The organism is Pseudomonas sp. BCRC 81390, from assembly GCF_030341915.1.
GTDB lineage: Bacteria > Pseudomonadota > Gammaproteobacteria > Pseudomonadales > Pseudomonadaceae > Aquipseudomonas.
The window spans coordinates 230,608-282,686 of record NZ_JATAAG010000019.1 but is presented as its reverse complement, the minus strand read 5'-3'; the positions used below and the strand labels follow the sequence as shown (position 1 = coordinate 282,686).

Sequence of the window (52,079 nt, the reverse complement as noted above, 5' to 3'; positions counted from 1 at the left end):
CGCCTGGGCGATGTGGTACAGCTCGTGTTCGACCAGGGCGCAGAACTCAGCATCGGTGCACTGGGAGCAGTAGTCGGCGGCCAGGGTGATGAGGTAGTCCGGCTCCTCGCCGAACCATTCCCGCATCTGCTGTTCTTGCCGGGCCTTTTGCCACCCACCAGCGCGGAACATTAGCTGCTCGGCCTGACCCAGCACTACCCGCCCCTGCTTGCCGAATCCACTCGATGCCCACAGCACACCGATGTTGGCGTCGATCAGATGTGCGTGCTCGGGGTTATGGATGCTGCCGGTGTCAGCCAGGATCTCGCTCTGCACCCATTCCCACACGCCGGTGGCAGGGCGCAGGGTCAGCCATAGCGATTCGAGCAGGTCGGCCGGCGGCATCGGTCTACTCATGAACCCTCACCTGAACCATCCGGTCGCTTCCGCACCACAGCCACGGCAGTGCACTGCGCCGCTGGCCAGGCCAGACTTGCGCATGATGAAAAATGTTTCGCTACCGCAGTCGCAGTGGAATGCCTCCTCACCTGGTTGCGGGCCGAATGGATATTTGAACGCGCCGCGATGGGTACCGCACTCCGGACACTCCAGCTGCGTGACGCCTACCGGAGCAGCCGCTACCCATTCATGCCGACAGTTCGCGCAGATGCACTCACCGGAGGCGTGCGGACCTTCGCGATCTCGCCGCCTCAGCTCAACCACGTTCATTCGGCCACCATCTTGTGGGTTTCGGCGTGGGCGTGTCCGTGCAACAGGCCAACCAGCAGCCCCTGGGGAAGGCCGACAGCCTTGGCGGCATCAATCGCTTTCACCAGGGCTGCATCGAACTCGGCCACCGCATGCACGATCTCCATGCTGACCGGAAGCTCATGGCGAATTCGTGTGACGTTGCTCATGCCTGCTCCCGCGCCTCGAAACGGCGCACTTCGATTTTGTGGCGCGGGATCACTCAACCCGCTTGCATATGTCGCAATCCAGGCGCTGGCAGATCCAGCGCTTTACCCTTGGCCAGTAGGTGACCACGAACATATGGCGCAGGCCTGCCAGGGCGAGTGCAACGTGCATCGTTACCCCGGCAGTGTTCGGGGTGAAGAACATGCGGTCCGACCGGGCCAGGATGGCGTAGCCGCTCAGGGCGATGATCGAGTAGAGGATCTTGCCGATCACACCGTCTCGAACCTTGCCACTCAGCACGGCCCAGGATGCCCACAGGGCAATCACCCCGGCCGCCAACGCATTGATGTATTCGAGAATCATCCGTTAGGCCCTCCGAACTTGGACCTGATGACAGACCAGAGATCGGCGGCTTTGATCGCCCTGGTGACGGCGGCAATGAGGGAGCCACCGAAGGTGCCGAGCAGAAACCCTACCCCGGCCACGCTGCGCGGTTCCACAATGCCGAAGTAGGCGCTGACCATTCCGGTCAGGTAGTGGGCGCAGGCCATGCCGGTCAGCAGGAAGAGGATCCACGCCTTACGGTCGAGTAGATCGTCCTTGTGCCATCGGGTGGCAATCAAGGCTCCCAATAGGCCCGCAATAGCCCAGTCGAGCTTTTCGAGCAGGCGGTGAAAAAGCTCCATGCGCTCGACTCCATAGCAGGGGCACAGAAATACCACAAATATGTTGTATTACCACAAAGCTGTTGTATACTGGACTCATCCAGACAACAGAGACGAGGTGATGAAGTTCAGCGAGTTCAGACGATGGTTGAAGGCCCAAGGGGTGACCTTCGAAGCAGCTAAAGGCAGCCACTTCAAGATCACAGCCCCAAACGGCAAACAGACTGTCTTCGCGGACCACGGTGCTAAGGAAATGCCAGAACCGACCCGCAAGGCGATCATCAAGCAACTGGGGCTCTAAGAGCCCCCTTCGCCTATGAGCGCTGAACGCATCACCCTGAGGAGTGACCATGTACGACTATGCAATCCGCTTCGAAGAGGACGGCACCGCGCCAGGCGTTGCCGTTTTCTGCCGTGACCTGCCGGAGCTGAACAGCTATGGCGACAACCGCGAGCATGCGATCAGTGAGGCGATCGACGCCATCGAATCCACGCTGTCGCTCTATGCGGACCAGCGATGGGTGATCCCAGAGGCGACCCCAGCCAAAGAGGGAGAAGTAGTCATCCACCTGCCAGCAGTCACCGTGGCGAAAATCGCGCTGTGGAACGAGATGATGGCGCGAGGTATGCGCAAGGCCGATCTGTGCCGACTGCTGGGTGTATCCCAGACCCAGGGAGACCGCCTGGTCGACTTTCTCCACACCTCGAAGATGGAACAGCTGGAGAGCGCTCTTGCCGTCATGGGCAAAAGATTGTCGATTTCCGTTGAGGCTGCCTGAGCGCCATCAACCAACGAGGCCATTGATGGGCCTGTTTAGGCCCTCTTCCAGAAACAAAAAAGCCCGCACTTGGCGGGCAAGGGAGCTACGCAGAAAAGTTAAATCTGGTGGCTGTAGAATAGGGAGTACGACTCGATGCCGTCGTTCGGCTGCTTGATACCGGCGTTGGAGTAGTGAATCGCTCGGATACCAACCTTCTGAGTCTCACCGATTTTCAAGCCTGCGCCGATGCGGTCTTCGAAGTTGAAGGCCGAACCAAAGTCCTGGTCGCCTGCCGAGGTACCAGAGAAGACTGCAACGCCGATGCCCGCCTCAACGAATGGCTTCACATTACCGCTGCCGAACTCGTAAACGAAAACTGGCGCAAAGGACAGCGAATGAGCGCCGCCAGAGGCATCACCTGCTTCCCAGTAGGTGTAACCAGCATCCCAGTACCCGGTAAGACGGCCAGTGCTGCTTTCCAGCCAGCTCTTGTCCCAGTCAAAACCGATCCCAACGCGTGCAGTCATACCGCCCTGACTGGTAGCGCCGACGGCTCCAGAAAGCTCAGCGGCCTGAGCGGCAACACCCAAAAGAGAAAACACCGCTGCAGCGATGATTTTTTTCATAATCACGGAATCCCTGATGAATTTTACTTAGCAAGCTATGTGAATCAGATTGCCATCAATTCGTTCCATGGGTTCTGAAAAATTCTGAAAATATTTGAAGTCGTGAGGAGCGGGACTCTTGAGGGCCTCTTCGGGCAATAAAAAACCCGGCACGATGACCGGGTTCTGTTCGTCAATCCTCAACACATACAGGAATGACAGGATGAACAAATAATGTTGCATGGTTGCACAGGTGTCAAGCGGCATCAGCCATCAAAACGCCTTCCTGCTGAAGTATCTTGCCAGACGCGTCCAGCGCCTCTGCCACCATCTCGTCGAGCACCTTCTCGATTGCCTTCTTCCACCGCCAGTAGGTGGTCCTGTTCAGGCCCTGCCCGTCCCAGGTGTTGATGTCGTAGAACTCGGCCGGCAGCACGATCATGTCGGTGGAGCGCTTCACGTACTGCTCGCGGCGCGCCTGCCCTGCGTCCTCCGGCATCTCGCCGCCGGCCAGGTGCCTGGCCACGCCAGCGGTGAGCGAATCGAACTCAGCGCGCTCTCGGGTCGCCCGACTGGCCACCTCATGCCCCGACTGCGCCTGAACGCCTTTCACCGGCGGGATGGCCCACGCGGTTACCGCCTTGTACCGGAACAGGTTCGGCGCCTGGGTCGCAATCAGCGGCACCAGCTTCCCGATCGCTTCCACCTTCTTGGCCTTGTGGGTAGAGAACCTGGCCGTCAGTGCATTCCAGTGCCGCGGGATCAGCTTGCTGTGCAGGCGGGCGTGCACCCAGCAGTCCACCAACATCGCCGCATCCTTGCCGGCGATCTCCCCCTTCAGCTTCGAGGCTTGGACCTTCGGCTCGAAGTCGCCGCCACCTACGCCGCTCATGGTCTCCGCGGCCAAGGCACGGACCACTGCTGCCAAAACGCTTTGGTATTTCATCGTCCCTGCTCCTTCTTGCGGCGGTACGAGATGACCATGCCGCGCACAATGGCGTAGCTGGCGAAAATGAACATGCCCAGGATCAGCAGCTGGGCGCTGTCGGTTGGTGTCCAATTCATGCTGCTGCCCTCCGTAGGTCTTTGAGCTTCTGCCTGTACAGGGCCTTGATGGCCTGCAGGTCTTCGATGGTCAGGCGCTGGGGCTTATGAGGCCCTTCGAGCCAATCAACCTGGTCGGCGCCGATGCGCTTCACCAACCGGATGCGGTACTCGACCGCGTTGCCCGACAGGTTGCGGTTGCACTTCACGCACTGCCGGTGGACGTTCAGCGGCTCGAAGCGCAACTCCGGGCAGGCCCCCACCGACCGGTAATGGCCGGCGTCCCAGCGACTGCCGGTGATGAGGTCGTGGTCGCTCGGCAGCGAGTCGCAACTGATGCATGGCAGTCCGGCATCGCGCTCGCGGATGTAAGCGTTGAACGCGGTCTGGGCCTCAGCCATGTGCTCTCGACGGGTCTTCAGCCTCTCCCGGCGCTCCTGCAATTCCTGGCGGGCCTGCTTGGTGATGGCCCTGGCCGCGATTTTCTGCAGCTTCGGGTCTTTGGCCATGGCCTTGGCGCAGGCGATGCTGCACGCCTTCTGCGTGGTCATGGACGGTTTGAAGGGCTTGCCGCAACCTGGGGCCTTGCACTTTTTGGGCTTGATCTCCTTGGTCAGACTCATGCCGACCTCCAAATCTGGTCGCGCGTTTTCTTGCCGTTCTTCTTCGCTTCGCGTTTGACCTTGCGCAACTCCTCCTGCACCTGATCGAGGGTCATTTCACCGGACTGAAGCTTGGCGACCAAGGCCTGCCTGAATTCGGTGCTGTCAGCCACCAACCCCTGCTCCTCGGCGATGTGCAGGGCCACACGCTTATCCAGGCGACGGTCGTACCAATCACGCCTTCTCATGCTGCAGCCTCCCCCAACAGGTCGCTGAACACCACACCCTGCGGCGCGAACTCGGCCACGATGCGGTCGGTGTACTGGCAGCCCTGGGCCCGGTCGAACAGCCGGGTGACCGGGAAGCCATCCGGCCCGAACATCGCGCACGGCCCCATCAGGCGCAGCATCACCTCATACGGCAGGTGGATGAACGACTCGGCCCAACCGGTGCGGAACTCCTCGCAGCCCGCGCGCATGATCGGCACGCCGAAGTGCAGCTTGCAGTAGCGACGCACATCCTCGATGTCACCCATCTCGGTGCTCTTGGCGATCCGGTCGTACATCGCCCACCACAGGGCGTTCTGGTCCAGGGTACGGTCCTTGCCCGGGCGCATGGTGACCACGACGAACTTCTTGTCGCGGAACAGACGGGTAAGCATGGTCACGGCCTCGGATAGCTTGGCCTGGCTGTTGACGCTGATCTTCTCCGTCATGCCTCCACCTCCTGCAACTGCTTTTCCGCGGCACGAACCCGAGCGTTGAGCTGGTTGATCTCGTCGAGCAGGCCAAGGGCGACTTCCTCAACCGTCGTCTCGCCGAGGAACACGTCCAGGGCGTCGGCGTGGCGCTGCAGGTCTTGATCATCAGCCCGCCAGGCGGCCACTACGGACCACAGCAAGGGCTGCAGGGCTTTCTTGTCGACGGTCATACACCCTCCCCGGCCGGCTGCCCGGCTCGTTTGATGTTCAACTTGGCCAGCAGGTGTGCACGGCAGGCGGCGGCACTGGATGGGATCTGCTGGATCTCCAGCAGGCGGGCCTGCTTCTGGCTGGCGTACTCATCGGCCAGCTGGGCGGCGCTCTTCTGGCTGTCGTGGCCAATACCGGTGGCGATGTCGCCCAGTGGCTCGCCGGCCACCAACATGCGGATCGTGATGTCGTAGGCCCGGGCGAACACCTTCTCGGCCCGCTCCACCTCCATCGACCCAAGGTTCTGCGCCTCGCACTGCAGAGCTGCGTGGCGCACCGCTGCGTGCGACCAGGTGCGTGACCCTGCCCTGCTGGGGTGGAAATTCTCCAACGCCTCTGCCAGGGCTCGCGCAAGCGGCGGAATGCCCATCTCTTCCGGGGTCGGCTGGCACAGCTTGATGAACTTGCCGCTGCTCGGGGCGAAGTCGGTACCCAGCACCCGGCACTTCTGGATGCCGAAGCGGATCTGCTCGAGCGTGTTGATGCCCGCGGCGACGAAGGACTTGATCCAGCTGCGCTTGGCAGCCTTCAGCGCGTCGTCATCCGGCCAGGCCTGCTTCCATGCCGGAAAGATGGCCTGCAGCTCCTTGAACAGGGCGTTGACTACATCGGTGGTCCCCGGGTCGAGCTGCTTGGCCGGGGCCTGTGCCTCGGCTGGCAGGTTGCGGGCCGTGGCCATGATCTGCGTGACGCTCTTGGGAGCGTTCGGCGTGCTCATAGCGCACCCAGGTCATCAGCCCATGTCGTGTCGTTGAAATCTGGTCCATTGCTCTGGCGGCGGGACGGGAATTGGTGGACATTTCCGGGCGCCGGCAGCTCGTCATCCCAGCGCTTGCCATTCAGCCAGGTGGCCGGGTGTGGGATGAACTGGCCGCAGTCCTTGGTCCAATCCGGCGAAACCGTCCAGGCAGCCAGCGCGCTGGTCATGCGCTCGAACAGGAAGGCGTCGACCTTCAGCTTCGACCAGGCCTTCTCGGCATTGGCCTTTCCCACCTTCCGCGGGTAAAGCTTCCAGAACTGAGCGAACAGGTCGCAGTCATCACTTGATGACGAAGGCTTTTGATCTTGTTCTTTCTCTTCTCTTCTCTTCTCTTCTCTGGTCCGCATTTTGTCCGCATCACTTGCGGACGGATTGCGGACAGAATTCGCTTTCCGAGATTCACGCTTGCGCTCACTGTCGTTGGCACGGCGCTTTGCGCTGGCCCCGTTGTGCTCATCAAAGCGAGGCATGACAAGGCTTCCATGCTCATCGATGTCAGCCCATTCGACATCCACCATGGCCTGAGTGAAGCCTGGCCAGCCGATAACGGCATCCATGGCCTCGGTGGTGTACCCGTGGAGCACGCCATCAGCAGAGTGAGTGTCAAAGATGCTCCAGGCGACATGCAGTCCGCCGATCACCCGCAACCTGTCCGCACGCAATGCGGACACCATGCGGAAAACTTTCGGATGCGTCTGAAGATCTACGCGCATTTTGATCCAGTCTCCGGCCATTACTTGGCTCCCACGCCGACTAGGTCGACGAGCTCTTCGAAACGATCGATGTACCAATGCGGCTGCGTTTCTCGCGGGCACTGAGGGCTGGTGATGTTCTTGCCGTAGCGCAGGCCCTTATCAGTCACGGACCAGAAGCACACAGGTTCGCGCTTGCTGTTCTGCCGGGTTCGAGCCTGGAGGAAGCCAAGCCCGGCCAGTGCGCGGTTGAAGGCAGGCGCCGACGTGTTCACGCCATGGCGCTTGAGTAGCGCTGTCACAGCCATGGTCGGAATTGAGCTTCCACCTGTGGCATCCGGTGGCGAGTCTATGGCGTAGCTCGGTAGGAACTGCGGGTCGAGCCCGTTGTTCTCTGCGATCTTGGTGAGCATCGCCAGTTGGCTGGATGGAGCAGGTTTCAGGAGGCGAGTAAAGCACTCCATAATGGCGATTTCACCGATCACCTTGGTGCCGTTGGCTGTCGCGGCCTGGCGCGCTTCTGACTGGCCTTCCAGCTCCCGCCAGCGCCGAATGACCTTCATACGCAGCGCCGGGCTATATCCGGTCAACAGGCAATCAGTGTGCTCGCGGTCGAGCAGATACTGCACCTGCTCACGGTTTCTCCCGTCGAGATAGATGTCCTCAAAATTGAGGGGATCGACCTTGAGGTCTTTCAGCATGGCGACAATGTCGCGCTTGACGTTGTCATGGCGTTTGCCGGTCAGGCTGGCAATTTCCCTGGACGACATCGTGCGCGCCACGAAACCGCTGGTTGCATTTTGTGGCGCGGGCCTCTGGAGGCCCTGTACATCTGGTGGTTGAATATGCATAATCGACTCCAGTGATATGCAGTTGAAAAGGCCGGGCCGCAATCCCGGCTTTTTTGTGCCCGCAATTCGGGCTTATCAGGGCCTGGTCAGGACCTGACGTGGAACGGCTTCACATTGCCTCTTGGGTTGCGAGGCTTCGTTCGGCTTGCCAGCTCTTTTCGGATCAGCTCTGCCGCGAGTTCTTCAGGGCTGACGCCCCGTCTTTTCGCTTCCTGCTCAAGCTGATTCGTCAATTCCTGGTCCAAGCCGATCTGTTCGATAGGCATGGGCCCCTCCTAAGGGCCTTCAGGCCACGTTCTGATCGCCGGTATTCTCCGAGGCCAGGGCGGCCAGTTGAGCTTCCAGAAGCTCTCGGCAGAGCACAGCGCGCTGGGTGCGATGAAACTTGGCCAGCGCCTGAATCAGTTCGAACGTGTCCTCATCGACCCGGACCTTGATCTCGCGGTCATGCAGGTGATTGCGGTTGGCGTACATGCGGGAGTAGCTCCTTGCAGTTGGAAATGGTTAGGCGGCGACTTGTGCCGGCGGGAACGCATCATCAAGGGCGCAACTGGCGCCCAGGACGTTCAGCGCTTCCACGATCTGGCGCGCCTCTTGAAGGCCCGGATTCCTGAGGCCTGATTCGTAATTGGCCAGGCGGGACTGATTCCAGCCGAGCTGACGGCGCAGCGCTGCCTGGGTAACGCCAGCCCTTTCGCGGATCGTTCGGACTTGGTTCATACGGTCTTCCTCCATTGATGACCAGAGGATAAACACGTTTCGTGTTAGTTGCAATCACAATAAGTGAAAGCCGGGTATTTCGTTTCGTGATGAAATTCCGCGCATGAACGAATCATTGAGCCAGCGCATCAAGCGCCTGAGAAAAGCCAAAGGGATGTCCCAGGCCCAGCTTGCGGAGGCCTGCGGCTGGAAATCGCAATCCCGGGTTGGTAACTATGAGGTCGGCACTCGCGAGCCGACCCTGGCCGATATCGCCTCAATGGCAGCAGCCTTGGGCGTTGATCAGTCCGAGCTGCTCCTGAATTCGCCGGCGCCAGAACCAACTGCCGCGCCGGAGCGGAGCATGGCCGACCTTGTGAAGCAGATGCTCGCAAAGAGCGGAAAAGGCTTTTCCGAAGAGGCGCGCCGCCGGCTTCTCGCAGCAGCCGAGGAGCCGCAACCGTCAGATGTGATTGAGGCTGACTTCTCTCGCCCAGGCCTGGTTGGTGATGAGGTGTGGATAGCCCACTACGATGTCCGGGCGTCGATGGGCGGTGGTCAGAACGCGCACGACTACCCAGAACTGATCAAGGACATTCGCGTCAGCCCGAGCCATCTTCGTGAGCTGGGTGTTGAATTCGAAGAACACTTCCATCTGAAGGTAGTCACCGGCTGGGGCCAGTCGATGGAGCCCACCATCAAGCACCGCGACCCGCTGATCGTGAACATCAACGTTCGCGAGTTCGTGGGTGACGGGATATACCTCTTCGTCTGGGATGACCTGCTCTACATCAAGCGCCTGCAGGTGGCTGATGAGGAGCACTTCGAGATGATTTCGGACAACCCGCGGCACAAGGATCGGCTGATCCGGCGGGACATGACCTACATTCAGGCCCGAGTGCTTCTAGTCTGGAATGCGCACCTAGTTTGATCAGCGCCAAAAACCTGGGCGCAAATTATAATTTGCAAGGAGCATAGCTTGAAATTACTGCCCGACGACTATTACGACAGACAACGACGAATATCGGCCAGTCGGGCTCGAGCACGTGCCAGGGGAGAGAAGAGCTCTCGGCCCTCCCAAAAGGCAGACGTAATAGTGAATGCTCCATCCCAAATCGGACTACACAATCGTTCTGCGCAATCTGAACTCATCCGTTTTCTTAGAGCATTGAGAAAGCAGTGTACTAGGAACAGTTCCGTCAAAATTAATTTCTACCCAATTGAAAAAGTCTTCAGCACCGGCATGCTTTTGATGCTGGCGGAAATTGATAGGATTACTCGAGTCCTGGGCGAAAAATGCACAATCACCTGTAACTATCCAAAAGACGACACTGCAGAAAAAGTATTTCAACAGGTTGGCCTATTGAGGATCCTAAAAAAGCCTCACCGACAGAAAATTACTGAAAAAGACACCAATGTCGTCAACTGGAATTACGCTTCGGACGTAAGTGTAAACCAAAAAAGCGCCGACGTATTGATGAAAGCCATTCGTAACCAAGTGCCTAAAGGTTATCAAAAGCTGGTTACCGGCGTCGGCGAGGCCATGGACAACGCTGTCCATCACGCATACATACGGCCTCGTGGCGATCGTCTTAGCGGCTCTCCCGATGCTGACGAGCGCCGCTGGTGGGTATTCGCCGAGGTTTTGGATGGGTGGCTTCATGTGGTTTTTTGCGACTTGGGTTTAGGCATCCCCGTAACGCTTCCTGAGCGCTGGGCTGAACAGCTGACAGACATACTCCGCCTGACCACCCTATCACCTGGTAAGCGGGATAGCCGCATGATTCGGCGCTCCTTGGAGCTTGGTCGTACCCGGACCGAGCAGGACCACCGAGGCAAAGGTCTAAAGCGCAACATCCTAAAGGCCGCTGAGGAACTCGGCGGAAGGCTGCACGTCTACAGCAACATGGGCGTCGTAGGGGTTGATTGTGGGGGTGGCGCCCCAAGGTATACCCTAGGGGCCTACGATGAATCTATACTGGGCACCATCATTCAGTGGTCGATACCGGTCACAGAAAAGCAGGATTTGGAAAATGAGCATGACTAAGATCACAATCGCGAAGGATTTTAGCGAATACCCAGCGGGGCGATATCGCGATGATGGTGATTTTTCCGGTGAGGTTTTTCGAGATGACCTACTTGAGCCGAGATTAAGAGAGTTCGATTTAGTAGAAGTTGACTTAGATGGGTCAATGGGTTACGGATCATCGTTTCTAGAAGAAGCCTTCGGGGGGCTTGTTCGACTGAAAAAGTTCACGAAAGACGCTCTTCATAAGAAGCTCAGATTCATCTACAAAGAAGATCCTTTCGTAATTGACGAAATATGGACATATATAGATAGCGCTCATGGCTGATTCAGGAATTGGTTTGGGGGACTTTCCAGCATGGCTGGCACTTGCCGTCTCACTCTTTGGGGGATTCCGCCAATGGGCATCCAATAAAAAAAATAAAAGCGACTTGGAATCCCTAGAAGAAAAAACCAAACTTGAACGCATAAAGTTCCAACAAAAAATTAGAATTGAGCAGCTATCCAAAGATCTAGACGAACTTTGTGCACTATCAATAGAACACTGGATGAAACCTGGCACTGAAATCGGGTGCACTGGCTTAGTCATTACTCAGAAAACAAAAGATATTTCTTCAAGGATCTGGTCATACAAAAAGTTCTTGTGGCCAACCGCAAGCTCGGAGTTTTTCCACCTCAAAAGGCTTATAACTGGAGGAAACTTTCAATCCCTCAGACGCCCTGCGGAAGCTCATGATTCCAGTGTCATACGTGGATTTATGGACTCTTTCTCTGACTTCCGAGAAAAGCTGCGTATCGAATGCGACAGAATAGACATCCAATAGAACATATAAAAAAGCCCGCTCCTTAGCGGGCTTTTTTCGTCAGAAAGGCGCCTCCTCCTCTACCCTCTCCACTTCCCAATCTCTCTCTGCAACCAGGTCGTCTCGATCTTCGGCATTTTGCGCCTCCCACTTCACCGTCACGCTCTCGTCGTCGTTGAACGTCAGATCCAGCTCTGGCGTTTCGGCCAGCAGCCCCATCACCTCCTCCCACTCCATGTCTCCATCCGTGTCCAGGCGATGGATCGTCACCCAGCGCTGAGCCTGCGCGATCGGGTGATTGATCATCGACGAAACCCGCAGGCCTAGGCGTTCCAGTCCGGTCATTTCCTGGCGCGCCTGCGGCGCCGACTTCCTCTGCTTGGCCATTAACTCCTCCGTTAACTGTACATCCATCCAGTATTGGGTAGAGCATACATCACGCCTTGTGAAAGGTGAACACGCTTCGCTTGGAGGAATTTCAAAACGGCCTTGAAAAAAAAACAAATCACATTTCGTGTTGACTTAAAAAACACATTGCGTGATATTTGCCTCAACACGCAGTTACTCACGAGGGACTGCAGAGGCCCTCAAGCCTCACCGCTCTTTAGCGACACACCTTGCCGGATCGACACCGGCCGAAATTCAAAGGCAGCGATGGACAGGCCTGAACAGTCCAGAGGGGTGGCAACTGCCCCGGGCGTGCAGCGTAAAGCGCCGAGACCAGTTATCCAGCGGGAAGAAATGCCGAGAGGCCCGCGGCTGGAGGAACAACCAGAAGATTGCCGCGCAACTGACGCCAGTAGCGGGTCGCGGCAGGTTTCACTCGCAGCCATTCCAACGAGTGGCTGCCGGGAAATCAACCGAGGAATGCAGCATGCAGATCAACCAGCAGAAAACGGAGCAGGTCGATGTGACCGAGATTCGCCTGCACATCAAGGTGAGCGATGGCTTCGCCGCCGGTCTACAAGATGCCCAAGGCGACGAGGTCGGAACTTACGAAGGCTACGTGCCGGATTTCTTTCCAGGTAACCATTACGGCGACTACCTAATCCTGAATATCGACCTCGAGACAGGTCTGATCAAAAACTGGAATAAGCCCGCTTCGGCAGACATCGAGAAGATGCTCGCCCAGGGCGAGGGCGACTGAACCACCTGCACCCCATCCGCCTGACGTTAACCGCCCGATCCCCCGCTCCCCATCGCGGGTTTCATCGGAGTGTGATCTGTGAGCCGTGGCCGCTGAAACCCAAGCGCCTAGATGGATGCGCCGAAACGCGGTAACGGGGCGCTCAAGACCAGATCACACCCCGATGCAGCTCCGACGCAGTTAAAAAAATTGAATCTGCTAATTGCCATCTCGGTCAGGATTTATGAACGCAGTACATCTGACGAGGTAACAGCAATGACTATCGAAGCAGAGACACTCGCTCAACTTACCGAAGCGCTCCAGGAGCGCGGTATGTACCTAGTTTCAGACATCGCATTTACCAGAGCGCCTTACCGGCATAACCACCGCTGGATCTGCATCGTGGAGTGACCATTCTTACTGCCGGCGGCTCAGAGCAGGCCTCTACCGCCGGCTCCTCTGCTACTTCACCCCAGATTCAGCAACACCCCCCCCCTTCTTTCCTACCCCCATCCCGACATATCGACCGCATTGGCAGGCGCCAGGCCACCTTTCACGGTGGGTTTGGTCACCCGCGCCTGGCTCCTGGCCAATGCGGTTGCCACGCGAGCAAACGAACATGAGCGAACTCGGATATTGCGAGGGCGATACCTGCGGCCGTGACGGCTGCGTGGGCGTCATCGAATCGCACAAGGTGGTGAATTGCAGTTGCCACATATCACCACCTTGCGGCGCTTGCACCGCACCGCGCGGCTACTGCGAAGCCTGCGGCTGGGAGGAGTTGGAAGACCCACCGCCGCCGCCCGAGACTTACAAGGGCGAGCCGTGGCAGTCACCAGAGCCGCAACCGCTTGACCCAAGCAAGGTCGATTGGCGCTTCGTGCCTCACACCCACTTTTCGATGATCAAGGAAGGTGTGTACCCGCAGCACATGAGCCGCAAAGAGGTCGAGCGCGAGGTTCGCGGAACCTTCGGCGGCCGCTTCGAGCAATTCGGCAACGGCCGCTTCAAGTACATCGCATACACCGACTGACCCACCACCTGGAGGCGACCATGGGCGCACTTCGAGCAGCACAGTTTGAGTACGACAACCGGATGCCGCCGGCGGTGAGCGACGATGACGCCGACCAGGTGGAGTGGATCGAATCCAACGCGCAGAAGCTGGTCCTGGGCTACCGGGTCGGCTGGGGTTATCGCGGGGAACGCAGCGAGATCACCCAGGCCGACTTCGCCCGGGCGGTGCAGGACCACTTGAACAACCGCCAGATCGACGGCCTGGACCAACAGGACGCCTTCGGCAAGCTGGTCATGGCTGGCATGGGTACCGGCAACAAGGGCTTCATCATGGAGTTGTGCACCTACCTGCTTGGCGGGCCGAAGGTCCTCAAGGATATCGCCGCCGACCTGCTTCGCCCGGTAGCCGCCAAGGCCGTCGCAGCCGAGCAGGACCGCGAGCGCGAGATTCTGGAGTGCGGGTTTTGAGCCCGCACGTTCTGCTTGACGAAGAGCTTGATGCCCTGGCCCATCCATCAACCCCGCTGAGCTGGTCTGTGATGATCCAGAAGCAGCTCACCGAAATGATGGCCGACCAGCGCATCACCATCGAAGAGTTCAACCACTACTGCGGGCGCCTCAACAAGATCGTTGATGGGCGCAAGGAGGTTGCATGACTACGCCGATTTTCCCGTCGCTCATCGACGAGCAGGTGGCAGAGGTCGCCCAGGCCGTGCCAGATGACCGCATCCTTCTGGTGTTCAAGGGCCTGACCATGGAGGACGCAATGAACCAGGCGCGCCTGGCTCACATCGAAAATCCGGCGGCCTGGTCGGGCCGGGCCTACCTCTGCGGCATGTGCACCCTGGCCTATGAGGTACGCACGTGAGCCGCCAGCAGGCCAGACGCTGGGCGTTCTGGCGCGGCTCCTTCTCCATGCTCTTCGCCTGCACCGTCTTCATGCTCGTCAGCGCACTGGCCGGCAGCATCACTTCCTGAACACACACCCGAGCCCGGCGGGCCCTTAGGGGATAACCGGACCTACCCGGAGCGTAAGCGGCGAGAGCGCGCAACCATCCACCGCAGCCAGGGCCTGGAGCGTACCTCCGTGCCTGGGTGACCTGGCATTCCCTATTCCAACTGACGGCGCCGGCCTGGCGCGAGGTTTTCCAATGTCCACAACCAACATGCGCATCTGGGAGCAGGTGCAGACCACCGATACCCGCTACACCAAGAACGCCGAGGTCGGCGGCCAGAAGATCACCAGCCTGAACGGCACCGCGATGGTCATGAAGGCCACCGAAATGTTTGGCCCGGTCGGAATCGGCTGGGGCTGGAAGGTCCTCGAAGAGCGATTTGATGACGGCCACGAGGTGTTTGCCGGCGAGGGCGACAAGCGAATCTGCCTGGGCCGGGAGATCGGCCACACCGTCAAGATCCAACTCTGGTTCATGCAGGATGGCCAGCGCGGCGAGGTCGAGCAGTATGGGTGCACCCGGTACCAGTACAAGACCAAGTACGGCATGACCACTGATGGCGAGGCGCCGAAGAAGTCGCTGACCGACGCCATCAAGAAAGCCCTGTCCATGCTGGGCTTCAGCGCCGACGTGTTCCTGGGCATGTTCGATGACGTGAACTACGTGCAGCAGCTGCAGGCCGAGCAGGCCATCGAGCAGGCCGAGGATCGCGAGGCCGAGATCGAGAAGCAGAAGCAGGAGCGCCTGGACTTCCTGAAGGGAACGATCGAGACCATGCAGGGCGCACAGAGCCTGCAGGAGCTCAAGAAGATCCACGACCACGCTGTGCGCAGACTCACCGCACGCCGGGACGATGCCGGCGTCAAGCGCATCGCCAAGGAGCTTGCCACCCTTTCCCCTAACTTCGCCCAGGGAGACGCAGCATGACCCAGCTCTACGCACTCACCGGCCAGATGGCCGAACTGGCCGCCATGTGCGACACCGACGACGAAGGCCTAAAGCAGGCCATTCAGGACACCATGGCCGGCATCCAAGGCGAGTTCGAGGTGAAGGCTGACAACATCGTCATGCTGCGCCGGAACATCGAGGGCGACATCAGCGCGATCGACGCGGAAATCGACCGCCTCAACGAACTCAAGCGCATCAAGGCCAACAGCGTCACGGCCATCACCGACTACCTGCGCCGGAACATGGACGCGGCCAACATCAAGACGATCAAGCGCCCACTTTTCACCATTAGCCTGGTCGCTGGCAAGGAGAAGGTAATCGTCGACAACGAGCAGGCGGTACCGGACGAACTGACGTCAGTCCAGACCAAGATCGCGCCGGACAAGAACGCGATCGCCGCGAAGCTTAAGGCTGACCGCGAGCACAACGAGGCAGTCCGCAAGCGCATGGCCGCCGGCGAAGACTGCGAACATGAACTCATCCCCGAGCCAGCCTGGGCGCACCTTGAGCGCGGCGAAAGCTCGATCCGCATCAAGTGAGGTGAGCATGAACCAATCAATCGACCTGGAGGCCGCCAAAGCGGCCTTCTTCGCGTCTGGCGGCCAACTTGTCGTGCTGGAGGGCTTCACCTATCGGCCGCTGCCTCCGCACAAAGGCCCCGAAGCGCAGCCAGTACCGGCCGCGAAGCTTGCTCCCAAGAAAGCCGCGACATCGCCCCGAAACGAAAAAATGAAAGCCCGCGCCGACCAGGTTGCCGAGATGGCCAAAACCATGACCTGCCAGCAGGTCCACGAGGCCACAGGTATATCCAAGCAGGCCCTATTCCGAGCTGCACGCGAAGGCAACTTCGTTTTTCGGCGCCCGGAGCGGAAGAAGTCGGCCAACAGCAAGCGCGATGCCCAGCGCCAGATCCAGCGCAACCTGAAGCGGATCGAAGAGCTGAAGGTGGTCCAGCGGATCTGCGCGTTGCGGGATACCGGCCTGCACCGCGCCCAGGTGGCCGAGCAGTTGGGCCTCAACTACGGGACGCTGGTCAACATCATCGAGCGCAACGGTATCGACTTCCCACGGGTTCGCATCAGGAAATGAAAAGGCTCAACAACCTGGTCCGCCAGCGCCGGCGGCAAGAACAGTTCCACCTGCCGCCCAGCGGCCTCACGGAGCACAGAAATGCAGAAAGCACCCTCTGGAGTCGTCACCCTGCCCGCCTGGATGAATCGACCCGTCAAGAAGCTGTACATCACCCGCAGTGGCGGCCAGTACCGGCCTGATGATGTGGCACTGGCCTTCGCGCTGAGCCTGCGCATGCACGATAGCGCCGATCACCTGCGCAGGCTGGCCCGGCGCCTGGTCGACAAGGTCTGCCTGGAGCACCAGCCGAACATGAAGCGCCTGGCCCGCGAGCCGGACGACGCCAAGGTGTTCGACGCCGCGCTCAAGATCATCAACCGGGTTTGCGACCTGCTCGACATCGGGTCTGGCGCCACCTTCGCGCGCAATGGAGGCGATGATGGCTCTGACGCAGCAGCAGCGTGACGAGAAGCGCAGGGCCAAGGCCGAGCGCCTGCAGGAAGAAGACCTGCGCTTGAAGGTTCGACCAGGGACTAAACAGGCCCTGCTGGAACTGATGGAGTGGGCCGGGATCGAGGAACAAGGCGAGGCGCTGACGCTGATGATTCATCACATCGAAGCGCTCGGGCATCACGCCTTGTTCAGGATTGCGCGCCACGAAATCGAAGTTCACCGGTCTGTGGTGCGGACTGAGCCGCTTCGGCTGTCAGCCAGGAAGAGAACCGGCCAGCACCTGCGCTCTATATGTGGCTGGGCCGACGCCACGTACAGCCAGATGATCGAGGCACTGATCCATGGCATCCACGCCCTGGGGCGGCGGCCCGCGGCGAAGTTTCTCACCCCGCCGCGACATCAGATCATCATCTCGCCGCGCCTGGCCTTGGCATTCGACCGGAAGAGCATGCAGATGATTCAGCAGGATCCGGGAGACGTCATAATTCCTCCGGATCAAACTCCATCGGCAGGCCATGCTTGATGGTCCCAAACCACTCGAACTGTCCGATAGTTTTCAAAGCGGCCTTTTCGATCTCGTCCGCAACGTCGTCGTACTGCTCTACTGACGGACATAGCTCAAACGTACAACAGCAGCTGTTTGAGTCGTAGAACAAGCTGATTACACGTTTTTGTAGCCCCTTTTGAGCGATTGCTACGCAAAAACTGAGCATTTCCGCCAGCTCATATGCCTTTCCGTGACGCGTGCAGATCTCAATTCCGTGTGCGGTGAGGTGATCCACTGAAACACTCGACTCACGCATTGAAACTCCCTAGCCCGGCCCCATGCCGGTCACCCGTAATACCCCATCCCAAACCAAATTGCCACCATGCCGTATCCGGCCACGGAGGGCGGCGCATGCATGGAGAAAGCCATGAGCAACACCGACTCCAGCCCTAGCCTGGCAACCGGGCACCCGATGAGCGCTGATGCCTGGTCGGACTTCGTGACCCGCCTGCGTCACCACTGCAACGGCCAGGGCGTGAAGTGGCACCACACGGCATGCGCGCTGTTCACCTTGCAGCAGAAGCGCATCGACTATGGCTATGAGGCTGACTACGCCGAGGGCTTGGTCGTCTGCTTGGAAGACAACAGATGGTTCAGCCCTGAAGAATACTGGGCAGCTCTCGATGAGGAAGAGCAGCAGGAGATCAACCAGGCGGTCCAGATCGACCACGAATGCGATTTCCTCGAGCTGGATACGGATGACCAGTGGCAGCTCCTAGCCGAACTCGAAGACCATACCGTCACCGGCTGGAACAAGCGCTGGGAAATCGTGAATAGCCACTTTACCAAGGAAGCGGCCGAGGCCTTCATTCGCCGCAAGCAGCACGACTACCCCGAGCTACGGGTTTACGTCGAGTCGCAGTACTACGCCTGGGAGTTCGAAGCGATTAAGGCCGCCATCCTCGACGGCACGCTTGTCTACCAGCCAAAGCCTGCGGCTGAAGACGCCACCGCCTGACCCTCCGGCGCTGCCCGCCAGCACCCACCGGTTACACCCCGCTACGGTGCCACGCATCGACCATCAAAAGGGCTAAATCTAGGAGACGTTGCGACATTGCTTTGGAAAAGGACAAGCGCCTCGGCTGCTATACCGGGAAGTCCGCGAAAAGCTTCCATTTTTCGTTTTCCTGCAATTCGGTGTTCTGGGCCGAAACTCGCGATATCCGCCGTCGAAAGAGCCTTTGCCAGGTAGACCACTAGGTCGCAGACATGAATGTCCTCGCCACGCTCAGCCGGGTTGTCCAGAAGCAACTCAATTATGCGGGCTCGGTAAGTCCACCAGCGCACATCATCCTTCTGGTTAACCAGCCGCTCACGCGCTTCCGCCAGCAACAGCTGGAGCTGTAGTCGCTCGGCCTCGCTCAGGGACCGCCATTCCAGCTCGTTGATAAACACCTGGTCTCCAATGCGAAAGGTATCCGTTTCGCTTCAGTTTGGCACATCAATTCAGTAAGCGGCGCTGCCCGCCAGCGCCTTCCCCGTTTCAACGATAACGCCTCCCCGGCGGGGGCGGCGCCTGCACGCAAGGACCACAACATGACCCAGCAGCACCGCATCCTGGTGGGCGACTGCATCGAGATGATGCGGACGCTGCCGGATCAGTCAGTGCACACCTGCATCACCAGCCCGCCCTATTTCGGGCTGCGCGACTACGGGGTAGACGGCCAGATCGGGCTGGAGGCCTCTCCCCGCGAATTCATCGATAGCCTGGTCGCTGTGTTCCGCGAGGTGCGCCGCGTGCTGCGGAATGACGGAACCCTGTGGGTGAACCTGGGAGATAGCTATGCCAGTGGCGGCCGAGGCGGCGGGGGCCGGTACATGGCCGAGCGCGGCGACGGTGCGTGGCAGGGAAAAGGCGATGCCACTGGTTGGCGATCAGCTCCCGCCGGCTGGAAGCACAAGGATCTGCTGGGCCTCCCATGGCGCCTGGCGATCGCGTTGCAGGATGAGGGCTGGTACCTACGCCAGGACATCATCTGGCACAAACCGAACCCGATGCCCGAATCGATAAAGGACCGGTGCACCAAAGCGCACGAGTATCTGTTCCTGCTGAGCAAGAGCCCGCGCTACCACTTCGATCAAGAGGCGATTCGCGAGCAAGCAACAAAAGGCTTCTCAGGCAGCGAGTTCAACGCTGGCAAAACTGCCGAGCACCAACTCGGCCGAAGCAGCGATCGGGACCGGGTTGATGACGGGATGCGAAACAAACGCAGCGTCTGGACGGTGGCCACTGCCAGCTTCAAGGGCGCCCACTTCGCCACTTTCCCACCCGACCTGATCCGGCCTTGCGTCCTGGCTGGCTCACCACGCGGCGGGATGGTGCTCGACCCGTTTGGCGGCGCCGGTACCACCGCGCTCGTCGCCATGCAGGAAGGCCGGCAATCGGTCATCTGCGAGCTGAACCCCGAATACGCCGCGATCGCCCGCCAGCGCTTGGATACAGCCTGGATTGAAGGCGCCGCGCAAATGGATTTCCTGCTGGACCAATCACCAGCTGCTTGAATCTGAGGTTCACATGACTACAGCAATCGACCTGTTCGCCGGCCTCGGCGGATGGAGCACCGGCGCGCGCGCCGCAGGCGTCCAGGTTCTCTGGGCGGCAAACCATTGGCCAGAGGCCGTGAAGTGGCACGCAGCAAACCACCGGGACACCGAGCACGTGTGCCAGGACCTGCAGCAAGCGAACTGGGCAAAGGTGCCTCGCTCGGACATCGGCATCGCCTCTCCATGCTGCCAAGGCTTCACCAACGCCCGCGGGAAGAAGAGCGGCAACCCCGAGCACGATGCATCGCGCTCGACAGCCTGGGCCGTTCCCTCTGCTGCTGAAGTGCTTGATCAGGACGCCTGGGTGGTCGAGAACGTGCCGGAGTTCGTGAACTGGGTGCTCTACCCCAGCTGGGTGGATGCGATGAAGCGCCTTGGCTACCAGGTTGCGCCGCACATAGTCGATTGCGCCGACCTCGGCGTGCCGCAACATCGAGTGCGCCTGTTCCTGATCTGCACCAAAAGCAAGGCGCCGATTCAACTGCAGCTACAGCAGTGCGAGCACGTCCCGGCCAGCAGCTTCCTCGACTTCGACGCCGGACGCTGGTCGCAGATCGAGAAGCCAGGCCGGGCCCAGGCCACGCTCGACCGCGTGCGCAATGGCCGCCAGCGCTTCGGCGACCGATTCATCATGCCCTACTACGGCAAGGGCTCAGGTACCACCGGCCGCGACATCAACCGGCCGATAGGCACCATCACCCCCTGGACCGCTGGGCCTTGGTCGACGGCGACCGGATGCGGATGCTCAGCGCCAGCGAAGCCCTGGCCGCCATGTCGTTCCCGGCTGACACCCTGCGGCCGGACAACCACCGGCTGACAATGCACATGGCTGGAAATGCGGTGCCGCCTTTGGCAGGCCAGCGCGTGATCGAAGCCCTGCTGAAAGCAGCGTGACTATTCCCGCCCAGCCCGCATGAATGCCCTTGTCCATAGGAGGACTGCTGCGGCCACAAGTAGCGGCCAGACAATGGTCGCGGCTTCGTCTGGGTCAAAAATATCTTCGATGAACCTGGTGCCTCGGTTGGCGAATCCAGCGAACAACACCAGTCCCAGGGCAACCGCGAACACCCAGCCAAGCACCATCAACGATCTCTCCACAAGATCCCTTTGCGCTGCGTTCATAACTTTTTCCTGATGGCCTAGTGCCCCAATCATAAACCATGCACTGCCAGTTTCATGGCGAGGTATCCCCATGCCCACAGAAAACCGATCCAGCAACACCGAACCCCAGCAAATTGAAGCCGCCGGCGCAGCGATGACGCAGATCCGCACCATGCTCGGCCGCGAGCAACGACCGGATCAGGTAGCTGCAGCGCTTGAAGCTTGCGATTGGAGTGATACGCCGATTGGCAACAAGGCGATCATCCTCAGCGCCATCCAAGCTCTACGCGCCCCGCAGCCCCACCCCGAGCCTATAGCCTGGATGGTTGGTACTGCCATCTGGTGGACCAAAGAAGAGGCAGAGCGGGATGCGACGGCTACTGGGCTGCCGATTGTTGGGCTGGGGCCGATGACTGGCTCTGGCGAGGTGGAGCGAAAGTCAGTGAAACGCTACGACCGGGACAAAGTATGCGGCCACAGTGACGTCGAAATTACCGTTCCTGGCCTTCTGCACCATGACCACGGTCCGAACTTAGCCGAAGCCTTGGCAAGACTGGCTTACCGTGTGGCCAAGTTCCATAAGCTGGACACCCCATCGCTTGCCGATTCTGGCGAGGTTGAGCGGCTGACCGAGCAGCTTGAGGTCGCCAATCAGGCAATCGCCTACGCTGCGCGGCAGGCGGAGGAAAAGCAGAAGGTAACCGATGCCCTGATGGCTGATGCGAAACAGTTCAGGGCCGAGCGCGACGCCCTGCGCGCCCAGCTGGCCGAGCGGGATGTGCTCCCACAGTTCGCCCAAACGGTTATCCGAAAGCTCAAGCGCTTCCGTGATTGCGCTGAGGATGGTCAGGGCGCCGACATTGGCAAAACCTGGTTTGATGTTCTGGTCCAACTGGGCTTGCTCAACCGAGTTCAGCGCAGCCCGGCGTGGTGGGAAATAACAGACGAGGGCGATGCATTGCTTGACGGGCGCGCAGCCCTATCCGCCAGCACAGAGCCGAGCACGCCGGTTGATATCGACGAGCGGGCCGAGTTCGAAGATGCATCCGAACCTGACGGCGCAAATTTGGACCGAAACTCAGACGGCGACTACGTCAACCCGTATGTTCAATCATCGTGGGAAGGCTGGAGCATGCGCGCCGCCCTGGAGCGCAAGCCCGCCTGACCACAGGAGTACATCCGTACTCTTTTCGCTGTAACCCCTCTCCCCTCTACACTTCGCGTCGCGATACCTTCCTCGGCAAGGGCTGTCTCGCTTGAACGGGTACCGCCGGAAAGGTGGTTGCAACCCATTCCTTCGCATGTTGCAGAGCCCATGCCATAGCCGCACTCATCGACTGACCCTTGCAGTCGTCATGGCTCTCTTCAAGCAGCAGTTCGCCCTTCTCTTTGTAGATACCAAAGAAGAGTTGGGTAGCCCCGAGGGTTGAAGTGCGCACTTGTACATTGATCTGGGTGCCGCAGGACAGACGCTCATCGCAGTTGCGGAAATGCAGCTGCGGATCGGCCCAATCCCAGTACACCTTCCCGCGATTACGCATGGTGGGCCTTCAAGAAGAATGGAAGAAAGTTGACGTAACGGTCAGCGTATAGAGCTTTCTCAGTTTCACCAGAAATAAATTGAAACGGTTACGAACTTTTACAACTGCCGCGATATGGCGGCCAAGGAATTCCTGTGTCCGAAAAAATTGAGTTGGACCTCGACGCCATCGAGGCAGCAGCCAAGGCCGCAACGCCGCAGAACTTTGTCAGCGCCCAAGTCGGCGGGGCCGAAGAAGGATGGATGGAATGCCCTGGGTGTGGCGGTGAAGGCTCTGTAGAGCTGACGGCCGACTACCTGAACTACGACGGCGTGGCATTGGGTGTCCAGTTCTATGGCATTGGCGAGCCGCACGTCCACGCAGAGGCGCACTACCGCGCCGCCAGGCCTGCCGTGGTGCTGGCCATGGTTGAAGAGATCCGAAGCCTGCGCCAGCAGCTGGAGCAGCAGAAGGGCACCAGCCGCACCATCACGCTTTCGGGCTGCGAGTTCACCGAAGACGATCTGCTTCGCACCGCAGTGCGCATGGTAAGCGGCACCACCAGAATGAAGCAGCCGCGCTGGGTGCTGATGAAGGACGCCTTCTGCTGCGGCTCTGGCGTGGCACACGCGCTGTGCCGGCGCTTCGGCTTTGATCCTGACGAAGGCCTGCGCAAATGACCCGCCTCGCTCTCTGCCTCCTGCTGCTGGCCACCCTGGCCGGCTGCAAATTCGAGGTCTGCATCGACGCCTCAGACAAGAACTGCAGCCAGGCCCGCGCCAGCATCTGCGAGTTCAGCGCTGAAACACGGAGCCAGCTCTCCCCGCACGAAACACAACCCGAACCTACACCCGCACTGGCGCCTGGGCGCTGGATTGATGAGAGGTATCAGCTGTGAGCGAATTCACCACCATCGTCGTGCGAGGCCTCGGGCGCCACCCGCGGCGCATAGTCATCGACGGCGCCGAATACGAGGTCATCTGTTCATCCGACGGCCATATCCCGGTCCAGGTACAAGAGCTCGAGCAGTTTGTGGACTGCGCCCGCGCTGGCGAGCTTTCCGATATGCGAGGGGATGAAGTGGTGTCGCATGCCCAGACCGTCAAGAGCTTGTCGGTGGCAATGCGCGCCAGAGGGTTCGAGCCATGACCGAGCTGATCGAAGTGAAAACAGAAGACCTGCAGGGCTGGCAGCTGGCCTGGGCCGTCGGCAAAGCAGAAGGGCTCGACGTATTCCTGGTTCCCCCCCAGTACGGCAACCCATGGCGGGTATTCGCCCGATACCAGGCCTCAGCCACCGAACATACCGCCCTGTTCAATCCACACGAGAACTGGGCTCTTGGAGGCGGCTTACAGGACCGGTACGTGCGCACACTAGAGCGGAACGCCAGGAAGGAAACTGTCGCGATCACCTGGCGGCCCGGCTCAGCCCGTGAAGGCGAAGGTTGGGGAGACACTGGCCTACAAGCTGTGTGCCGCTCCGTTGTCGACCTCATCGCCGGCGATACCGTCCAGGTGCCGAAGGAGCTGATGCCGTGAAAGCGCGAATGACCTACTGGAACGGCTCCTGGTGGTGCCGGCGAATGGGCTGCACCGGCCAGGGTGCCACTATGAAGGAAGCCTGGGACGACATGTGGGCGCTGTACTTCGAAGCCGTCCGCCCAGCGCGCCCGCAGACCCTCCATTCGCCGCGCGTCCGCTGCGGCTGATCCAAGCCTAACCCCTCCCCCTACAACCCAAGCCCGCCACATGAGCGGGCATGGAGAGCTATTGCGATGATCATCGACGATGTGATGACCGACAAAATCACGCTCCACGGCCTGGGCTTCATTCAGGTGCAGCTGCAGGGCGACCAGCGCCTACACGTGTGGCACCCAGAACTGCCCCGCCGCAGTTGCTTCGAGCACTCCGCGATTCACGACCACCGCTTCAGCTTCGTGTCCCGTGTGCTTGTCGGCGAACAGGTCAACCACCGATACGAGCCTGTGCGGCACGCCGAAGGCGAGTTCGTGTTGTACCTACATGAAGGGAAGCGCCAGGCAGGTGGCGGGCGCCCCTGGACGCCGGATGGCCGCGCCGATATGGCCCATCAGGGGACCGACCTGGTCTATGCAGGCGGTGAATACCTCACCTATGCCTACGACTACCACAGAACCGAGCCAGGTGGCGACGGCCGGGTAGCGACCATCATGCGGAAGGATGCCGAGTTCACGGAAGGTGCCCACTCCACCTGCCGCTACGGTGTCCAGCCCGACACAGACTTCGACCGCTACCAATGGCCCGCCGCTCGACTCTGGGAAGTCGTGCGCGAAGTGCTGCTGGCCTGACCACCAACCTGCCGCCACCGGCGGCGTGGAGACCATCCCATGGATATCGAAAGCACCGGTGACGTAGACAAGGTCACCGAGCAGCGAATGGCTGAACTCATCGGCTGCACCAAACGCTCCCTGGAACACCGTCGCCTGGATGGGAAGATTCCTGTAGGCGTCTGGATGAAGCACGGCGGCCGGATCATTTACAGCAAAAAGAGGTATGACGAATGGCTGGAAAGCCAATGGGTTTACCCCGAGGTGTCGAAATCTTCCGCAACTCCCTCCGGATTCGTTTCACATGGGACGGTATCCGTCGATGCGAAACGCTCCCCTATCCCCCGACACAAAAAGGCATCAAGGCTGCATCCAGCCTTCGCGATCAGGTAACCAGCCTCAACAAGCTCGGCCTGCTGGACCAGGACAAGTACGCCGAGCTGTTCCCCAGCTCACAGGCTGCGGTCGGCGGTAAGCCGACCTTCGGGGAGTACGCTCAGCTCTGGCTGGACAGCCGCGAAATAACTCAGGGCACGCACAACAACTACAAGAGCGCCCTCAACCTTTACTGGGTGCCACGCCTGGCTCTGGTCCGTATCGACCTGATCACAACCAGTCTGCTCCGCCGCGTCATCACCGAAACCGAATGGACCTCGGCAAACGTGAAGCGCAACGCAATTACGAGGCTGTCGACGATCCTGGCTGCGGCAACCCGGGAAGGCCTACTGACCAAGAACCCCGCCGAAGTGATTGAGTTGCCGAAGCGGTCGCGTAAGGAGATCGACCCCTTCACCCTGGCAGAAGCCAACACCATCATCGACAAGCTCTACGAACACAAGCATTGGCCGAGCCTCATCTACGCTGCATTGTTCGAATTCATGTTCTTCACCGGCCTCCGCCTGTCGGAGGCATTGGCAGTGCGCTGGGATGTGATCGATATGGAAAAGAGGACCGTGCACGTAAAGAGGACCGTCGCCTTGGGCGAGGTGGAGGAAAGGACGAAAACAGGACGGGATCGGTTCGTTCTGCTGAATGATCGAGCCTTACGCGCGATTCAGTTCGCGAGGGAGTATGCGGACCGCCGTAGGCATGGGAAGGGAGCGATCACCGAAACCCCGTATCTGTTTCCGCCGTCGAAGAGCGCCGAGTACGTGAAACAGACCTCCGACCTGCACAAGCAGTGGGTGCCGGTGCTGAATGAGCTGGGCATTCGGCGTCGTCCCCCATATAACTGCCGGCACACCTATGCGACAATATGCTTAATGTCCGGCCTCAACCCCGCATTTATCGCCCAACAGCTGGGTCACAGCGTTCAAATGCTGCTGTCGACGTATGCCCGTTGGCTCAACTCAAGCTCCGACTGGAGCGAGCTGGAAAAACTCAAGATTGGTATCAAATCGGTATCAGGTTGAAAGCCAGCTCTGTAAGTGACTGATAGGTAAGCCCTTTGATCTCCACCGCCAACATCACCATGCAGTTCGGCTCCAAGCCGCTGTTCGAAAACGTTTCCGTCAAGTTCAACAACGGCAACCGCTACGGCCTGATCGGCGCCAACGGTTGCGGCAAGTCGACCTTCATGAAAATCCTCGGCGGTGACCTGGAGCCGTCCGCCGGCCAGGTCATGCTCGAGCCGAACACACGCCTGGGCAAGCTGCGCCAGGACCAGTTCGCCTACGAGGAATTCACCGTGATCGACACGGTGATCATGGGCCACGCCCAGTTGTGGAAGGTCAAGGCCGAGCGCGACCGCATCTATTCGCTGCCGGAAATGACCGAGGAAGACGGCATGGCCGTCGCCGAGCTGGAAACCGAGTTTGCCGAAATGGACGGCTACACCGCCGAATCACGTGCCGGTGAACTGCTGCTGGGCCTGGGTATACCATTGGAGCAGCACTTCGGTCCGATGAGCGAAGTGGCGCCTGGCTGGAAGCTGCGGGTGCTGCTGGCCCAGGCGCTGTTCTCGGACCCGGACGTGCTGCTGCTCGACGAACCGACCAACCACCTGGACATCAACACCATCCGCTGGCTGGAAAACATCCTCACCGCGCGTAACAGCACCATGGTGATCATTTCCCACGACCGGCACTTCCTCAACAGTGTCTGCACCCACATGGCCGACCTGGACTACGGCGAGCTGCGCCTGTTCCCGGGCAACTACGACGAGTACATGACCGCCGCTACCCAGGCGCGCGAGCAACTGCTGGCCGACAACGCCAAGAAGAAGGCACAGATCGCCGAACTGCAGACCTTCGTCAGCCGCTTCTCGGCCAACGCCTCCAAGGCCAAGCAGGCCACCTCGCGGGCCAAGCAGATCGACAAGATCCAGCTGGCCGAGGTCAAGCCATCGAGCCGGGTGAGCCCGTTCATCCGCTTCGAGCAGACCAAGAAGCTGCACCGCCAGGCCGTGACCGTCGAGAAGATGTCCAAGGCGTTCGACGACAAGGTGCTGTTCAAGGACCTGGGCTTCACCATCGAAGCCGGCGAGCGCGTGGCGATCATCGGCCCCAACGGTATCGGCAAGACCACCCTGCTGCGCACCCTGGTCGGTGAAATGACCCCGGACAAGGGCGAAGTGAAGTGGACCGACAGCGCCGAAGTGGGCTACTACGCCCAGGACCACGCTCACGACTTCGAACAAGACATGACCCTGTTCGACTGGATGGGCCAGTGGACGTCCGGCGAACAGGTGATCCGCGGCACCCTCGGGCGCATGCTGTTCTCCAACGACGAGATCCTCAAGTCGGTGAAGGTGATCTCCGGTGGTGAGCAAGGCCGCATGCTGTTCGGCAAGCTGATCCTGCAGAAGCCGAACGTGCTGGTCATGGACGAGCCAACCAACCACCTGGACATGGAATCGATCGAGGCGCTGAACCTGGCGCTGGAAAACTACCCGGGCACCCTGCTGTTCGTCAGCCACGACCGCGAGTTCGTATCGTCGCTGGCCACCCGCATCATCGAGCTGTCGGCCGATGGCGTGGTGGACTTCAGCGGCACCTACGACGATTACCTGCGTAGCCAGGGTGTGCTGGTCTGATTGGGAAGGGCCTGACCATTTGCACTGGCCGGGCCGGCCTATTCGCGGGTAAACCCGCTCCCACAGGGACTGCGCAGCATTTGAGGCCTATGCAGATCCTGTGGGAGCGGGTTCACCCGCGAAGAATCCACCCCGATCCCACAGGCTGACATTCCCCGACGCATAATTCGTTAGCCTGCTTTCATTTTCTTCGCGCAACGGCCATGATGGAGCCACGCCCAACCGCCCGCCCGCGAACGAGCCCATGACCGCGCAACAACCCGCCCCCGCCGGCAACACGCTGCACATTACCCTGCAGATCCTGTCGATCGTCTTCTACACCTTCATTGCCTTTCTGTGCATCGGCCTGCCGATCGCCGTGCTGCCCAGCCATGTGCACGACCAGCTGGGCTATGGCGCCATCGTCGCCGGTGCGACCATCGGCCTGCAGTACCTGGCCACCCTGCTCAGCCGCCCGTTTGCCGGGCGCGTGGCGGACAGCCTGGGCGGTAAACGCGCCATTCGCTTCGGCCTGCTGGGGATTGCAGGCTGCGGGATACTGACCTGGCTGTCGGCCCTGAGCCTGGCCCTACCGCCGCTGAGCCTGGCACTGTTGCTCGGTGGGCGCTTGCTGCTGGGTATCGCCCAAGGGCTGATCGGCGTGGCCACGTTGAGTTGGGGCATCAGCCAGGTCGGCCCCGAGCACACCGCGCGGGTGATTTCCTGGAACGGTATTGCCTCCTATGGCGCCATCGCGCTTGGCGCGCCCCTGGGCGTGCTGGCGGTGGACGGGTTGGGCTTCAGCGTACTCGGGCCGGTGCTGCTGGCGCTGGTGCTGGCGGCGCTGCTGGTGCTGCGCAAGCGCTCGGACGTGGTCATGGCACGCGGCGAGCGCCTTCCGTTCTGGTCGGCCTTCGCACGGGTCGCGCCGTGCGGCCTGGGCCTGACCCTGGCCTCGATCGGCTACGGCACCCTGACTACCTTCGTCACCCTGTACTACCTGGAGCGTGGCTGGCTCGGCGCAGCCTGGTGCCTGAGTGCCTTTGGCACCTGTTTCATCATTTCGCGGCTGCTGTTCGTCAACGCTGTCAACCGGTTTGGCGGCTACAACGTTGCCATGGCCTGCATGGCCACCGAAGTGCTCGGCCTGAGCCTGCTGTGGTTGGCACCCTCGCCGCCATGGGCACTGGTGGGTGCCGGGCTGACCGGGTTCGGCCTGTCGTTGGTGTATCCCGCGCTGGGGGTGGAGGCAATCAGGCAGGTGCCCGCCAGCAGCCGTGGTGCGGGGCTGGGCGCCTACGCAGTGTTCTTCGACATGGCCCTGGCCATCGCCGGGCCGCTGATGGGAGCAGTTGCCGTGCACCTGGGCTATGCCTTGGTCTTCGCGGTGGCGGCCGTGCTGGCCCTGGCCGGCGTCGGCCTAACGCTGTGGCTGGCGCGGCATGCTCGCCGCGGCTGAGCGCTCGGCCGGCTGCGGCGCGCCCAGCGCCTGGCTGAAGAACGCTGCGGTTTCGCGCTGCAGCGAATGGTGGATATCGCGGCGGTCGACACCTTCGGCGTCCTTGCACAACGCCGGCATGCGCGCGTATTGCTCGCTGTCGCAATGGGCCATGAACACGAAATGCCCGGCGCCGGCCAGCAGGCGGTAGTCCGGAGCGACCGGCAGCTTGCGGGCCAAGGCTTCGGCGTTACGATCCACCGCTACCAGCTGGTCGCGGTCACCGCTGTAGATCAGCACCGGCAAGCGCACCCCGGCCAGGGAATGGCGGCCGAACAACAAGCTCAGCGGTGCCATCAGCATCACCGCGCCCACCCGCTGGTCAGCCATGGGCGCCAGCTCGCTGCGGTCGGCAATCAGTACCCCGTGCGTCCTGCAGGCATCGGCGTCGTTCGGGCGCTCCAGGCAATACTGGCGCAGGCGGTCCAGGTCAGGGCGCGCACCAGAAAGAATCAAGGCGGTTTCACCGCCGGCCGAATAGCCGATCACCCCCACCTTGCCGTCGTTCAGGCAAGGCCCCAGCAAGGCATCCTCGCGAGCAGCGGTGATCGCGGCACTGACTTGCAGCGGCCGGCCATAGAGGTTGCTCAGGGCTCCCAGGCGGCTGTGATCGCGGGCATTGTCCCCCGGGTGCACCACCGCCACCACCACAAACCCCCGACGCGCCAGCGAGGTGGCCAGGTAATGCAAGGCCAGCGGGCTACCAGTGTTGCCATGAGACAGCACCAGCAAGGGGAACTGGCCCAAGGCTACCGGCGCTTCTTCAGCCACGTCGATCGGGTAGCCGTCCAGGCGGCGGCTGTGGGTTTTGCCAAAGGCCGGGTAGAACGCCAGTGCCTGCATGGGCCGGGCGTCAACCGGGTCGGCCAAGCGCATGTGGTGCAGGCCGGCAACCCAGGGCGTGGCCTCGGCCTGGGTCAGCAGGCCGCCGAACAGCGCCAGGGCCAGCAGGCAGCGTGGGAGAGTCATCGGCCGGCGGTTCCTTGCAGGGCGAAGCGATGATCCAGCATAGAACCGGACTGGCCAGTGGCGGATGAAACCTGGATTAAACCGATGTCATGCGCATCGCGCTTGCGCAAGGTGCATTTGCGCTTTTCCTCGAACCCGTGGCATAGATACAGGCCGATGTCTTCAAGTGTTCCTATCGCGCCACTCAAGGAGATTCATGCATGAGCAAGCCCGCCTACGTGCCACCCAAGGTCTGGCGCAACGACGCAGCGTCCGGCGGCCAGTTCGCCAGCATCAACCGCCCGGTTGCCGGCCCGACACACGACAAGGACCTGCCGCTGGGCAAGCACCCGCTGCAGTTGTACTCACTGGCCACGCCCAATGGCGTCAAGGTCACCATTGCCCTGGAAGAACTGCTCGCCCTGGGCCACCAAGGCGCCGAATATGATGCCTGGCTGATCCGCATCGGCGAAGGTGAGCAATTTTCCAGCGGTTTCGTCCAGGTCAACCCCAACTCGAAGATCCCCGCATTGCTCGACCGCAGCGTCGAGCCGCCGGTGCGGGTGTTCGAGTCGGGCTCGATCCTGCTGTACCTGGCAGAAAAATTCGGCGCCCTGCTGCCCGAGGCGCCGGCGGCACGCACCGAGAGCCTGAACTGGCTGTTCTGGCAGATGGGCGCGGCACCTTACCTGGGCGGTGGCTTTGGCCACTTCTATGTCTATGCGCCGGAAAAGCTCGAGTACGCGATCAACCGCTTCACCATGGAAGCCAAGCGCCAACTGGATGTGCTCAATCGGCGCCTGGCGGAAAGTCGCTACCTGGGCGGCGAGCAATACAGCATCGCAGATATTGCCGTGTGGCCATGGTATGGCCAGTTGGTGCGCGGCAACCTGTATGGCGCGGCGGAGTTCCTGGCGGTGGACGAATACCCGCATGTGCAGCGCTGGGCCGAGGAAATTGCACTGCGACCAGCAGTACAGCGCGGCACCCGGGTGAACCGCACCTGGGGGGATGAGAGCAGCCAGGTGCCAGAGCGGCACGCGGCGTCCGACCTGGACTGAGAGGCGGTCGGGGGCCGTTACCCGGCCCCGACAATGCCCGCCTGCATGAAACCATTTGCCCCCGCGCAAACCTGCGCCGGCCAGGCCCTTCTTGTACACTCCTCGCATTAGCCCCCACCTGCACATTTTTTGGTGAAAGCATGATCGAGGTAACCGAGGTTTCCATTGCCGAGCTGCGCGACGCACTCGAGTCGGGCCGCACGACGGCGGTCGAACTGGTCAAGGCCTACCTGGCGCGCATCGACGCCTATGACGGCGCCGACACCGCCACCGCCTTGAACGCCGTGGTAGTGCGCAACCCGCAGGCACTGGCCGAGGCCGAGGCCTCCGACGCCCGCCGCGCCAAAGGCCAGCTGCTGAGCCCGCTGGACGGCATCCCCTACACGGCCAAGGACAGCTACCTGGTCAAAGGCCTGACCGCGGCTTCCGGCAGCCCGGCGTTCAAGGACCTGGTCGCCCAGCGCGACGCCTTCACCATCGAGCGCCTGCGTGCCGCCGGCGCCATCTGCCTGGGCAAGACCAACATGCCGCCAATGGCCAACGGTGGCATGCAGCGCGGGGTGTACGGCCTTGCCGAAAGCCCTTACAACGCCAATTACCTGACCGCACCGTTCGCCTCGGGCTCGTCCAATGGCGCCGGCACTGCCACCGCAGCCAGCTTCAGCGCTTTCGGCCTGGCCGAGGAAACCTGGTCCAGCGGCCGTGGCCCGGCGTCCAATAACGGCTTGTGCGCCTACACCCCGTCGCGCGGGGTGATCTCGGTGCGCGGTAACTGGCCGCTGACGCCGACCATGGACGTGGTGGTGCCGTACGCCCGTACCATGGCCGACCTGCTGGAAATCCTCGACGTGGTGGTCGCCGACGACGCCGACAAGCGCGGCGACCTGTGGCGCCTGCAACCCTGGGTGCCGATCCCGGCAGCGTCCCAGGTGCGCCCTGCCAGCTACCTCGACCTGGCCGTTGATGCCAGCGCGCTCAAGGGCAAGCGCTTTGGCGTGCCGCGCATGTACATCAATGCCGACCCCGAGGCAGGCACGTCCGAAAAGCCTGGCATTGGCGGCCCGACCGGCCAGCGCATCAACACCCGCGCCAGCGTGATCGACCTGTGGCAACAGGCACGCCAGGCGCTCGAAGCAGCCGGCGCCGAAGTACTGGAAGTGGACTTCCCATTGGTATCCAACTGCGAAGGCGACCGCCCGGGCGCACCGACCGTGTACAACCGCGGCATCGTCAGCAAGGCGTTCCTGCATGACGAACTGTGGGAACTGTCCGGCTGGGCATTCGACGACTTCCTGCGCGCCAATGACGACCCCAAGCTCAACCGCCTGGCCGATGTCGATGGCGCGTTGATCTTCCCCCACGACCCAGGCACCCTGCCCAATCGTGAGGATGACCTGGCGGCCGGCATGGACGAATACGTCAACATGGCCAAGCGCGGCCTGAAGACCTGGGACCAGATCGAGACCCTGCCCGACGGCCTGCGTGGCCTGGAAAAGACCCGCAAGATGGACCTGGAAGACTGGATGGACAGCCTCGGCCTGGACGCGGTGCTGTTCCCCACCGTGGCCGATGTAGGCCCGGCCGATGCCGACGTCAATCCGGTATCGGCCGACATCGCCTGGAGCAACGGTATCTGGGTGGCCAATGGCAACCTGGCGATCCGACACCTGGGCGTACCGACCGTGACCGTGCCGATGGGCGTCATGGCCGACATCGGCATGCCGGTCGGGCTGACCTTCGCTGGCCGGGCTTACAGCGACAACGCGTTGCTCAGCTTCGGTGCAGCCTTCGAGGCGACCGGCTCGCGCCGGATGATCCCGCCGCGCACGCCGCCGTTGGGTTAAAGCAACAGCGGGCCGCGTGGCGGCCCATTCGCGGGTTCGCCTGCGAGTTGGGGCCTGAAAAAGCAAATCGCAAAATTCAACGCCATGTGTAAAAATACACAAAACGTTGATTTTGCGATTTGCCATGTCCCTGACACCCGAAGCAGAACGCCAGCTTACCCTCACCGTGCTCAAGGCCGCCATCCAGGCCATGGGCAGCGTTGCCCCACGCAACCTGGAAATCCTCCTGCATGACCTTGACCAACCGGAACACTCCGTGGTGGCGATCGTCAACGGCCACCTTTCCGGCCGCAGCGTCGGTAGCCCGATCCTCGCCGCACCGGAACAGGACCAAGGCTTCAAGGCGCTGATGCAAGCCTCGGCCGACCAGCAAGGCTGCGCGCCGGTGGTCGTTCCCGACTACCCCACCACCCTCAGAGGCCGCACCTTGCGCAGCGCCACGGCAATCTTCCGTGACAGCACCGGCCACCCCTTCGCCAGCCTTTGCGTCAACACCGATGTCACCGGCCTCGACGCCGCCATGAGCTTTCTCCAGCAGTTCCAGCCATTGGCTACGGCCCCGACCGTCAACGAGCCCGCCGACATGGAGCTGCTGATGAGCGAAATCATCCAGGCCTCGCTGCAGCGCAGCGGCCAAGGGCGGATGAACAAGCAGGCCAAGGTCGAGGCCGTGCGGGTGATGCAGGAACGCGGCCTGTTCATCGTCAAGGGCGGGGTGGAAAAAGCCGCCAATGCCTTAGGGGTGACCCGCTACACCATATACAACTACCTCGAGCAACTGCGCGGAGCCAGCCAATGACCTTGCATATCCCTACCCCCTTGATCGAATCCCGCCCGCTGTCGCTGGCAGCCGGGTGCAACATCTGGCTCAAGCTCGACGCCCTGCAGCCCTGCGGTTCGTTCAAGTTGCGCGGTGTCGGCCATGCCTGCGAAGTGCAGCATGCCCGTGGCGCGCGGCATTTCGTTTCCTCCTCAGGCGGCAACGCCGGCCTGGCGGTCGCCTATGCCGGGCGCAAGCTGGGCGTGCCGGTGACCGTGGTGGTGCCCGAAACCACCACCGAGCGGGCCCGGGAACTGCTACGCCTGGAAGGCGCCAAGGTGGTGGTCCACGGTAGTTCCTGGCAGGAAGCCAACACGCTGGCGCAAACGCTGGTCGGCCAGGGTGATGCTTTCATCCACCCGTTCGATGACCCACTGCTGTGGGCTGGCCATGCCAGCCTGGTGGACGAGGTTGCCGCGGCCGGCCTGAAGCCGGATGCCGTGGTGCTCTCGGTGGGCGGTGGTGGCCTGCTTTGCGGGGTGGTCGAGGGGCTGCAACGTAACGGCTGGGACGATGTGCCGGTGCTGGCAGTGGAAACCACGGGCGCGGCGTCGCTGCATGCGGCCCTGCAGGCAGGGCATCCGGTCGAGCTGGAGCGTATCGATTCGGTCGCCACGTCACTGGGGGCCAAGCGTGTCGCCGACCAGGCACTGACCTGCGCCGGCCAGCACCCGGTGCATAGCCGTGTGGTCAGCGACCGTGCCGCCCTGGAAGCCTGCGAGCGGTTCCTGCTCGATCATCGTGTGCTGGTAGAGCCGGCCTGCGGTGCCGCGCTGGCATTGGCTTACGACGCGGTCGCGCTGGCCGGCTACAGTAACGTGCTGATGGTGGTGTGTGGCGGGGCCACCGCTACCCTGGCGCAGATCCACGCCTGGCTGGCCGCGGCCCAATGAAGCGCGGGCGTGGCGAAGTCAACCTTCGCCGCGCCGACGCGAACCGCCGTGGCTGTGTTGCCCACCCACACGCGCCTTCTCCGCACGGTCCTGTTTCAGGTCCTTGCCAGACCCACCCTTGCGCCCGGCGTCATGGACCCGTTGTGGGTCATCGGCAAAACCGTGGCCGTTGTCGTGATGCTTGGTCATGCTATGTCTCCCTGAGGCAAAGAATGCCCAATATTGGAGATCAGCGCGGGACCGATGATTGCCTTGCCCTGACCAATGGCTCAGGGCAACCAGCGAGGTCATGGATAATCATCAGAATGGTCACATGAGCATGTTCTACTGAGCCCGCACGACCGCAAAAGCCACTGCAACGTCAGCAACCCTGACGAAATGCATATCCCGCCCTTTCGGTCTGCGGCAAGTGAAGGCACAATGCGTGTCCTTTTTTTGGCCGGCCTGGCCGGGGGCCTTTAAATGATCAAGACGCCGTACTACCTCATCGATAAAACCAAGCTGCTGGGCAACATGGAGAAGATCGCCTACGTGCGCGAACACTCCGGTGCCAAGGCACTGCTCGCTCTCAAGTGCTTTGCCACCTGGTCAGTCTTCGACCTGATGCAACAGTACATGGACGGCACCACCTCTTCCTCGCTGTACGAGCTCAAGCTCGGCCGCCAGAAGTTTGCCGGCGAGACCCACGCCTACAGCGTGGCCTGGGCCGACGACGAGGTCGAGGAGATGCTCGAGAACTGCGACAAGATCATCTTCAACTCCATCGGCCAGCTGCAGCGCTTCGCCGAACAGTCCGAAGGCAAGGTCCGCGGCCTGCGTGTCAACCCGCAGGTCAGCAGCTCCGACTACCTGCTGGCCGACCCGGCCCGCCCGTTCAGCCGCCTGGGCGAATGGGACCCGGCCAAGGTCGAACAGGTGATTTCGCAAATCTCCGGCTTCATGTTCCACAACAACTGCGAAAACGGCGACTTCGGCCTGTTCGACAAGATGCTCAGCCACATCGAAGAGCGCTTCGGCCACCTGCTGCACCAGGTCGAATGGGTCAGCCTCGGTGGCGGCATCCACTTCACCGGTGAAGACTATGCCCTGGACGCCTTCTGCGCGCGCCTGAAAGCCTTCTCGGAAAAATACGCCGTGCAGGTGTACCTGGAGCCGGGCGAAGCGGCCATCACCAACAGCGCCTCGCTGGAAGTGACCGTGCTCGACACGCTGTACAACGGCAAGCACCTGGCCGTGGTCGACAGCTCGATCGAAGCGCACATGCTCGACCTGCTGATCTATCGCCTCAACGCCAAGATGGCCCCGAACGACGGTGCCCATACCTACATGGTCTGCGGCAAGTCGTGCCTGGCCGGCGACATCTTCGGCGAATACCAATTCGACCGCCCGCTGGCCATCGGCGATCGCCTGTCGTTCGTCGACGCGGCGGGTTACACCATGGTCAAGAAAAACTGGTTCAACGGTCTGAAAATGCCATCCATCGTGGTCAAGCAACTCGACGGCAGCGTCGAAGTGGTGCGCGAGTTCGGTTTCGAAGACTACGTTTCCAGCCTGTCGTAAGACCGGCTTTCAGTAAGGAGCAAGGGATAAATTGAAGAAGAACGTTCTTATCATTGGTGCAGGAGGTGTCGCCAAGGTGGTGGCCCACAAGTGCGCGCAGCATAACGACGAACTGGGTCGTATCGCTATCGCGTCACGGAACATCTCCAAATGCCAGGCCATCATCGACAGCGTCAAGGCCAAGGGTAGCCTCAAGGTACCCGCCGACATCCAGGCCTTCTCGCTCAATGCCCTCGATGTCGAGGCGACCAAGGCACTGATCCGCGAGACCGAATCGCAGATCGTGATCAACGTCGGTTCCGCCTTCCTCAACATGTCGGTGCTGCGTGCCTGCATCGATACCGGTGTCGCCTACCTGGACACCGCCATCCACGAAGAGCCGGGGAAAATCTGCGAGACCCCGCCATGGTACGGCAACTACGAGTGGAAACACCTCGAGGAGTGCCAGGCCAAGAACATTACCGCCATTCTCGGCGTCGGTTTCGACCCGGGTGTGGTGAACAGCTACGCCAAACTGGCGCAACAACAGTATTTCGACAGCATTGACTCGATCGACATTCTCGATGTCAATGCCGGTTCGCATGGCAAGTACTTTGCCACCAACTTCGACCCGGAGATCAACTTCCGTGAATTCACCGGGCAAGTCTGGAGCTGGCAGAACAGCCAGTGGACCAGCAACAGCATGTTCGAAGTCAAGCGTACCGACGACCTGCCGGTGGTTGGTTCGCAGAACCTGTACCTGACTGGCCACGATGAAGTTCATTCGCTCTCGAAGAACCTCAACGTGCCGAACGTACGTTTCTGGATGAGCTTCGGCGAACACTATATCAACGTGTTCACCGTGCTGAAGAACCTGGGCCTGCTCTCCGAGCAACCGGTGAAGACCGCCGAAGGCCTGGAAGTGGTACCGCTGAAGGTGGTCAAGGCCGTACTGCCGGACCCCGCCTCGCTGGCTCCGGGCTACACCGGCAAGACCTGCATCGGCGACCTGGTCAAGGGCACCAAGGATGGCCAGCCGCGCGAAGTGTTCATCTACAACGTGGCCGACCACGAAGAAGCCTACGCCGAGACCGACAGCCAGGGTATTTCCTACACCGCCGGGGTTCCGCCGGTGGCTGCCGCCCTGCTGGTTGCCCGTGGCGAGTGGGATGCCAAGCGCATGGTCAACGTCGAGGAGCTGCCAGCCGAGCCATTCCTCAAGGCGCTGGACGTGATGGGCCTGCCGACCCGCATCAAGGATGAAAAAGGCGACCGTCCATGGGACGCTGAAGCCTAAGCGGCACAAGAAGGGGGCGCCATTCAGGCGCCCCTTCTTTTTGCCTGTCCGGGCCTCATCGCCGGCAAGCCAGGCTGGTGCCATCCACCGCGCCGCCTGCTTCGCGGATAAATCCGCTCAACAATTGACAATGCTGACTTGCCAGCGAGCAGCCTCCTTATTTCCGGGCCTCGAGGATCAGGTTGAACGGTGTCTGCGTCGCCCGCCGGAACCGGCTGAACCCAGCCTCCTCGAACACTGCACGCAAGCGCGCCTCCCCGGCTTGGGCGCCCAGCCCCAAGCCCACCTCCTGGGATAACGAGTTCGGTGTGCAAATGAACGTCGAGGCGGCATAGAACAAGCGCCCGACCGGCGTCAGGTTGCCCTCCAGCGAATCTTCGGCATAGGGTTCCACCAGCATCACCGTGCCGTCTGCCTTCAACGCGCGGTAGGCATGTTTCGCCGCGCCCACCGGGTCCCCCATGTCGTGCAGGCAATCGAAGAAACACACCAGGTCATGGTCATGCCCCGGATAGTCCTTGGCGCTGGCCTGCTGGAACGTCACCCGCCCCACCAACCCCGCTTCGCGCGCGCGTTCATTGGCCGTGGTAATGGAAGGCCCGTGGTAGTCGTAGCCAATGAAAGTCGAGGCCGGAAATGCCTCGGCCATGACCAGCGTCGAAGCACCATGCCCGCAACCGACGTCAGCCACCTTGGCGCCTGCCTGCAACTTGGCGACCACACCCTCGAGCGTCGGTAGCCATTCGGCCACCAGAAACGTGCGGTAACCCGGCCGAAAGAACCGCTCGGTACCGCTGAACATGCAGGGGTGATGGTCACCCCAGGCCAACCCGCCGTCACCGCGCATAGCCGCAACCAGTTTGTCCTTGTCATGGAACAGTGCCGCCACTACCGCCGCGCCACCGGCCATGTAGGCCGGGGAATCTTCCAGCGCCAGGGCCATGGCCTGTTCTTCGGGCAATACGAAGCGGCCCTGGTCATGCACCATGTAGCCGGACGCGGCCTGGGCGTTGAGCCATTCGCGCACCAGCCGCGGGTGGCAGCCGGTCTTTGCCGCCAGTGCCTCAGGGGTGGTCGGCTGGCTATCGGCCATGGCCCGGTACAACCCCAGTTCGTCGCCGAGTATCACATTGGCCAGGGTTGCCGCCGCGCCCATGTCGGCCACCAGCTTGCCCATGAAATCGTGAAGCCTTGCCTCGTCCATGACCTGCCCTCCTCTGCAAGAAGGCCATCGCCAGCGAGGGACGTCCGCTCCGGGGAGGCGGTGGTCGGGTGGATGGTGTTGGCCTGCCGAGCGCTACCCGGTGCAGGCCACTGGTAAGTCTAGTTGCCCTGTTTGGAACGCTGTGCCTGTTCGGCCAGTTTTTCCAGCAGTGCCTTGGCCAACGCTTTGTCCGAGAACGGGTTCTGCCCGGTGATCAGTTCGCGGTCCACCACCACGTTGGGTTGCCAGGCCTTGGCGTAGCCCATGTCGCCGCCTGCAATCGCCATGGCAGTCGCCGGGTAGAACAACAGGCGCTGGCCCTTGAGCGAACCCTCGAACACCTGCTCTTCCGGGTCGGAGAAGATGGTCATCCGGTAGCCCTTGTACACCCAGCCCTTGGCTGCCGGCTTGTCGCCACGTGCCAGCGCGGCCTGATAGCCTGCCGGGTCCTGCTGGGCCGAGAGTAAGGCGATGGGGCCATGGCAGATGGCCGCGGTAGGTTTGCCAGCCTGGTGGAAATGCCGCAGCAAGGCGCCCACGTCCGGGTTGTTGGCCAGGTCGATCAACGGCGCATGGCCACCGGGGACGAACAGCCCGGCATAACGGCTTGGATCGCCTGCCAGTACCTCGCTCACCGACAGGGTATCGTCGATGTCGGGCAGGTTTTGGACGACCTCTTCGATGCGCTTCATCTCGGCTGCATCGCCGCCAAAATAGCTCGGGTCGATCGAACGCGGGTCGACGCTCGGGGCGTTGCCCTTCGGCGTTACCAGCACCAGTTTGTAACCAGCCTTGAGCAACTGGTCGGCTGGCACGCCGAACTCGTTGAGGTAATAACCAGTGGGGTAGCCTTGGCCGTCCTGCAACGGCAGCTGGCGCTCGCTGGACAACAGTACCAGCACCTCGCCCTTGAGCGCGGCCTGGGTACCGGCGGCAAGCAGGGAGGCAGCCACGGCAAGGGCAAGCCTGGACATCTGGATCATGCAGCACTCTCCTCGAGCAACTCATGGGCCATCCGGACAGGGCGACCCGATGCGCTCATGCTAGTGGCCAGGCTATGATTCGATAATTCGAAAGCTTGCATGCCTGTAATCCAGAAAATGAATATCGCCAGCAAAGACTTCAACCTGCTGTACCTGTTCCATGTGCTGTATCAGGAACGCAATGCCACCCTCGCCGCCCAGCGCATGGCGCTGAGCCAGCCTGCGCTCAGCCACAAACTCAACAAGCTGCGCCATCAGTTCGGCGACCCCTTGTTCGTACGCGCGCCCCGCGGCCTGACGCCCACGCCGCGTGCCCATGAACTGGCACCCCAGGTGGAACGCCTGGTGGTGAGCCTGGAAGGTTTCTATGAACGTTGCGAAGGCCAGGACTTCCTCGCCCGCCCTGCCCGGCTGCACCTGTACAGCACCGATTATGTCGAACAGACCCTGTTACCCAGGCTGCTGCCGCTGCTGCGCAGCCAGGCACCGAACCTGACCCTGGTGACCCACAACACCCGTGGCCAACTACCCCGCGAAGCGCTGGAGAAAGGCACCTGTGACCTCGCCGTTGCCGGGTTCTACACCGACCTGCCGGACACCTTCCACCAGCAGCGCCTGCTCAACGAACAACTGGTCGTGTTGGCGTCATGCAGCCATCCAGGCCTGGGCAAAGGCCTGGACCTCGACACCTTCCTGGCCAGCGACCATCTGCTCACCACCCTCACCGGCGACCTCGACGGCCTGGTCGACCGCGCACTGCGCAGCCAAGGCAAGCAGCGGCGGGTGGTAGCTGGCTTGTCCAGTTTCATCGCCCCGGCGCGCTTGCTGCGTGGCACCGACTTGCTGCTGACCTGCCTGCGCTCGCTGGCCGTCGAAGCCAGCGCGCGCGATGATGACCTGGTGATGTACCCGCTGCCGCTGGCGCTGCCGGGCATCGAGGTGATGCAGATCTGGCACGAGCGCACCCATGCCGATCCCCTGCGGCGGTGGTTCCGCCAACAGCTCTGGGCGGTAGCCCAGCAAGCGGCGATCAGCACGGGTAACAATTCCTAAACAACAATGTGACATTTTTTTTCAGCTTTCTCGCCAAGGAGCTGTCAAATGAAGGTCACGGTTTTCGGTACCGGTTATGTTGGCCTCACCCAGGCAGTGTGCCTGGCCCAGGTGGGGCATTCGGTGTTGTGCATGGATGTCGACGCCGCGCGGGTCGCCGCCCTCAATGCAGGCCACTGTCCGATCTTCGAGCCGGGCCTGGCGCCAATGCTGGTGAACAACCTGGCTTGTGGTCGGCTGCGCTTCACCACCGACGCCAGCGAAGCGGCCAACTATGCCAGGTTGCAGTTCATCGCGGTCGGCACCCCGCCACAGGCCGATGGCAGCGCCGACCTCAGGCACGTGTTCGCGGTGGTCGACAGCATCCTCGAACATGCCGACGCCCCCAAGGTGATCGTCAACAAATCCACCGTCCCCGTCGGCACGGTGCACCGCATCAAGGCGCGCATCGCCCAAGCCGTGGGTGACGCTCGCCGCTTTCAGGTCATCAGCAACCCCGAGTTCCTCAAGGAGGGTTCGGCCGTGGACGACTGCATGCGCCCGGAGCGCATCATCATCGGTGGCGCGGAACCTGCCGAGGTGGAGCTGCTGCGCGAGCTGTACCTGCCGTTCAGCCGCAACCGCGAAAAGCTCATGGTCATGGACGCGCGCAGCGCCGAGCTGACCAAGTACGCGGCCAACTGCATGCTGGCGACCAAGATCTCGTTCATCAACGAAATCGCCAACCTGGCCGAGCACCTGGGCGCCGATATCGAGATGGTGCGCCGTGGCATCGGTTCTGATCCGCGCATCGGCTACGACTTCATCTATGCCGGCTGCGGCTTCGGTGGCTCGTGCTTCCCCAAGGACCTGCAGGCCCTGCGCCGCAGCGCCGAGGCCGAAGGCTTCGAGCCGCAGCTGTTGCGTGCGGTGGAGTCGGTCAACGAGCGGCAAAAGGGCCGGCTGTTCAGCAAGATCCAGCGTCATTACCCAGGTGGCGTGCGAGGCAAGGTCTTCGCCTTGTGGGGGTTGTCGTTCAAGCCCAACACCAACGACATTCGCGAAGCCTCCAGCCGAGTGCTGCTGGAAGCATTGTGGGCCGCCGGGGCGCGGGTACAGGCACATGACCCACAGGCCATGGACGAGATCCAGCGGCACTATGGCACGCGCCGCGACCTGCGCCTGATGCCCTGCAAGGACGATGCGCTACGCGGCGCCGATGCCTTGGTGATCGTCACCGAATGGCAGGATTACCGCGTACTCGACCTGGACAAGGTGCTCCAGCAATTGGCCGACCGCGTGGTATTCGACGGGCGCAACCTGTTCGAACCGGAGCATATGGCCGCCGCTGGCCTGACTTACTACGGCATCGGCCGTGGCCAGGGGCAACCCGCATGCCCGTACTGATTACCGGTGTGGCCGGGTTCATCGGCTACCACGTGGCGCGGCGCCTGTGCGAGGCCGGCATCGAGGTGGTCGGCATCGACAACCTCAATGCCTACTACAGCGTCAAGTTGAAGCTGGCACGCTTGCAGCAGCTGTTCGACTTCGCCACCTTCCGCTTCCATACCCTCGACATTACCCACCCGGCAGAGCTGCAACAGTTGTTCGCCGCGCAGCCGTTCAGTGAGGTGATCCACCTGGCGGCGCAGGCCGGGGTGCGTTATTCGCTGGACAACCCCAGTGCCTATGGGCAGGCCAACCTGGTTGGCTTTCTAAATGTGCTCGAGGCCTGCCGCCAGCGCCCGCCGCGCCACTTCATCTATGCCTCCAGCAGCTCGGTTTACGGGGCCAACGCCAAACTGCCGTTCAGCGTCGACGACCGGGTCGAGCAACCGCTATCGCTCTATGCCGCCAGCAAACGCGCCAACGAACTGATGGCGCACAGCTATGCCCACCTGTATCAGCTGCCGACCTCCGGGCTGCGTTTCTTCACGGTCTACGGCCCCTGGGGCCGCCCGGACATGGCCCTGTTCACGTTCACCCGCGCCATTCTCGAAGGCCGGCCGATCGCGGTCTACAACAACGGCCTGATGGCTCGCGACTTCACCTACATAGACGACATCGTCGAGAGCATCGTGCGCTTGCGCCTGAAGCCGCCAGTGCCGGCCGGGGGGCAACCGCCCTGTCAGTTGTTCAACATCGGCCGTGGCCAGCCGGTACGGCTCCTGCAATTCATCGAATGCCTGGAGCAGTCCCTGGGCATCCAGGCCCAGCGCGACTACCTGCCGCTGCAACCCGGCGACGTGTTGCAAACCTGGGCCGATGTCGGCGGGCTGGAGCGCTGGATCGGCTACACCCCCGGCACATCGCTGGCACATGGCGTCAATGCGTTCGTGGCCTGGTACCGCGACTACTACCGGGTCTGAACCGCCCAACTACAACAGGATCACAAGTCCCCCATGACAGCCCCACTTGAGCTTTCGGTACTCATACCGGCGAGGAACGAGGCCGACAACCTGCCGGCACTGCTGCAGGAAATCCGCGCCGCACTGGCAACCCTGGACTACGAAGTACTGGTGGTCGATGACGGCAGCAGCGACCACACCCTGAGTGCCCTGCAACAGGTGAAGAGCCAGGGCTACCCGCAATTGCGCATCCTCCGCCACGCGCACTCGCTGGGCCAGAGCACTTCACTGTGGCACGCCGCCGAAGCGGCGCGCGGCCAGTGGCTGGCCACCCTTGACGGCGATGGGCAGAACGACCCGGCGGATATCCCCGGCATGCTGGCCCTGGTACGCGCCAACCCGCATTTGCCAGGCAACCTCAAGCTGGTGGCCGGGCACCGCGTCAACCGTCACGACAGCACCAGCAAACGCTGGGCCTCGCGCCTTGCCAACGGCCTGCGCCGCCGCCTGCTCAGGGATGCCACGCCCGACACCGGCTGCGGGTTGAAACTGGTCGAGCGCGCGGCCTTCCTGCGCCTGCCCTACTTCGATCACATGCACCGGTTCATTCCGGCGCTGATCCTGCGCCACAACGGGCGCATGCTGGTCCACCCGGTCAACCACCGGCCGCGTCAGGCCGGGGTGTCCAAATACGGCAACCTGGACCGCGCCCTGGTTGGCATCCTCGACCTGTTCGGGGTCTGGTGGCTGATCCGCCGTACCCGCCTGGACACGCGCCCGCAGGAACTCGAAGGATGACCCGTGAAAGCTTGTGGCTGATCGTCGGTTTCGCCGGCCAGGCCGTGTTCACCGGGCGCTTCGTACTGCAGTGGCTGTACAGCGAGTTCAAACGCCGCAGCCTCATCCCGGTGGGCTTCTGGTACCTGAGCATGCTTGGCAGCGCGTTGCTGCTGGCCTACGCCATCTATCGCCAGGACCCGGTGTTCATCATTGGCCAGAGCTTCGGTCTCCTGGTCTACCTGCGCAACCTGCAGCTGATCGCCCGCCACCCGCAACAGAAGGAATAGCCCGTGCCAAGGTTCGACTCGCTCATGGCCGAACGCCTGGCGCTGATGGCCCTGGCGCTGCTACTGGTGGGTGCCGGTATCGGCTGGCGCCAGCCGATGAATGTGGATGAGGAGCGCTTCCTCGGCGTTGCCCTGGAAATGCTGCAGAGCGGTCACTGGTTCATCCCGCACCGGGCGGCTGAAATCTATGGTGACAAGCCACCGTTGTTCATGTGGACCGTAGCCCTCTTCACCAATCTGACCGGCTCGCCCAGCATCGCCCTGTACCTGCCCGGGCTGTTATCGGCAGCGACCATCACCTGGGTGCTGCACGACCTGGGGCGGCGCCTGTGGAACCGGCGCATCGGCGTGATCGCCGCCCTGCTGTTCCTTGCCACCTACCAAAGCTACAGCATCCTGCGCACCGGGCAGATCGACAGCTTTCTGTGCCTGTGGGTGGCGCTGGGCCTCTATGGCCTGCTGCGCCACCTGCTGCTGGGGCCGGCCTGGGGTTGGTTCTACCTGGCTTGCGCGGCCATGGGCTTGGGTATCATCAGCAAGGGCGTGGGCTTTGTGCCTGCGCTGGTATTGCTGCCGTATGCCTGGGCGGTGCGCCAGCATTGGCACGGCGTGGTGGCGATGCCCGGCCAGGCCCGGCGCTGGAGCCTGGGCTTGTTATGCCTGCTGGCCGGTTGCGCGGTGTGGCTGTTGCCGCTGCTGGTGTCGATTGCCCAGGGGGGCGGCGCGGCAGAACTGGCCTACCTGAAGGAAATCCTGTTGCGCCAGACCGCCGGCCGCTATACCAATGCCTGGGACCACCGTGAGCCGGTCTGGTACTTCTTCGTCAAAGTAATCCCAAAATACTGGCTGCCACTGGTGCTGGCGTTGCCGTGGCTGGTACCGGCCTGGCATCGGCAGCTGCAGAAGCACGACGGCCGCTTCCTGTTGCTGCTCGGCTGGGTGGCGCTGGTGCTGCTGTTCTTCAGCCTCAGCAGTGGCAAGCGCAAGCTGTATATCTTCCCGGCATTGCCGGGCCTGGTGCTGGCCATCGCGCCGCTGCTGCCCTGGCTGCTCAAGCGTTGGCTACGGCGCCGGCCAACCTGGCGCAAAGGGTTCACCACCATAGCCCTGGTATGGTTCGCGCTATGGTTCGCGCGCGGCTGGGTCGAGCCCTTTAAAGAAGGCCGCAACCCACATGACACCTTGATGAGCGAAGCCGCGCGCGTCACCGGCGGCGCCGAACTGGTGCTGGTTGGCTGGCGCGAGGGGCATTGGCTGTTTGCCCGCCAACCTATCGTGCATTTTGGCTTCAGCGGGCAATCCAGGGCAGATACGGCCGCCTACTGGCTGCGTCATCACCCTGCGGCCTACGCCTTGGTCCCGGCCGCCGCACTGGGCCGCTGCTTCAGTGCCGAGAAGGCGCGCAGGCTCGGCGAAACCTCGCGCGCCGAGTGGTATGTGGTCGCCGCCGATGCCGACACTGGCCAATGCCAAGCGGCAGCGCCCAGGCATGTCTATCACTTCGCCTGGGCGAGCCCTGCCGGTAACCCGCCAGCGTTGCGCCGGCCACCGCAACCTTAGGGCCAGCAGCGCTTGCAGAAATATTGAGCGCCACACCTTCTGCGCGTGCTTCAGGCCGCCTGTTCAGGCGGGTGCCACAGGTCGCGATGAACTGCCTGAACTTCAAATCCACTTGCAATCGGCGCTTGCTCAAAATACTGTATGAATAATCAGTATCCGGTATGACGCCATGCAACTCATTGCCAAACTCGGCATCCTCGCCGACGCCGCCAAGTACGACGCCTCCTGTGCCAGCAGCGGCGCGCCCAAGCGCAATTCGCGGGGTGGTGATGGCCTGGGTGCCACCAACGGCATGGGCATCTGCCACAGCTACACCCCCGACGGCCGCTGCGTGTCGCTGCTCAAGGTGCTGCTGACCAACTTCTGCCTGTACGACTGCCAGTACTGCGTGAACCGCCGCTCCAGCAACGTGCCCCGCGCCCGTTTCACCCCCGAGGAAGTGGTGCGCCTGACCCTGGATTTCTACCGACGCAACTGCATCAGCGGCCTGTTCCTCAGTTCCGGCATCATCCGCTCGGCCGACTACACCATGGAACAGTTGATCCGCGTGGCCCGGCTGTTGCGCGAGGAACACAACTTCCGCGGCTACATCCACCTCAAGACCATCCCTGATGCCGACCCGCTGTTGATCGAAGAAGCCGGTCGCCTGGCCGACCGCCTCAGTGTCAACATCGAACTGCCCACCGACGCCAGCCTGAAGCGCCTGGCGCCGGAAAAGCAGGCCCACACCATTCGCCAGGCAATGGGCGTCATCCACCAGGGCCAGCAAGCCGTGGCCAACGAACCCAAGGCTCCACGCTTCACCCCCGCCGGGCAGAGCACCCAGGTGATCGTCGGTGCCGACAATACCGACGACAGCACTCTGCTGCGCAACGCCGAGTCGCTGTACCAAGGCTACGGTCTCAAGCGCGTTTACTACTCCGCCTTCAGCCCGATCCCCGACAGCCCGGGCAGCGTGCCCCTGGCGGCACCGCCGCTGCTGCGCGAGCACCGCCTGTACCAGGCCGACTTCCTGTTGCGTGGTTATGGCTACCAGGCCGGGGAGCTGCTCGGCCAAGGCGACAACCTGGCATTGGACATCGACCCCAAGCTGGCCTGGGCACTGGCCAACCGAGAGGTCTTTCCGCTGGATGTGAACCGCGCTGAACCCGCGCTGCTGGCGCGCATTCCGGGTATCGGCCTGCGTAGCGTTCAGCGCCTGGTCGCGTTGCGACGCGAGCGGCGCATTCGCTATGACGACCTGATCCAGCTGCGTTGTGTGCTGGACAAGGCGCGGCCGTTCATTGTCACCAGCGACTACCGCCCGGCCCAGGCCGAGCTGCGCAGCGGCCTGTTGCGGGCCCGTCTGCGCGAGCCACAGGCACCGGTGCAGATGGGGTTGTGGGGATGATTGCGCTGGACTGCGATGATCTGTTCGCAACCTGGCGTGAGCAGGCGCGCGTATTGTTAGGGCATGGTGTCGATCCCGCGGAAGTTACCTGGTCGCAAGGGCCGATGGCCGACTTGCTGGCCATACCGACACCGCTCCCGGAAGGCCCTGGCCCTTTTCGTGCCAAGGTACCGGCGGCCCTGCTGGATCTGCTGCAACAGGCCGCACACTACCGTGGCGAGCAACGCTGGAACCTCCTCTACGAGGTGCTCTGGCGTGTGGCCCACGGCGACCGCACCGCGATGCTGGCGGGGGATCGGCTGGGCAGCGAACTGCATCGGCGGATCAAGCAGGTCAGCCGCGAGGCGCACCATTTGCACGCCTTTGTACGCTTCGTGCCATTGCCGGAGGCCTTGGCGAGCCACTTGCAGCTGGACCTTGTGGCTTACCACGAGCCGGCCCATGACATCCTCGAAAGCGCCAGCCCGCACTTCGCCGACCGCCTGGGGCGCCTGCGTTGGTTGATCGCCACCCCGCGCGATGGCATACGCTTCGACGGCCAGGCGTTCGAATACCGTCGGCAATGCCCCGAGGCCTGGCGCCACTGGGCGCGCAACGCCGATGACCCGGGCGCCGAGCTATGGCGCACCTATTACCGCCACACTTTCAACCCTGCCCGCCTCAACCCCGATGCCTTGCGTCTGCACATGCCGGGAAGGTTCTGGCGACACTTGCCGGAGGGCATGCTGATACCCCAGCTTGAAGGTCTGGCGCGTCAGGGCAAGCAACGCGACGGCCAAGCGCTGGAAGTGGCAGCGCAGGCTGGCAAACAAATCAACAAGCCAACACGGTCGGTGTAGGAGCGGGCTCGCCCGCGAAGCAGGCAGCACGGTGGTTGGGTTGCCGCAGGCCGCCGAACCGCCGCTCGCGTCAATCCAGCATCCAGCCCGTATCGCCCTCTTCGAGCACACCACCATGATCGGTTCGATCGCCCTTGCGCGCGACGGCTGCACCTTCGATCAGAAAATGCGCAGCACCACTGATTATTACGGCGCCACACGTGGTACGGTCCCCCACTCTGGCAACCGGCCTGCCATTGAAGGTGTACGCGGAACAGCCGCTTTCTACCTGGTTGGTGCCATGCAGCGGGCAGACATGCCGATGGCCTACGAGTATCACGGGTTTCATCGGGCGTCACCTTCAGACGGGGCAGTACGGGATTCACGGTCAATGGCTTCCGGCCAAAGTACCTTTGGCGCTAGACAGTGCATGTGGCTCAGGCCATCGTCATCGTTCCAGTCACGGGGTGGATGGACGAATTTCGGCAGGGCTTCAGGGCCTTGCTGCATGAACAGCCGGGCGATGGCCCAGTAAGCTTCGCCACGGTAGAGGTCATGAGCGAAGAACACGCGGTCGATGACTTCGTTGGTTTCCGGGTTGCGGACCGACAGCATGACGTTTTCGATCAGGCCACCGTGGCCGGGGGCGTAGACTCGGTAGACTTCGGCGGTTACGTCGTCCCAGTTGTAGGCGACCGGTTTTACGCCCCAGTGTTTGCGGCTGAACAGATAGATGTAGTGGAATCTGAATTGATAGAGATAGATTTTGCGTCGCAAGCGATTGAAACGGATGGGTTCGTCCCGTGGGAGCAAGAGATCCATCTTTACATAGGTCGCAATGGCCCACATGCCTACCGGAGGCATTAGAACCGCAATAAGACCAACATCCCAGTCGAGCGACCAGCTAAAGTCAAGCATGAGTGAATATAAATAGACTAGGCCGCCTAAAGAAACGAACAAAAATGGAATGCCCAGCAAAGTTGCGACACCACGCAAACTGACAGTAGAGCGAGAAAGCTCGAGGTAGACCTCGTCGAAATGATTTGGCGACGGGTCGATGTCTTCAAAGCTTAACAAAGGAGTTGCCTGCGATCTGACATCAGGTAGGTCATGGCTCCAACCTAAAGCTCGCTCGCAAAGAACCCTGGAGTTAGATTTCAATCATTACTCTCCTTTACGCAGACCTCAATATAAGTACTGTGCATGCTTCTATCTGGCCAGTACATCACCAATAGCGTCGCTGCACGGATAGTATGCGGCCCAATAGACGTCACTAGTTCTACTGTTCCAGTGATCTCCAGCCAGTTTGTTGCGAGGTCAGCAGAAACTGACGTCTGTTGATTTCTATTCAGCAAAAATTCACTTCTATAGTCAGGTAGACTTGGCTTAGAAAACTCAGCGAACTCTGACGATGGAGTGAGGGCTTCAACCGAGACAGCTTGGTACTCGTCCACCAGCAGGGTCTCTCCACCAATGAAATCGGGGAAGGTCCCGTCACCTTGACGATGCACTATTACAACCCAGCGAAAAGCCGAGTGCTCATCACTATATTTAGGCAGTACAATCTGAAATTTGAGTTTGTGCTCTAATTCTAGATTGACTAGACCGCCTATCTTGGAGCCCGCTGGATCGTTCGAGCGTTTGGATTCAAAATGGATTCCCGCACGCATGCCGAGCGTAGCCGCATTAAGTTCTGCAAATGCAATATCTGCATATTCAGGAGAAGCCCAATGGACAGCAGGATTCTCGTCAGCTTTTCCAAAGTAGCAGCGACGCGCCCACCGTTCGAGGGCAGTGGTTTCGTTTCCACTAGCTTGTTTTATAAGTGCGTAGGCGCCGAGAGCAAACAGCATAGCCAAACCCAGGGGACCCAGGAGGAAGGATTTAAAAATTGCGTAGACAAATAACCCAGTTGAAATTCCATACAAGAAACCTGCGCCAGCATGAAGCATGCTAGCCACGTGATCCCCAGCAGCCCATGCACGCTTAGCAGCAGAAAAAGCTTGTACCGTGTCAAAAACCCCAGCTATCGCACTTATGATGGCACCGATTCTTATCAGCGATACTCCAGTACCAGACGCGCTTTTTGCCCACGGTGCGGCAATATGCTGGGTACTTGACCTCAGAATGAGCCCCACCAGCTCAATCTGCCCACCCAACACGCCCAGCTGGGATCCTTGCAATGCCAACTTGGCCTCGTACGCCTTGGGCCCAATTTCCGCTTCCGCCTTTTCCTGATTCCGGCCCAGGCTGTCCTGCTGCAGATACAACCCGCCTATCGCCAACAGCACTTCCCAGCTCCCAGCCACCCCGCGCAACCCGGAAAAACCGGTCCTTACCAATCGCGCCGCCTGCTGCGAGGTGATCTTCATCCCTTGCAACAACCTGCGCGCATCGCTTTCCAAGGTCCCCGCCGCCACCGAGATATCCACCAGGGCAAGCTGCGCCAAGCTGCTCGCCTGGTTCACGCCCATGCTGGCTTCCTTGAACAACCGCCCATGCACTTCCTCGGCCGTGCCCTCGACCCACACCGTCACGCTGATCATCGTGTGGGTGAAGCGCGGGTCGAGCACGGCCAGGCTCATCAGCCCGTGCTGGATGATCGGCCGCACCTTGCGCATCGACTTCATCGAGCCAAACTCGAAATCGTCAAGGTTGCGCTGCATCCGGTCCCGCGCCGCGGCGATGGAGGCATTGGCCTTGTGCTGCATTTCCCGCAGGTGCTGGCTCTGCAGGGCGTAGTACTCGCCCAGCTTCATCTTCACTTCCAGCTCGATCAGCTGCACGCCGTTGTAGAGATACTGCGTGGCGCTGTTCAGATGCCGCACGGCTTTCTGGATGCCTGGCGACAGGCAGGGCGCCAGCCGCTGGCTGGCTGCGTTCAGCGCGCTTTGCGTTTCGGCGATGGCCTGCTTGAGGGTATTGCGCAGGCGCAAACCGGCGTCGTCACTGGCAATGATCTTGCTCAGCATGCTGTAGAGCTTGTCACTGTCATTCCAGCTGATGCCTCCATCCGCGGCAAAGCTCGGCAGCAGCCCGGCCAGCAATGCCCGGTCGCGCATCAGCAAGGCGCGGTAGGGTGGGCTGTCGGGGTCCTGCAGCCATTTCAGCCAGAGAGCCTCGCTGGTTCCGGCTGCGGGAATACGCGGCTCGGTGGCCGGTAGCATGGCTTCGGTAACGCCGCCACCCAGACACAGCGCCAGGGTCTCGGCATACGCCACGCCGGACTCACGGTCGTTACCGTCGTAGTCGTATGCCTCGACCACCTGGAACATCGGCGTATCGAACAAGGCAACGTACGCCTGCGCGTCCTGGTCGATGTAACGCTGAAACTCGCCTTCCTGCTGGTCGTAAGCCGCCTGGAACGCCGCGCGCTGCGGTTCGTGGTAGCGTTGTTCAAGCCGCTCGTCACTCTCCTGCTGCTTGCGCTCGACCAACTGTCGTCGCGCGACTGCCGGGTCGGTGAACACCGGTGGGGCATCACCGGTCAGCGGTTCCAGCGACGGCACTTCCTGCGCGGCCCGTTCCCTGTTGGTGGCACGAATGATCTGCAGGATCTGCGAGGTCTGCAGCTGATAGGCTCGCATCGGCTCCTCGCGCCAGGCCTGGCGCTTCACGACCCAGTTCAGGCGTTGCTGGTTGTACTCCTGGATCAGCCCGACGGTGTCGTCGAGCACCACGGCCAGCACGCCGTTTTCCAGTTGGTGGCGGTTGATCGCATTGATCAGGTAGCCACGCAGGGCGAACCGGCGCAGCCAGCGGCTATGGAAACCGTGCGCACTGTCGAACGGTGAACATGCCTGCTGT

At 61.6% G+C, this 52,079-nt stretch carries 71 protein-coding genes and 1 pseudogene (1 of these 72 running past the window's edge); 43 read left to right on the top strand and 29 right to left on the bottom strand.

The genetic code is table 11. The annotated features are described in order from the left end of the window. The 4 genes from QSV36_RS10330 to QSV36_RS10315 form a co-directional block, all read right to left on the bottom strand. Positions 1 to 396, bottom strand: the 5' portion of a protein-coding gene (locus QSV36_RS10330) for a putative metallopeptidase (RefSeq protein ID WP_289131495.1). The gene continues 213 nt to the left of window position 1, outside the view; only the first 396 of its 609 coding nucleotides appear in the window; the start codon lies at positions 394 to 396; its stop codon lies off the left edge, out of view. 308 nt (positions 397 to 704) lie between these two features. After that, positions 705 to 896: a hypothetical protein gene (locus QSV36_RS10325; protein ID WP_289131494.1), complete on the bottom strand. Its 192-nt coding sequence runs from the start codon at positions 894 to 896 to the stop codon at positions 705 to 707. 49 nt (positions 897 to 945) lie between these two features. Beyond that, a complete protein-coding gene (locus tag QSV36_RS10320) occupies positions 946 to 1,257 on the bottom strand; it encodes a hypothetical protein (RefSeq protein ID WP_289131493.1) in 312 nt (103 codons plus the stop codon). Beyond that, positions 1,254 to 1,580, bottom strand: coding sequence for an MFS transporter (locus tag QSV36_RS10315; protein ID WP_289131492.1), 327 nt, complete (start codon positions 1,578 to 1,580; stop codon positions 1,254 to 1,256). Before QSV36_RS10315 ends, QSV36_RS10320 begins: the two co-directional genes overlap by 4 nt. A gap of 100 nt (positions 1,581 to 1,680) precedes the next feature. On the opposite strand from QSV36_RS10315, the gene QSV36_RS10310 reads away from it, so the two are divergent. Both QSV36_RS10310 and QSV36_RS10305 read left to right on the top strand, forming a co-directional pair. Further along, positions 1,681 to 1,860, top strand: a complete 180-nt coding sequence (locus QSV36_RS10310; RefSeq protein WP_085598729.1) for a type II toxin-antitoxin system HicA family toxin — start codon at positions 1,681 to 1,683, stop codon at positions 1,858 to 1,860. 49 nt (positions 1,861 to 1,909) lie between these two features. Continuing rightward, entirely contained in the window at positions 1,910 to 2,338 is a 429-nt protein-coding gene (locus QSV36_RS10305; protein ID WP_289131491.1) for a type II toxin-antitoxin system HicB family antitoxin, read from the top strand. A 98-nt stretch (positions 2,339 to 2,436) separates the two neighbouring features. Here the strand turns inward: QSV36_RS10305 and QSV36_RS10300 are convergent, their stop codons facing one another. The 13 genes from QSV36_RS10300 to QSV36_RS10240 all read right to left on the bottom strand — a co-directional run bounded on the left by QSV36_RS10300 (position 2,437) and on the right by QSV36_RS10240 (position 8,564). Next, positions 2,437 to 2,946 carry an acyloxyacyl hydrolase gene (locus tag QSV36_RS10300; RefSeq protein ID WP_289131490.1) on the bottom strand — a complete coding sequence of 170 codons (510 nt, stop codon included), beginning with the start codon at positions 2,944 to 2,946 and terminating at the stop codon, positions 2,437 to 2,439. 235 nt (positions 2,947 to 3,181) lie between these two features. Then, positions 3,182 to 3,871 (bottom strand): hypothetical protein, encoded by a 690-nt coding sequence (locus QSV36_RS10295; RefSeq protein WP_289131489.1) that lies wholly within the window; start codon positions 3,869 to 3,871, stop codon positions 3,182 to 3,184. After that, positions 3,868 to 3,990 (bottom strand): hypothetical protein, encoded by a 123-nt coding sequence (locus tag QSV36_RS10290; RefSeq protein ID WP_289131488.1) that lies wholly within the window; start codon positions 3,988 to 3,990, stop codon positions 3,868 to 3,870. The genes QSV36_RS10295 and QSV36_RS10290 overlap by 4 nt, the downstream gene beginning before the upstream one ends. Then, positions 3,987 to 4,592: a recombination protein NinG gene (locus QSV36_RS10285; RefSeq protein WP_289131487.1), complete on the bottom strand. Its 606-nt coding sequence runs from the start codon at positions 4,590 to 4,592 to the stop codon at positions 3,987 to 3,989. Before QSV36_RS10285 ends, QSV36_RS10290 begins: the two co-directional genes overlap by 4 nt. After that, complete coding sequence (locus QSV36_RS10280) at positions 4,589 to 4,819, bottom strand: hypothetical protein (RefSeq protein ID WP_289131486.1); 231 nt, start codon at positions 4,817 to 4,819, stop codon at positions 4,589 to 4,591. The genes QSV36_RS10285 and QSV36_RS10280 overlap by 4 nt, the downstream gene beginning before the upstream one ends. Further along, a complete protein-coding gene (locus QSV36_RS10275; protein ID WP_289131485.1) occupies positions 4,816 to 5,286 on the bottom strand; it encodes a NinB/YbcN family protein in 471 nt (156 codons plus the stop codon). Before QSV36_RS10275 ends, QSV36_RS10280 begins: the two co-directional genes overlap by 4 nt. Next, the gene (locus QSV36_RS10270) at positions 5,283 to 5,501 is read right to left on the bottom strand and encodes a hypothetical protein (RefSeq protein WP_289131484.1); all 219 of its coding nucleotides are present in this window, start codon (positions 5,499 to 5,501) and stop codon (positions 5,283 to 5,285) included. Before QSV36_RS10270 ends, QSV36_RS10275 begins: the two co-directional genes overlap by 4 nt. Further along, positions 5,498 to 6,259 (bottom strand): replication protein P, encoded by a 762-nt coding sequence (locus QSV36_RS10265; RefSeq protein WP_289131483.1) that lies wholly within the window; start codon positions 6,257 to 6,259, stop codon positions 5,498 to 5,500. Before QSV36_RS10265 ends, QSV36_RS10270 begins: the two co-directional genes overlap by 4 nt. After that, entirely contained in the window at positions 6,256 to 7,035 is a 780-nt protein-coding gene (locus tag QSV36_RS10260) for an LvrA C-terminal domain-related protein (protein ID WP_289131482.1), read from the bottom strand. Before QSV36_RS10260 ends, QSV36_RS10265 begins: the two co-directional genes overlap by 4 nt. Further along, entirely contained in the window at positions 7,035 to 7,763 is a 729-nt protein-coding gene (locus QSV36_RS10255; protein ID WP_353853228.1) for a Rha family transcriptional regulator, read from the bottom strand. The genes QSV36_RS10260 and QSV36_RS10255 overlap by 1 nt, the downstream gene beginning before the upstream one ends. A gap of 167 nt (positions 7,764 to 7,930) precedes the next feature. Next, the gene (locus QSV36_RS10250; RefSeq protein ID WP_274093845.1) at positions 7,931 to 8,110 is read right to left on the bottom strand and encodes a ribbon-helix-helix domain-containing protein; all 180 of its coding nucleotides are present in this window, start codon (positions 8,108 to 8,110) and stop codon (positions 7,931 to 7,933) included. Positions 8,111 to 8,129: 19 nt separating this feature from the next. Next, complete coding sequence (locus QSV36_RS10245) at positions 8,130 to 8,318, bottom strand: hypothetical protein (protein ID WP_039615332.1); 189 nt, start codon at positions 8,316 to 8,318, stop codon at positions 8,130 to 8,132. Between the two features lie 30 nt (positions 8,319 to 8,348). Beyond that, positions 8,349 to 8,564 carry a helix-turn-helix transcriptional regulator gene (locus QSV36_RS10240; RefSeq protein ID WP_009397152.1) on the bottom strand — a complete coding sequence of 72 codons (216 nt, stop codon included), beginning with the start codon at positions 8,562 to 8,564 and terminating at the stop codon, positions 8,349 to 8,351. Positions 8,565 to 8,667: 103 nt separating this feature from the next. Here QSV36_RS10240 and QSV36_RS10235 point away from each other — a divergent pair, with 103 nt between their 5' ends. The 4 genes from QSV36_RS10235 to QSV36_RS10220 are packed head-to-tail and all read left to right on the top strand — an operon-like array spanning position 8,668 to position 11,393. Next, a complete protein-coding gene (locus tag QSV36_RS10235; RefSeq protein ID WP_289131480.1) occupies positions 8,668 to 9,474 on the top strand; it encodes an XRE family transcriptional regulator in 807 nt (268 codons plus the stop codon). 48 nt (positions 9,475 to 9,522) lie between these two features. Continuing rightward, positions 9,523 to 10,590 carry an ATP-binding protein gene (locus QSV36_RS10230; protein ID WP_289131479.1) on the top strand — a complete coding sequence of 356 codons (1,068 nt, stop codon included), beginning with the start codon at positions 9,523 to 9,525 and terminating at the stop codon, positions 10,588 to 10,590. Continuing rightward, complete coding sequence (locus tag QSV36_RS10225) at positions 10,583 to 10,897, top strand: STAS-like domain-containing protein (RefSeq protein WP_289131478.1); 315 nt, start codon at positions 10,583 to 10,585, stop codon at positions 10,895 to 10,897. The genes QSV36_RS10230 and QSV36_RS10225 overlap by 8 nt, the downstream gene beginning before the upstream one ends. Then, entirely contained in the window at positions 10,890 to 11,393 is a 504-nt protein-coding gene (locus QSV36_RS10220; protein ID WP_289131477.1) for a hypothetical protein, read from the top strand. The genes QSV36_RS10225 and QSV36_RS10220 overlap by 8 nt, the downstream gene beginning before the upstream one ends. Before the next feature lie 39 nt (positions 11,394 to 11,432). Here the strand turns inward: QSV36_RS10220 and QSV36_RS10215 are convergent, their stop codons facing one another. Further along, positions 11,433 to 11,759 carry a DUF1654 domain-containing protein gene (locus tag QSV36_RS10215; RefSeq protein WP_289131476.1) on the bottom strand — a complete coding sequence of 109 codons (327 nt, stop codon included), beginning with the start codon at positions 11,757 to 11,759 and terminating at the stop codon, positions 11,433 to 11,435. Positions 11,760 to 12,246: 487 nt separating this feature from the next. Between QSV36_RS10215 and QSV36_RS10210 the strand changes: the two genes are divergently transcribed. From QSV36_RS10210 to QSV36_RS10165, 10 genes are all read left to right on the top strand, one after another. Next, complete coding sequence (locus QSV36_RS10210; RefSeq protein WP_289131475.1) at positions 12,247 to 12,519, top strand: hypothetical protein; 273 nt, start codon at positions 12,247 to 12,249, stop codon at positions 12,517 to 12,519. Between the two features lie 598 nt (positions 12,520 to 13,117). Then, complete coding sequence (locus QSV36_RS10205) at positions 13,118 to 13,531, top strand: hypothetical protein (protein WP_289131474.1); 414 nt, start codon at positions 13,118 to 13,120, stop codon at positions 13,529 to 13,531. A gap of 20 nt (positions 13,532 to 13,551) precedes the next feature. Then, positions 13,552 to 13,980 (top strand): hypothetical protein, encoded by a 429-nt coding sequence (locus QSV36_RS10200; RefSeq protein ID WP_289131473.1) that lies wholly within the window; start codon positions 13,552 to 13,554, stop codon positions 13,978 to 13,980. Beyond that, the gene (locus tag QSV36_RS10195; RefSeq protein ID WP_289131472.1) at positions 13,977 to 14,168 is read left to right on the top strand and encodes a hypothetical protein; all 192 of its coding nucleotides are present in this window, start codon (positions 13,977 to 13,979) and stop codon (positions 14,166 to 14,168) included. Before QSV36_RS10200 ends, QSV36_RS10195 begins: the two co-directional genes overlap by 4 nt. Beyond that, entirely contained in the window at positions 14,165 to 14,380 is a 216-nt protein-coding gene (locus tag QSV36_RS10190) for a hypothetical protein (RefSeq protein ID WP_289131470.1), read from the top strand. The genes QSV36_RS10195 and QSV36_RS10190 overlap by 4 nt, the downstream gene beginning before the upstream one ends. A 283-nt stretch (positions 14,381 to 14,663) precedes the next feature. Beyond that, complete coding sequence (locus QSV36_RS10185) at positions 14,664 to 15,395, top strand: hypothetical protein (RefSeq protein ID WP_289131469.1); 732 nt, start codon at positions 14,664 to 14,666, stop codon at positions 15,393 to 15,395. Next, positions 15,392 to 15,955, top strand: coding sequence for a siphovirus Gp157 family protein (locus tag QSV36_RS10180; protein ID WP_289131468.1), 564 nt, complete (start codon positions 15,392 to 15,394; stop codon positions 15,953 to 15,955). Before QSV36_RS10185 ends, QSV36_RS10180 begins: the two co-directional genes overlap by 4 nt. Before the next feature lies 1 nt (position 15,956). After that, positions 15,957 to 16,505: a hypothetical protein gene (locus QSV36_RS10175; RefSeq protein ID WP_289131467.1), complete on the top strand. Its 549-nt coding sequence runs from the start codon at positions 15,957 to 15,959 to the stop codon at positions 16,503 to 16,505. 81 nt (positions 16,506 to 16,586) lie between these two features. Beyond that, entirely contained in the window at positions 16,587 to 16,952 is a 366-nt protein-coding gene (locus QSV36_RS10170) for a DUF7740 domain-containing protein (protein ID WP_289131465.1), read from the top strand. After that, on the top strand, positions 16,927 to 17,463 hold the full coding sequence (locus QSV36_RS10165; protein WP_289131464.1) for a hypothetical protein: 537 nt from the start codon (positions 16,927 to 16,929) through the stop codon (positions 17,461 to 17,463). Before QSV36_RS10170 ends, QSV36_RS10165 begins: the two co-directional genes overlap by 26 nt. Here the strand turns inward: QSV36_RS10165 and QSV36_RS10160 are convergent. After that, entirely contained in the window at positions 17,420 to 17,743 is a 324-nt protein-coding gene (locus QSV36_RS10160; RefSeq protein ID WP_289131463.1) for a hypothetical protein, read from the bottom strand. The genes QSV36_RS10165 and QSV36_RS10160 overlap by 44 nt on opposite strands. Positions 17,744 to 17,854: 111 nt before the next feature. Between QSV36_RS10160 and QSV36_RS10155 the strand changes: the two genes are divergently transcribed. Next, on the top strand, positions 17,855 to 18,445 hold the full coding sequence (locus QSV36_RS10155; RefSeq protein WP_289131462.1) for a hypothetical protein: 591 nt from the start codon (positions 17,855 to 17,857) through the stop codon (positions 18,443 to 18,445). Positions 18,446 to 18,486: 41 nt separating this feature from the next. Here the strand turns inward: QSV36_RS10155 and QSV36_RS10150 are convergent, their stop codons facing one another. Beyond that, positions 18,487 to 18,882, bottom strand: a complete 396-nt coding sequence (locus QSV36_RS10150; RefSeq protein ID WP_289131461.1) for a hypothetical protein — start codon at positions 18,880 to 18,882, stop codon at positions 18,487 to 18,489. Positions 18,883 to 19,023: 141 nt separating this feature from the next. Between QSV36_RS10150 and QSV36_RS10145 the strand changes: the two genes are divergently transcribed. Further along, entirely contained in the window at positions 19,024 to 19,989 is a 966-nt protein-coding gene (locus QSV36_RS10145) for a DNA-methyltransferase (RefSeq protein ID WP_289131460.1), read from the top strand. Between the two features lie 13 nt (positions 19,990 to 20,002). Then, positions 20,003 to 20,925, top strand: a pseudogene (locus QSV36_RS10140) (DNA cytosine methyltransferase). Here QSV36_RS10140 and QSV36_RS10135 read toward each other — a convergent pair. Then, the gene (locus QSV36_RS10135; protein WP_289131459.1) at positions 20,926 to 21,153 is read right to left on the bottom strand and encodes a hypothetical protein; all 228 of its coding nucleotides are present in this window, start codon (positions 21,151 to 21,153) and stop codon (positions 20,926 to 20,928) included. A 70-nt stretch (positions 21,154 to 21,223) separates the two neighbouring features. Here QSV36_RS10135 and QSV36_RS10130 point away from each other — a divergent pair, with 70 nt between their 5' ends. Then, positions 21,224 to 22,297: a hypothetical protein gene (locus QSV36_RS10130; RefSeq protein WP_289131458.1), complete on the top strand. Its 1,074-nt coding sequence runs from the start codon at positions 21,224 to 21,226 to the stop codon at positions 22,295 to 22,297. Between the two features lie 46 nt (positions 22,298 to 22,343). On the opposite strand, the gene QSV36_RS10125 is transcribed toward QSV36_RS10130, so the two are convergent. After that, entirely contained in the window at positions 22,344 to 22,673 is a 330-nt protein-coding gene (locus tag QSV36_RS10125; protein ID WP_289131457.1) for a hypothetical protein, read from the bottom strand. Positions 22,674 to 22,807: 134 nt separating this feature from the next. Here QSV36_RS10125 and QSV36_RS10120 point away from each other — a divergent pair, with 134 nt between their 5' ends. The 9 genes from QSV36_RS10120 to QSV36_RS10080 all read left to right on the top strand — a co-directional run bounded on the left by QSV36_RS10120 (position 22,808) and on the right by QSV36_RS10080 (position 29,429). Beyond that, positions 22,808 to 23,332 carry a hypothetical protein gene (locus QSV36_RS10120; RefSeq protein WP_289131456.1) on the top strand — a complete coding sequence of 175 codons (525 nt, stop codon included), beginning with the start codon at positions 22,808 to 22,810 and terminating at the stop codon, positions 23,330 to 23,332. Then, the gene (locus QSV36_RS10115) at positions 23,329 to 23,550 is read left to right on the top strand and encodes a hypothetical protein (protein WP_289131455.1); all 222 of its coding nucleotides are present in this window, start codon (positions 23,329 to 23,331) and stop codon (positions 23,548 to 23,550) included. The genes QSV36_RS10120 and QSV36_RS10115 overlap by 4 nt, the downstream gene beginning before the upstream one ends. Continuing rightward, entirely contained in the window at positions 23,547 to 23,801 is a 255-nt protein-coding gene (locus QSV36_RS10110; RefSeq protein WP_289131454.1) for a hypothetical protein, read from the top strand. Before QSV36_RS10115 ends, QSV36_RS10110 begins: the two co-directional genes overlap by 4 nt. Beyond that, on the top strand, positions 23,798 to 24,190 hold the full coding sequence (locus QSV36_RS10105) for a phage protein NinX family protein (protein WP_289131453.1): 393 nt from the start codon (positions 23,798 to 23,800) through the stop codon (positions 24,188 to 24,190). Before QSV36_RS10110 ends, QSV36_RS10105 begins: the two co-directional genes overlap by 4 nt. Beyond that, positions 24,187 to 24,360, top strand: coding sequence for a hypothetical protein (locus QSV36_RS10100; protein ID WP_289131451.1), 174 nt, complete (start codon positions 24,187 to 24,189; stop codon positions 24,358 to 24,360). The genes QSV36_RS10105 and QSV36_RS10100 overlap by 4 nt, the downstream gene beginning before the upstream one ends. Positions 24,361 to 24,426: 66 nt before the next feature. Then, complete coding sequence (locus QSV36_RS10095; protein ID WP_289131449.1) at positions 24,427 to 24,978, top strand: hypothetical protein; 552 nt, start codon at positions 24,427 to 24,429, stop codon at positions 24,976 to 24,978. Between the two features lie 212 nt (positions 24,979 to 25,190). Continuing rightward, positions 25,191 to 26,369, top strand: a complete 1,179-nt coding sequence (locus tag QSV36_RS10090; protein ID WP_289131447.1) for a tyrosine-type recombinase/integrase — start codon at positions 25,191 to 25,193, stop codon at positions 26,367 to 26,369. Positions 26,370 to 26,404: 35 nt separating this feature from the next. Further along, positions 26,405 to 27,991 carry an ABC-F family ATPase gene (locus QSV36_RS10085; protein ID WP_289131445.1) on the top strand — a complete coding sequence of 529 codons (1,587 nt, stop codon included), beginning with the start codon at positions 26,405 to 26,407 and terminating at the stop codon, positions 27,989 to 27,991. A 244-nt stretch (positions 27,992 to 28,235) separates the two neighbouring features. Continuing rightward, positions 28,236 to 29,429: an MFS transporter gene (locus QSV36_RS10080; protein WP_289131443.1), complete on the top strand. Its 1,194-nt coding sequence runs from the start codon at positions 28,236 to 28,238 to the stop codon at positions 29,427 to 29,429. Here QSV36_RS10080 and QSV36_RS10075 read toward each other — a convergent pair. Further along, positions 29,391 to 30,437: an alpha/beta hydrolase family protein gene (locus tag QSV36_RS10075; RefSeq protein WP_289131441.1), complete on the bottom strand. Its 1,047-nt coding sequence runs from the start codon at positions 30,435 to 30,437 to the stop codon at positions 29,391 to 29,393. The two genes, QSV36_RS10080 and QSV36_RS10075, sit on opposite strands and share 39 nt — an antisense overlap. 200 nt (positions 30,438 to 30,637) lie before the next feature. Between QSV36_RS10075 and yghU the strand changes: the two genes are divergently transcribed. The 4 genes from yghU to QSV36_RS10055 all read left to right on the top strand — a co-directional run bounded on the left by yghU (position 30,638) and on the right by QSV36_RS10055 (position 35,034). Then, complete coding sequence (gene yghU, locus QSV36_RS10070) at positions 30,638 to 31,477, top strand: glutathione-dependent disulfide-bond oxidoreductase (RefSeq protein ID WP_289131440.1); 840 nt, start codon at positions 30,638 to 30,640, stop codon at positions 31,475 to 31,477. Positions 31,478 to 31,617: 140 nt separating this feature from the next. Continuing rightward, entirely contained in the window at positions 31,618 to 33,321 is a 1,704-nt protein-coding gene (locus QSV36_RS10065; protein ID WP_289131438.1) for an amidase, read from the top strand. A 124-nt stretch (positions 33,322 to 33,445) separates the two neighbouring features. Further along, positions 33,446 to 34,120, top strand: coding sequence for a helix-turn-helix transcriptional regulator (locus QSV36_RS10060; protein ID WP_289131437.1), 675 nt, complete (start codon positions 33,446 to 33,448; stop codon positions 34,118 to 34,120). Continuing rightward, a complete protein-coding gene (locus QSV36_RS10055) occupies positions 34,117 to 35,034 on the top strand; it encodes a pyridoxal-phosphate dependent enzyme (protein WP_289131436.1) in 918 nt (305 codons plus the stop codon). Before QSV36_RS10060 ends, QSV36_RS10055 begins: the two co-directional genes overlap by 4 nt. A gap of 18 nt (positions 35,035 to 35,052) precedes the next feature. On the opposite strand, the gene QSV36_RS10050 is transcribed toward QSV36_RS10055, so the two are convergent. Then, positions 35,053 to 35,223, bottom strand: coding sequence for a KGG domain-containing protein (locus tag QSV36_RS10050; protein WP_170029725.1), 171 nt, complete (start codon positions 35,221 to 35,223; stop codon positions 35,053 to 35,055). Between the two features lie 273 nt (positions 35,224 to 35,496). Between QSV36_RS10050 and nspC the strand changes: the two genes are divergently transcribed. Then, positions 35,497 to 36,594 (top strand): carboxynorspermidine decarboxylase, encoded by a 1,098-nt coding sequence (nspC, locus tag QSV36_RS10045; RefSeq protein WP_170029724.1) that lies wholly within the window; start codon positions 35,497 to 35,499, stop codon positions 36,592 to 36,594. Between the two features lie 31 nt (positions 36,595 to 36,625). After that, on the top strand, positions 36,626 to 37,870 hold the full coding sequence (locus tag QSV36_RS10040) for a saccharopine dehydrogenase family protein (protein ID WP_289131435.1): 1,245 nt from the start codon (positions 36,626 to 36,628) through the stop codon (positions 37,868 to 37,870). A 157-nt stretch (positions 37,871 to 38,027) separates the two neighbouring features. Here the strand turns inward: QSV36_RS10040 and QSV36_RS10035 are convergent, their stop codons facing one another. Both QSV36_RS10035 and QSV36_RS10030 read right to left on the bottom strand, forming a co-directional pair. Then, positions 38,028 to 39,074 carry a class I SAM-dependent methyltransferase gene (locus tag QSV36_RS10035; protein WP_289131434.1) on the bottom strand — a complete coding sequence of 349 codons (1,047 nt, stop codon included), beginning with the start codon at positions 39,072 to 39,074 and terminating at the stop codon, positions 38,028 to 38,030. Positions 39,075 to 39,193: 119 nt separating this feature from the next. After that, on the bottom strand, positions 39,194 to 40,057 hold the full coding sequence (locus QSV36_RS10030; RefSeq protein ID WP_289131433.1) for a type 1 glutamine amidotransferase domain-containing protein: 864 nt from the start codon (positions 40,055 to 40,057) through the stop codon (positions 39,194 to 39,196). Positions 40,058 to 40,174: 117 nt separating this feature from the next. Between QSV36_RS10030 and QSV36_RS10025 the strand changes: the two genes are divergently transcribed. The 8 genes from QSV36_RS10025 to QSV36_RS09990 all read left to right on the top strand — a co-directional run bounded on the left by QSV36_RS10025 (position 40,175) and on the right by QSV36_RS09990 (position 48,293). Then, positions 40,175 to 41,110, top strand: coding sequence for a LysR family transcriptional regulator (locus QSV36_RS10025; protein ID WP_289131432.1), 936 nt, complete (start codon positions 40,175 to 40,177; stop codon positions 41,108 to 41,110). Positions 41,111 to 41,158: 48 nt separating this feature from the next. After that, positions 41,159 to 42,496: a UDP-glucose dehydrogenase family protein gene (locus QSV36_RS10020; protein WP_289131431.1), complete on the top strand. Its 1,338-nt coding sequence runs from the start codon at positions 41,159 to 41,161 to the stop codon at positions 42,494 to 42,496. Beyond that, a complete protein-coding gene (locus tag QSV36_RS10015) occupies positions 42,484 to 43,458 on the top strand; it encodes an NAD-dependent epimerase/dehydratase family protein (protein ID WP_289131430.1) in 975 nt (324 codons plus the stop codon). Before QSV36_RS10020 ends, QSV36_RS10015 begins: the two co-directional genes overlap by 13 nt. Positions 43,459 to 43,491: 33 nt before the next feature. Beyond that, complete coding sequence (locus tag QSV36_RS10010) at positions 43,492 to 44,235, top strand: glycosyltransferase family 2 protein (RefSeq protein ID WP_289131429.1); 744 nt, start codon at positions 43,492 to 43,494, stop codon at positions 44,233 to 44,235. Then, positions 44,232 to 44,504, top strand: a complete 273-nt coding sequence (locus tag QSV36_RS10005) for a lipid-A-disaccharide synthase N-terminal domain-containing protein (protein ID WP_170029716.1) — start codon at positions 44,232 to 44,234, stop codon at positions 44,502 to 44,504. The genes QSV36_RS10010 and QSV36_RS10005 overlap by 4 nt, the downstream gene beginning before the upstream one ends. 24 nt (positions 44,505 to 44,528) lie before the next feature. Further along, on the top strand, positions 44,529 to 46,064 hold the full coding sequence (locus tag QSV36_RS10000) for an ArnT family glycosyltransferase (RefSeq protein WP_502945665.1): 1,536 nt from the start codon (positions 44,529 to 44,531) through the stop codon (positions 46,062 to 46,064). 169 nt (positions 46,065 to 46,233) lie between these two features. Further along, the gene (locus tag QSV36_RS09995; protein WP_289131427.1) at positions 46,234 to 47,454 is read left to right on the top strand and encodes a putative DNA modification/repair radical SAM protein; all 1,221 of its coding nucleotides are present in this window, start codon (positions 46,234 to 46,236) and stop codon (positions 47,452 to 47,454) included. Beyond that, positions 47,445 to 48,293 (top strand): TIGR03915 family putative DNA repair protein, encoded by an 849-nt coding sequence (locus QSV36_RS09990; RefSeq protein WP_289131426.1) that lies wholly within the window; start codon positions 47,445 to 47,447, stop codon positions 48,291 to 48,293. The genes QSV36_RS09995 and QSV36_RS09990 overlap by 10 nt, the downstream gene beginning before the upstream one ends. A 70-nt stretch (positions 48,294 to 48,363) precedes the next feature. Here the strand turns inward: QSV36_RS09990 and QSV36_RS09985 are convergent, their stop codons facing one another. The 3 genes from QSV36_RS09985 to QSV36_RS09975 all read right to left on the bottom strand — a co-directional run. Further along, on the bottom strand, positions 48,364 to 48,621 hold the full coding sequence (locus tag QSV36_RS09985; protein ID WP_289131425.1) for a PAAR domain-containing protein: 258 nt from the start codon (positions 48,619 to 48,621) through the stop codon (positions 48,364 to 48,366). Beyond that, positions 48,618 to 49,433: a DUF6708 domain-containing protein gene (locus QSV36_RS09980; protein ID WP_289131424.1), complete on the bottom strand. Its 816-nt coding sequence runs from the start codon at positions 49,431 to 49,433 to the stop codon at positions 48,618 to 48,620. Before QSV36_RS09980 ends, QSV36_RS09985 begins: the two co-directional genes overlap by 4 nt. Continuing rightward, on the bottom strand, positions 49,430 to 52,079 hold a 2,650-nt coding region (locus QSV36_RS09975; RefSeq protein ID WP_289131423.1), incomplete at its 5' end, for a T6SS effector BTH_I2691 family protein. The genes QSV36_RS09975 and QSV36_RS09980, both read right to left, overlap by 4 nt.

Excerpts from the sequence above, each read along its gene's own strand:
- QSV36_RS10325 (WP_289131494.1), bottom strand. The coding sequence starts at position 896 with ATGAGCAACGTCACACGAATTCGCCATGAGCTTCCGGTCAGCATGGAG.
- QSV36_RS10320 (WP_289131493.1), bottom strand. The coding sequence starts at position 1,257 with ATGATTCTCGAATACATCAATGCGTTGGCGGCCGGGGTGATTGCCCTG.
- QSV36_RS10315 (WP_289131492.1), bottom strand. The coding sequence starts at position 1,580 with ATGGAGCTTTTTCACCGCCTGCTCGAAAAGCTCGACTGGGCTATTGCG.
- QSV36_RS10310 (WP_085598729.1), top strand. The coding sequence starts at position 1,681 with ATGAAGTTCAGCGAGTTCAGACGATGGTTGAAGGCCCAAGGGGTGACC.
- QSV36_RS10305 (WP_289131491.1), top strand. The coding sequence starts at position 1,910 with ATGTACGACTATGCAATCCGCTTCGAAGAGGACGGCACCGCGCCAGGC.
- QSV36_RS10300 (WP_289131490.1), bottom strand. The coding sequence starts at position 2,946 with ATGAAAAAAATCATCGCTGCAGCGGTGTTTTCTCTTTTGGGTGTTGCC.
- QSV36_RS10295 (WP_289131489.1), bottom strand. The coding sequence starts at position 3,871 with ATGAAATACCAAAGCGTTTTGGCAGCAGTGGTCCGTGCCTTGGCCGCG.
- QSV36_RS10290 (WP_289131488.1), bottom strand. The coding sequence starts at position 3,990 with ATGAATTGGACACCAACCGACAGCGCCCAGCTGCTGATCCTGGGCATG.
- QSV36_RS10285 (WP_289131487.1), bottom strand. The coding sequence starts at position 4,592 with ATGAGTCTGACCAAGGAGATCAAGCCCAAAAAGTGCAAGGCCCCAGGT.
- QSV36_RS10280 (WP_289131486.1), bottom strand. The coding sequence starts at position 4,819 with ATGAGAAGGCGTGATTGGTACGACCGTCGCCTGGATAAGCGTGTGGCC.
- QSV36_RS10275 (WP_289131485.1), bottom strand. The coding sequence starts at position 5,286 with ATGACGGAGAAGATCAGCGTCAACAGCCAGGCCAAGCTATCCGAGGCC.
- QSV36_RS10270 (WP_289131484.1), bottom strand. The coding sequence starts at position 5,501 with ATGACCGTCGACAAGAAAGCCCTGCAGCCCTTGCTGTGGTCCGTAGTG.
- QSV36_RS10265 (WP_289131483.1), bottom strand. The coding sequence starts at position 6,259 with ATGAGCACGCCGAACGCTCCCAAGAGCGTCACGCAGATCATGGCCACG.
- QSV36_RS10260 (WP_289131482.1), bottom strand. The coding sequence starts at position 7,035 with ATGGCCGGAGACTGGATCAAAATGCGCGTAGATCTTCAGACGCATCCG.
- QSV36_RS10255 (WP_353853228.1), bottom strand. The coding sequence starts at position 7,763 with ATGTCGTCCAGGGAAATTGCCAGCCTGACCGGCAAACGCCATGACAAC.
- QSV36_RS10250 (WP_274093845.1), bottom strand. The coding sequence starts at position 8,110 with ATGCCTATCGAACAGATCGGCTTGGACCAGGAATTGACGAATCAGCTT.
- QSV36_RS10245 (WP_039615332.1), bottom strand. The coding sequence starts at position 8,318 with ATGTACGCCAACCGCAATCACCTGCATGACCGCGAGATCAAGGTCCGG.
- QSV36_RS10240 (WP_009397152.1), bottom strand. The coding sequence starts at position 8,564 with ATGAACCAAGTCCGAACGATCCGCGAAAGGGCTGGCGTTACCCAGGCA.
- QSV36_RS10235 (WP_289131480.1), top strand. The coding sequence starts at position 8,668 with ATGAACGAATCATTGAGCCAGCGCATCAAGCGCCTGAGAAAAGCCAAA.
- QSV36_RS10225 (WP_289131478.1), top strand. The coding sequence starts at position 10,583 with ATGACTAAGATCACAATCGCGAAGGATTTTAGCGAATACCCAGCGGGG.
- QSV36_RS10220 (WP_289131477.1), top strand. The coding sequence starts at position 10,890 with ATGGCTGATTCAGGAATTGGTTTGGGGGACTTTCCAGCATGGCTGGCA.
- QSV36_RS10215 (WP_289131476.1), bottom strand. The coding sequence starts at position 11,759 with ATGGCCAAGCAGAGGAAGTCGGCGCCGCAGGCGCGCCAGGAAATGACC.
- QSV36_RS10210 (WP_289131475.1), top strand. The coding sequence starts at position 12,247 with ATGCAGATCAACCAGCAGAAAACGGAGCAGGTCGATGTGACCGAGATT.
- QSV36_RS10205 (WP_289131474.1), top strand. The coding sequence starts at position 13,118 with ATGAGCGAACTCGGATATTGCGAGGGCGATACCTGCGGCCGTGACGGC.
- QSV36_RS10200 (WP_289131473.1), top strand. The coding sequence starts at position 13,552 with ATGGGCGCACTTCGAGCAGCACAGTTTGAGTACGACAACCGGATGCCG.
- QSV36_RS10190 (WP_289131470.1), top strand. The coding sequence starts at position 14,165 with ATGACTACGCCGATTTTCCCGTCGCTCATCGACGAGCAGGTGGCAGAG.
- QSV36_RS10185 (WP_289131469.1), top strand. The coding sequence starts at position 14,664 with ATGTCCACAACCAACATGCGCATCTGGGAGCAGGTGCAGACCACCGAT.
- QSV36_RS10180 (WP_289131468.1), top strand. The coding sequence starts at position 15,392 with ATGACCCAGCTCTACGCACTCACCGGCCAGATGGCCGAACTGGCCGCC.
- QSV36_RS10170 (WP_289131465.1), top strand. The coding sequence starts at position 16,587 with ATGCAGAAAGCACCCTCTGGAGTCGTCACCCTGCCCGCCTGGATGAAT.
- QSV36_RS10165 (WP_289131464.1), top strand. The coding sequence starts at position 16,927 with ATGGCTCTGACGCAGCAGCAGCGTGACGAGAAGCGCAGGGCCAAGGCC.
- QSV36_RS10160 (WP_289131463.1), bottom strand. The coding sequence starts at position 17,743 with ATGCGTGAGTCGAGTGTTTCAGTGGATCACCTCACCGCACACGGAATT.
- QSV36_RS10155 (WP_289131462.1), top strand. The coding sequence starts at position 17,855 with ATGAGCAACACCGACTCCAGCCCTAGCCTGGCAACCGGGCACCCGATG.
- QSV36_RS10145 (WP_289131460.1), top strand. The coding sequence starts at position 19,024 with ATGACCCAGCAGCACCGCATCCTGGTGGGCGACTGCATCGAGATGATG.
- QSV36_RS10135 (WP_289131459.1), bottom strand. The coding sequence starts at position 21,153 with ATGAACGCAGCGCAAAGGGATCTTGTGGAGAGATCGTTGATGGTGCTT.
- QSV36_RS10130 (WP_289131458.1), top strand. The coding sequence starts at position 21,224 with ATGCCCACAGAAAACCGATCCAGCAACACCGAACCCCAGCAAATTGAA.
- QSV36_RS10125 (WP_289131457.1), bottom strand. The coding sequence starts at position 22,673 with ATGCGTAATCGCGGGAAGGTGTACTGGGATTGGGCCGATCCGCAGCTG.
- QSV36_RS10115 (WP_289131455.1), top strand. The coding sequence starts at position 23,329 with ATGACCCGCCTCGCTCTCTGCCTCCTGCTGCTGGCCACCCTGGCCGGC.
- QSV36_RS10105 (WP_289131453.1), top strand. The coding sequence starts at position 23,798 with ATGACCGAGCTGATCGAAGTGAAAACAGAAGACCTGCAGGGCTGGCAG.
- QSV36_RS10095 (WP_289131449.1), top strand. The coding sequence starts at position 24,427 with ATGATCATCGACGATGTGATGACCGACAAAATCACGCTCCACGGCCTG.
- QSV36_RS10090 (WP_289131447.1), top strand. The coding sequence starts at position 25,191 with ATGGCTGGAAAGCCAATGGGTTTACCCCGAGGTGTCGAAATCTTCCGC.
- QSV36_RS10080 (WP_289131443.1), top strand. The coding sequence starts at position 28,236 with ATGACCGCGCAACAACCCGCCCCCGCCGGCAACACGCTGCACATTACC.
- QSV36_RS10075 (WP_289131441.1), bottom strand. The coding sequence starts at position 30,437 with ATGACTCTCCCACGCTGCCTGCTGGCCCTGGCGCTGTTCGGCGGCCTG.
- yghU (WP_289131440.1), top strand. The coding sequence starts at position 30,638 with ATGAGCAAGCCCGCCTACGTGCCACCCAAGGTCTGGCGCAACGACGCA.
- QSV36_RS10065 (WP_289131438.1), top strand. The coding sequence starts at position 31,618 with ATGATCGAGGTAACCGAGGTTTCCATTGCCGAGCTGCGCGACGCACTC.
- QSV36_RS10060 (WP_289131437.1), top strand. The coding sequence starts at position 33,446 with ATGTCCCTGACACCCGAAGCAGAACGCCAGCTTACCCTCACCGTGCTC.
- QSV36_RS10055 (WP_289131436.1), top strand. The coding sequence starts at position 34,117 with ATGACCTTGCATATCCCTACCCCCTTGATCGAATCCCGCCCGCTGTCG.
- QSV36_RS10050 (WP_170029725.1), bottom strand. The coding sequence starts at position 35,223 with ATGACCAAGCATCACGACAACGGCCACGGTTTTGCCGATGACCCACAA.
- nspC (WP_170029724.1), top strand. The coding sequence starts at position 35,497 with ATGATCAAGACGCCGTACTACCTCATCGATAAAACCAAGCTGCTGGGC.
- QSV36_RS10035 (WP_289131434.1), bottom strand. The coding sequence starts at position 39,074 with ATGGACGAGGCAAGGCTTCACGATTTCATGGGCAAGCTGGTGGCCGAC.
- QSV36_RS10030 (WP_289131433.1), bottom strand. The coding sequence starts at position 40,057 with ATGATCCAGATGTCCAGGCTTGCCCTTGCCGTGGCTGCCTCCCTGCTT.
- QSV36_RS10025 (WP_289131432.1), top strand. The coding sequence starts at position 40,175 with ATGAATATCGCCAGCAAAGACTTCAACCTGCTGTACCTGTTCCATGTG.
- QSV36_RS10020 (WP_289131431.1), top strand. The coding sequence starts at position 41,159 with ATGAAGGTCACGGTTTTCGGTACCGGTTATGTTGGCCTCACCCAGGCA.
- QSV36_RS10015 (WP_289131430.1), top strand. The coding sequence starts at position 42,484 with ATGCCCGTACTGATTACCGGTGTGGCCGGGTTCATCGGCTACCACGTG.
- QSV36_RS10010 (WP_289131429.1), top strand. The coding sequence starts at position 43,492 with ATGACAGCCCCACTTGAGCTTTCGGTACTCATACCGGCGAGGAACGAG.
- QSV36_RS10005 (WP_170029716.1), top strand. The coding sequence starts at position 44,232 with ATGACCCGTGAAAGCTTGTGGCTGATCGTCGGTTTCGCCGGCCAGGCC.
- QSV36_RS10000 (WP_502945665.1), top strand. The coding sequence starts at position 44,529 with ATGGCCGAACGCCTGGCGCTGATGGCCCTGGCGCTGCTACTGGTGGGT.
- QSV36_RS09995 (WP_289131427.1), top strand. The coding sequence starts at position 46,234 with ATGCAACTCATTGCCAAACTCGGCATCCTCGCCGACGCCGCCAAGTAC.
- QSV36_RS09985 (WP_289131425.1), bottom strand. The coding sequence starts at position 48,621 with ATGAAACCCGTGATACTCGTAGGCCATCGGCATGTCTGCCCGCTGCAT.